The sequence below is a fragment of the Paraburkholderia sp. 31.1 genome, from assembly GCF_014397645.1.
Lineage (GTDB): Bacteria > Pseudomonadota > Gammaproteobacteria > Burkholderiales > Burkholderiaceae > Paraburkholderia > Paraburkholderia tuberum.
The window spans coordinates 55,687-112,244 of the sequence record NZ_VZQN01000016.1 but is presented as its reverse complement, the minus strand read 5'-3'; the positions used below and the strand labels follow the sequence as shown (position 1 = coordinate 112,244).

General features: G+C 62.9%; 53 protein-coding genes (2 of these 53 only partly in view). 22 read left to right on the top strand and 31 right to left on the bottom strand.

Features of this window, described 5'->3' with window-relative positions:
- The 3 genes in view from F6X37_RS14740 to F6X37_RS14730 are tightly spaced (at most 14 nt apart) and all read left to right on the top strand, a layout consistent with a single transcriptional unit that may run on beyond the window.
- Positions 1 to 250, top strand: the 3' portion of a protein-coding gene (locus F6X37_RS14740; protein ID WP_262419918.1) for a glycosyltransferase. 752 nt of this gene lie to the left of the window's left edge; 250 of the gene's 1,002 nt are visible here — the last part of the coding sequence; its start codon lies off the left edge, out of view; it ends in the stop codon at positions 248 to 250.
- Between the two features lie 14 nt (positions 251 to 264).
- Positions 265 to 855, top strand: coding sequence for a histidine phosphatase family protein (locus tag F6X37_RS14735; RefSeq protein ID WP_187611836.1), 591 nt, complete (start codon positions 265 to 267; stop codon positions 853 to 855).
- A complete protein-coding gene (locus F6X37_RS14730) occupies positions 852 to 1,757 on the top strand; it encodes a hypothetical protein (protein ID WP_187611835.1) in 906 nt (301 codons plus the stop codon). Before F6X37_RS14735 ends, F6X37_RS14730 begins: the two co-directional genes overlap by 4 nt.
- Positions 1,758 to 1,822: 65 nt before the next feature.
- Here the strand turns inward: F6X37_RS14730 and F6X37_RS14725 are convergent, their stop codons facing one another.
- Genes F6X37_RS14725 through F6X37_RS14710 form a run of 4 tightly spaced genes read right to left on the bottom strand, consistent with a single transcriptional unit; the run spans position 1,823 to position 9,342 of the window.
- Positions 1,823 to 2,941 carry a glycosyltransferase gene (locus F6X37_RS14725; RefSeq protein WP_187611834.1) on the bottom strand — a complete coding sequence of 373 codons (1,119 nt, stop codon included), beginning with the start codon at positions 2,939 to 2,941 and terminating at the stop codon, positions 1,823 to 1,825.
- The gene (locus tag F6X37_RS14720; protein WP_187611833.1) at positions 2,938 to 6,174 is read right to left on the bottom strand and encodes a glycosyltransferase family 4 protein; all 3,237 of its coding nucleotides are present in this window, start codon (positions 6,172 to 6,174) and stop codon (positions 2,938 to 2,940) included. Before F6X37_RS14720 ends, F6X37_RS14725 begins: the two co-directional genes overlap by 4 nt.
- The gene (locus F6X37_RS14715) at positions 6,167 to 8,374 is read right to left on the bottom strand and encodes a glycosyltransferase family 2 protein (RefSeq protein ID WP_187611832.1); all 2,208 of its coding nucleotides are present in this window, start codon (positions 8,372 to 8,374) and stop codon (positions 6,167 to 6,169) included. The genes F6X37_RS14720 and F6X37_RS14715 overlap by 8 nt, the downstream gene beginning before the upstream one ends.
- Positions 8,371 to 9,342, bottom strand: a complete 972-nt coding sequence (locus F6X37_RS14710) for a glycosyltransferase (protein WP_187611831.1) — start codon at positions 9,340 to 9,342, stop codon at positions 8,371 to 8,373. Before F6X37_RS14710 ends, F6X37_RS14715 begins: the two co-directional genes overlap by 4 nt.
- A 520-nt stretch (positions 9,343 to 9,862) precedes the next feature.
- Here F6X37_RS14710 and F6X37_RS14705 point away from each other — a divergent pair.
- From F6X37_RS14705 to F6X37_RS14660, 10 genes are all read left to right on the top strand, one after another.
- On the top strand, positions 9,863 to 10,822 hold the full coding sequence (locus F6X37_RS14705; RefSeq protein WP_090803328.1) for an NAD-dependent epimerase/dehydratase family protein: 960 nt from the start codon (positions 9,863 to 9,865) through the stop codon (positions 10,820 to 10,822).
- Between the two features lie 49 nt (positions 10,823 to 10,871).
- Positions 10,872 to 11,894, top strand: a complete 1,023-nt coding sequence (locus tag F6X37_RS14700) for an MraY family glycosyltransferase (protein ID WP_187611830.1) — start codon at positions 10,872 to 10,874, stop codon at positions 11,892 to 11,894.
- Between the two features lie 11 nt (positions 11,895 to 11,905).
- Positions 11,906 to 13,786 (top strand): polysaccharide biosynthesis protein, encoded by a 1,881-nt coding sequence (locus F6X37_RS14695; protein WP_184065191.1) that lies wholly within the window; start codon positions 11,906 to 11,908, stop codon positions 13,784 to 13,786.
- 465 nt (positions 13,787 to 14,251) lie between these two features.
- On the top strand, positions 14,252 to 14,770 hold the full coding sequence (locus tag F6X37_RS14690) for a DUF2778 domain-containing protein (protein WP_187611829.1): 519 nt from the start codon (positions 14,252 to 14,254) through the stop codon (positions 14,768 to 14,770).
- On the top strand, positions 14,751 to 15,008 hold the full coding sequence (locus F6X37_RS14685; RefSeq protein ID WP_187611828.1) for a hypothetical protein: 258 nt from the start codon (positions 14,751 to 14,753) through the stop codon (positions 15,006 to 15,008). The genes F6X37_RS14690 and F6X37_RS14685 overlap by 20 nt, the downstream gene beginning before the upstream one ends.
- Positions 15,009 to 15,216: 208 nt before the next feature.
- Positions 15,217 to 19,026, top strand: a complete 3,810-nt coding sequence (locus tag F6X37_RS14680) for an SIR2 family protein (protein WP_187611827.1) — start codon at positions 15,217 to 15,219, stop codon at positions 19,024 to 19,026.
- 458 nt (positions 19,027 to 19,484) lie between these two features.
- Complete coding sequence (locus tag F6X37_RS14675) at positions 19,485 to 20,012, top strand: DUF2778 domain-containing protein (RefSeq protein ID WP_187611826.1); 528 nt, start codon at positions 19,485 to 19,487, stop codon at positions 20,010 to 20,012.
- Between the two features lie 79 nt (positions 20,013 to 20,091).
- A complete protein-coding gene (locus tag F6X37_RS37615) occupies positions 20,092 to 20,241 on the top strand; it encodes a hypothetical protein (RefSeq protein ID WP_316251965.1) in 150 nt (49 codons plus the stop codon).
- 361 nt (positions 20,242 to 20,602) lie between these two features.
- The gene (locus F6X37_RS14665; RefSeq protein ID WP_187611824.1) at positions 20,603 to 21,121 is read left to right on the top strand and encodes a DUF2778 domain-containing protein; all 519 of its coding nucleotides are present in this window, start codon (positions 20,603 to 20,605) and stop codon (positions 21,119 to 21,121) included.
- Positions 21,102 to 21,359, top strand: coding sequence for a hypothetical protein (locus F6X37_RS14660; protein ID WP_184059739.1), 258 nt, complete (start codon positions 21,102 to 21,104; stop codon positions 21,357 to 21,359). The genes F6X37_RS14665 and F6X37_RS14660 overlap by 20 nt, the downstream gene beginning before the upstream one ends.
- Positions 21,360 to 21,487: 128 nt before the next feature.
- On the opposite strand, the gene F6X37_RS14655 is transcribed toward F6X37_RS14660, so the two are convergent.
- Entirely contained in the window at positions 21,488 to 22,588 is a 1,101-nt protein-coding gene (locus F6X37_RS14655; RefSeq protein ID WP_187611823.1) for an MraY family glycosyltransferase, read from the bottom strand.
- A gap of 248 nt (positions 22,589 to 22,836) precedes the next feature.
- On the opposite strand from F6X37_RS14655, the gene F6X37_RS14650 reads away from it, so the two are divergent.
- The gene (locus tag F6X37_RS14650) at positions 22,837 to 24,402 is read left to right on the top strand and encodes a methyl-accepting chemotaxis protein (RefSeq protein ID WP_187611822.1); all 1,566 of its coding nucleotides are present in this window, start codon (positions 22,837 to 22,839) and stop codon (positions 24,400 to 24,402) included.
- A gap of 191 nt (positions 24,403 to 24,593) precedes the next feature.
- A complete protein-coding gene (locus F6X37_RS14645) occupies positions 24,594 to 26,147 on the top strand; it encodes a hypothetical protein (RefSeq protein WP_187611821.1) in 1,554 nt (517 codons plus the stop codon).
- 107 nt (positions 26,148 to 26,254) lie between these two features.
- On the opposite strand, the gene galE is transcribed toward F6X37_RS14645, so the two are convergent.
- From galE to F6X37_RS14625, 4 genes are all read right to left on the bottom strand, one after another.
- On the bottom strand, positions 26,255 to 27,277 hold the full coding sequence (gene galE, locus F6X37_RS14640) for a UDP-glucose 4-epimerase GalE (protein ID WP_187611820.1): 1,023 nt from the start codon (positions 27,275 to 27,277) through the stop codon (positions 26,255 to 26,257).
- A 13-nt stretch (positions 27,278 to 27,290) separates the two neighbouring features.
- Positions 27,291 to 28,439, bottom strand: a complete 1,149-nt coding sequence (locus F6X37_RS14635) for a glycosyltransferase family 4 protein (RefSeq protein WP_184059731.1) — start codon at positions 28,437 to 28,439, stop codon at positions 27,291 to 27,293.
- 239 nt (positions 28,440 to 28,678) lie between these two features.
- Positions 28,679 to 29,509, bottom strand: a complete 831-nt coding sequence (locus tag F6X37_RS14630; RefSeq protein WP_187611819.1) for a glycosyltransferase — start codon at positions 29,507 to 29,509, stop codon at positions 28,679 to 28,681.
- A complete protein-coding gene (locus F6X37_RS14625; RefSeq protein ID WP_090803353.1) occupies positions 29,506 to 30,768 on the bottom strand; it encodes an oligosaccharide flippase family protein in 1,263 nt (420 codons plus the stop codon). Before F6X37_RS14625 ends, F6X37_RS14630 begins: the two co-directional genes overlap by 4 nt.
- Positions 30,769 to 31,110: 342 nt before the next feature.
- Between F6X37_RS14625 and F6X37_RS14620 the strand changes: the two genes are divergently transcribed.
- The 4 genes from F6X37_RS14620 to waaA all read left to right on the top strand — a co-directional run bounded on the left by F6X37_RS14620 (position 31,111) and on the right by waaA (position 36,049).
- Positions 31,111 to 32,505: a phosphomannomutase/phosphoglucomutase gene (locus F6X37_RS14620; protein WP_090803354.1), complete on the top strand. Its 1,395-nt coding sequence runs from the start codon at positions 31,111 to 31,113 to the stop codon at positions 32,503 to 32,505.
- Between the two features lie 175 nt (positions 32,506 to 32,680).
- Positions 32,681 to 33,682 (top strand): lipopolysaccharide heptosyltransferase I, encoded by a 1,002-nt coding sequence (waaC, locus tag F6X37_RS14615; RefSeq protein WP_187611818.1) that lies wholly within the window; start codon positions 32,681 to 32,683, stop codon positions 33,680 to 33,682.
- An 80-nt stretch (positions 33,683 to 33,762) separates the two neighbouring features.
- A complete protein-coding gene (locus F6X37_RS14610; protein WP_184020906.1) occupies positions 33,763 to 34,647 on the top strand; it encodes a Kdo hydroxylase family protein in 885 nt (294 codons plus the stop codon).
- Between the two features lie 88 nt (positions 34,648 to 34,735).
- Complete coding sequence (waaA, locus tag F6X37_RS14605; protein ID WP_187611817.1) at positions 34,736 to 36,049, top strand: lipid IV(A) 3-deoxy-D-manno-octulosonic acid transferase; 1,314 nt, start codon at positions 34,736 to 34,738, stop codon at positions 36,047 to 36,049.
- A gap of 132 nt (positions 36,050 to 36,181) precedes the next feature.
- Here the strand turns inward: waaA and F6X37_RS14600 are convergent, their stop codons facing one another.
- Positions 36,182 to 36,760 carry a hypothetical protein gene (locus tag F6X37_RS14600; protein WP_187611816.1) on the bottom strand — a complete coding sequence of 193 codons (579 nt, stop codon included), beginning with the start codon at positions 36,758 to 36,760 and terminating at the stop codon, positions 36,182 to 36,184.
- Positions 36,750 to 37,262 (bottom strand): hypothetical protein, encoded by a 513-nt coding sequence (locus tag F6X37_RS14595; protein ID WP_187611815.1) that lies wholly within the window; start codon positions 37,260 to 37,262, stop codon positions 36,750 to 36,752. Before F6X37_RS14595 ends, F6X37_RS14600 begins: the two co-directional genes overlap by 11 nt.
- 140 nt (positions 37,263 to 37,402) lie before the next feature.
- Here F6X37_RS14595 and F6X37_RS14590 point away from each other — a divergent pair, with 140 nt between their 5' ends.
- Entirely contained in the window at positions 37,403 to 37,813 is a 411-nt protein-coding gene (locus tag F6X37_RS14590; RefSeq protein ID WP_187611814.1) for a hypothetical protein, read from the top strand.
- Between the two features lie 195 nt (positions 37,814 to 38,008).
- Here F6X37_RS14590 and ureG read toward each other — a convergent pair whose 3' ends face one another.
- From ureG to F6X37_RS14555, 7 genes are all read right to left on the bottom strand, one after another.
- Complete coding sequence (gene ureG, locus F6X37_RS14585) at positions 38,009 to 38,671, bottom strand: urease accessory protein UreG (protein WP_187611813.1); 663 nt, start codon at positions 38,669 to 38,671, stop codon at positions 38,009 to 38,011.
- A gap of 20 nt (positions 38,672 to 38,691) precedes the next feature.
- Positions 38,692 to 39,372, bottom strand: coding sequence for an urease accessory protein UreF (locus tag F6X37_RS14580; protein WP_187611865.1), 681 nt, complete (start codon positions 39,370 to 39,372; stop codon positions 38,692 to 38,694).
- Positions 39,359 to 39,994 carry an urease accessory protein UreE gene (ureE, locus tag F6X37_RS14575; protein WP_187611812.1) on the bottom strand — a complete coding sequence of 212 codons (636 nt, stop codon included), beginning with the start codon at positions 39,992 to 39,994 and terminating at the stop codon, positions 39,359 to 39,361. Before ureE ends, F6X37_RS14580 begins: the two co-directional genes overlap by 14 nt.
- A gap of 2 nt (positions 39,995 to 39,996) precedes the next feature.
- Positions 39,997 to 41,703: an urease subunit alpha gene (gene ureC / locus F6X37_RS14570; protein ID WP_187611811.1), complete on the bottom strand. Its 1,707-nt coding sequence runs from the start codon at positions 41,701 to 41,703 to the stop codon at positions 39,997 to 39,999.
- A gap of 87 nt (positions 41,704 to 41,790) precedes the next feature.
- Positions 41,791 to 42,096 (bottom strand): urease subunit beta, encoded by a 306-nt coding sequence (locus F6X37_RS14565; protein WP_187611810.1) that lies wholly within the window; start codon positions 42,094 to 42,096, stop codon positions 41,791 to 41,793.
- A gap of 25 nt (positions 42,097 to 42,121) precedes the next feature.
- Complete coding sequence (ureA, locus tag F6X37_RS14560) at positions 42,122 to 42,424, bottom strand: urease subunit gamma (RefSeq protein WP_008923043.1); 303 nt, start codon at positions 42,422 to 42,424, stop codon at positions 42,122 to 42,124.
- Between the two features lie 161 nt (positions 42,425 to 42,585).
- Complete coding sequence (locus F6X37_RS14555) at positions 42,586 to 43,398, bottom strand: transporter substrate-binding domain-containing protein (RefSeq protein WP_090803364.1); 813 nt, start codon at positions 43,396 to 43,398, stop codon at positions 42,586 to 42,588.
- 11 nt (positions 43,399 to 43,409) lie between these two features.
- On the opposite strand from F6X37_RS14555, the gene F6X37_RS37945 reads away from it, so the two are divergent.
- A complete protein-coding gene (locus tag F6X37_RS37945) occupies positions 43,410 to 43,688 on the top strand; it encodes a DUF6420 family protein (protein WP_222944840.1) in 279 nt (92 codons plus the stop codon).
- Here F6X37_RS37945 and F6X37_RS14550 read toward each other — a convergent pair.
- From F6X37_RS14550 to F6X37_RS14485, 13 genes are all read right to left on the bottom strand, one after another.
- Positions 43,612 to 44,481 carry an urease accessory protein UreD gene (locus tag F6X37_RS14550; protein WP_187611809.1) on the bottom strand — a complete coding sequence of 290 codons (870 nt, stop codon included), beginning with the start codon at positions 44,479 to 44,481 and terminating at the stop codon, positions 43,612 to 43,614. The two genes, F6X37_RS37945 and F6X37_RS14550, sit on opposite strands and share 77 nt — an antisense overlap.
- Positions 44,482 to 44,552: 71 nt before the next feature.
- Positions 44,553 to 44,750 (bottom strand): hypothetical protein, encoded by a 198-nt coding sequence (locus F6X37_RS14545; protein ID WP_184059700.1) that lies wholly within the window; start codon positions 44,748 to 44,750, stop codon positions 44,553 to 44,555.
- A 58-nt stretch (positions 44,751 to 44,808) separates the two neighbouring features.
- A complete protein-coding gene (locus tag F6X37_RS14540; protein ID WP_260336301.1) occupies positions 44,809 to 45,168 on the bottom strand; it encodes a hypothetical protein in 360 nt (119 codons plus the stop codon).
- A gap of 76 nt (positions 45,169 to 45,244) precedes the next feature.
- The gene (urtE, locus tag F6X37_RS14535) at positions 45,245 to 45,937 is read right to left on the bottom strand and encodes an urea ABC transporter ATP-binding subunit UrtE (RefSeq protein ID WP_018419653.1); all 693 of its coding nucleotides are present in this window, start codon (positions 45,935 to 45,937) and stop codon (positions 45,245 to 45,247) included.
- Positions 45,938 to 45,987: 50 nt separating this feature from the next.
- Entirely contained in the window at positions 45,988 to 46,851 is an 864-nt protein-coding gene (gene urtD / locus F6X37_RS14530) for an urea ABC transporter ATP-binding protein UrtD (RefSeq protein WP_187611808.1), read from the bottom strand.
- Positions 46,851 to 48,056, bottom strand: a complete 1,206-nt coding sequence (gene urtC / locus F6X37_RS14525) for an urea ABC transporter permease subunit UrtC (protein WP_187611807.1) — start codon at positions 48,054 to 48,056, stop codon at positions 46,851 to 46,853. The genes urtD and urtC overlap by 1 nt, the downstream gene beginning before the upstream one ends.
- A 1-nt stretch (position 48,057) precedes the next feature.
- Positions 48,058 to 49,692 carry an urea ABC transporter permease subunit UrtB gene (urtB, locus tag F6X37_RS14520; protein WP_187611806.1) on the bottom strand — a complete coding sequence of 545 codons (1,635 nt, stop codon included), beginning with the start codon at positions 49,690 to 49,692 and terminating at the stop codon, positions 48,058 to 48,060.
- Between the two features lie 291 nt (positions 49,693 to 49,983).
- Positions 49,984 to 51,282 carry an urea ABC transporter substrate-binding protein gene (gene urtA, locus F6X37_RS14515; RefSeq protein WP_184020929.1) on the bottom strand — a complete coding sequence of 433 codons (1,299 nt, stop codon included), beginning with the start codon at positions 51,280 to 51,282 and terminating at the stop codon, positions 49,984 to 49,986.
- Between the two features lie 766 nt (positions 51,283 to 52,048).
- On the bottom strand, positions 52,049 to 52,486 hold the full coding sequence (locus F6X37_RS14505) for a hypothetical protein (protein ID WP_090803378.1): 438 nt from the start codon (positions 52,484 to 52,486) through the stop codon (positions 52,049 to 52,051).
- Positions 52,487 to 52,500: 14 nt separating this feature from the next.
- The gene (locus F6X37_RS14500) at positions 52,501 to 53,358 is read right to left on the bottom strand and encodes a hypothetical protein (protein WP_187611805.1); all 858 of its coding nucleotides are present in this window, start codon (positions 53,356 to 53,358) and stop codon (positions 52,501 to 52,503) included.
- Between the two features lie 282 nt (positions 53,359 to 53,640).
- A complete protein-coding gene (locus F6X37_RS14495) occupies positions 53,641 to 54,126 on the bottom strand; it encodes a hypothetical protein (RefSeq protein ID WP_187611804.1) in 486 nt (161 codons plus the stop codon).
- Positions 54,127 to 54,464: 338 nt separating this feature from the next.
- The gene (locus F6X37_RS14490; RefSeq protein ID WP_018419659.1) at positions 54,465 to 54,788 is read right to left on the bottom strand and encodes a rhodanese-like domain-containing protein; all 324 of its coding nucleotides are present in this window, start codon (positions 54,786 to 54,788) and stop codon (positions 54,465 to 54,467) included.
- An 89-nt stretch (positions 54,789 to 54,877) separates the two neighbouring features.
- Entirely contained in the window at positions 54,878 to 55,531 is a 654-nt protein-coding gene (locus F6X37_RS14485) for a protein-L-isoaspartate O-methyltransferase family protein (protein ID WP_090805605.1), read from the bottom strand.
- A 289-nt stretch (positions 55,532 to 55,820) separates the two neighbouring features.
- Here F6X37_RS14485 and F6X37_RS14480 point away from each other — a divergent pair, with 289 nt between their 5' ends.
- Positions 55,821 to 56,558: the 5' portion of a LacI family DNA-binding transcriptional regulator gene (locus F6X37_RS14480; protein ID WP_187611803.1), read on the top strand. The gene runs 351 nt beyond the window's last position; the window shows 738 of its 1,089 coding nt (coding positions 1-738); its start codon is at positions 55,821 to 55,823; its stop codon lies beyond the right edge, outside the window.

The following is a 56,558-nucleotide window of genomic DNA, read 5'->3' as shown; positions in this document are numbered from 1 at the left end:
CGGCAGCCTCGGCATCCCGAGCATCTATTCGGATTGCCCGACCTACCGCGAGAACGTCAAACATCGTGAGACGGGATACATTGCGTCGAACACGGCCGAGAGCTGGGCACGAGCGCTGGAGGACATGCTGGGCGACCCGCAGCTTCGCCAGTCGATCCGCCGCAATGCCTACGCCGACGTGTTCGACCGTTTCAGCGTGCGACGCATTTCGTCGATGTTCCTGAAGGCCTTGCCCGACCCCAAGCCTTAAAGCAGCTAACACCTATGGATCTTCTTCTGATTCGCCACGGCCAATCGCACGCCAACGTGGCTGGCCTGTTGAACTCGACCGAGCAGGACGAGTTGACCGAGCATGGCCTGCAGCAGGCCGCGAAGCTACGCACGCTGATGGAAAGTCACGGTTTCGCGCCCGACCGCGTTTTTTCGAGCCCGTGGCGGCGCGCGTTGCAGACCACTGAAGTGCTGTTCGAGGACAACGGCGACTGGACCGTCGACGCCCGTCTCGGCGAAACCAATGCGGGGCGGTTCGCGACCTGGAAGGCCGAAGATTTTCGTCTGGCGTTTCCCGACTGGGGCAAACATCTGTCGGACCGTTACGAGGGCGGCGAGTCGCATCTCGAACTGGCCGCGCGTTCGGTGAACTGGCTCGAGGAGGAGGTGCTGCGGCACGCTGAGCAGCCTGGCCTGATCGCCGCCGTGTGTCACGCGGGACCGATCTCGGTGATCTCGCAATACCTGCTGAACGTGCCGTTGTCCCGCTTTCCCAACGTGCTGGTGCCGAATGCATCGCTCACGCTGTTCCGGCGCAACGTGCATACCGGAAACTATTATCTGCAGATCGCAGGGCTGTCATGAGTGCATCGATCAAGATCTTCGAGCCGCTTTACGCGCCGGGACAGGTCCTGTCCGAACAGGCTTTTCATTCGCTCGAACTGCGCGATAACGCGCACGCCGCGTGGCGCGAGTTTTATATTCTCGTCGACATGTACCGCAAGGGTATGCATCGGCAGCAGCAGATCACCGGTCTTTTTTCGCCGAAGTTCGCGCTGAAGGCGCGCATGGACGGCAGCCGGTTTCTGGAGTTCGTGCAGGCCAATGCCGACGCCGACGTCTGGATGATCAATCCGTTTCCGCAACTCGCGTATTTCTCGTACACCGCGTGGATGCAGGGCGAGCATGCGCATCCGGGACTCGTCGAGCGCAGCCAGCAACTGCTCGACGCCTGCGGCATCGCGTGGAATCTGCGTGAGGCGCCCCGTCAGTCGCCGCACACGCTGTGCTATTGCAATTTCTGGGTCGGTTCGCAGTCGTTCTGGGAAAGCTACGTCGGCAAGGTGCTTGAGCCGATTGCCACGTTCCTCGAAACGCAGAGCGGCACCGAGGCCGCGCGCGGGGTGCTGGAGCCCACGATCCACTCGGACGACGCACCGTTCCTGCCATTCGTTGCCGAGCGTCTGTTCAGCACGTATCTGTCGCTGCATCCCGAACTGAAGGTGGCGGCCTATCCGATCGAAGGCGATCGGGTGCTGGACTATTGCGTCAGCGATTTCGAAAAAGATATCGTGCGCTACATGCAAAAACCGATCGACGCGGCGGATCGCGCGCCGGTCTTTCCACCCGAGCAGATTGCGTTGATGGACTTGCTGTGCACGCTATCGCAGAAGTACGTGCGCGCGCATTTCTCGTTCACGCCGCATCCGCATACGGGGCAACCGATCGACTTCGACAGGACCGGCAAGCCGCCAGCGAACGAATGAGGCGGCGCGATCGGGTTGGATCGCGCCGATGTGCGCCGGGATGCGTTGGCGAGTGGCGGCGCTGACTATCTATCTCTTTTCAGCGAAACGGCCGCCGTACCTGCGCGCGCATGCGTCGACGCGGCTGCCATGCCGACCCCGGCGCCGATGAAGATGTTGCGCCATACCTCGTCGCTGGCACGTTGCAGCACACCGTCGGCGTGTTTGACGAAGGCCGTGTCGATCGGACAGCGGCCGTGGGTCTGGCCGAGGCGCTGCGTGATCACGGGTATCCAGGCGGCGAGTTCGGCATGGGCGTCGAACACGCAGTCGGGCGGGCAAATCTCCTGAGCGGCCGTGCCGCCACGTACGAATACGGGCTTGCCGTAATGCATCGCTTCGAGCACCGGCACGCAGAAGCCTTCGTGGCGGCTCATCGCGAGCAACGCGTGGGTGGATTCGTAGCACTCGAACAGATCGGCGTCGTCGAGCATGCCCTTGAAGTCGACCTGCTCGAGCACGCCGAGACGCCGCGCGTGATTGATCAGAAATTTCAGGTAATCGTAGTTCGGCGTGCTGCCGACGATGCTCAGCGTCGCGCCGAAATCACGCTGCTTCAGCAGCGACAGAATCTCGATGCCGTCCTCGATGCGTTTATGCGGCACCACGCGGCCCACCATCAGCAGGTTCGGCTCAGGGCGCTTGCGGCCCTTGCGCGGTCCTTCGCGCCGGAACACGTACATGTCGGGAAAGATCGGCGGCACGACCTTGATGGCGTCCGCCGCGACGATGCCGGCGAGGCTCGCCGCCGTGCTGCGCGAATTCGCGACGACGGTGTCGAAGTGCGCGAGCAGCGGCAGTTGCGCGAGTGCTTTCTCGCACAACTGTGCGGTGCGCGGTTCGAGCGCGCGCAGCAACTGCGGGTCCGTCACGCCGTGGATGTAGCAGATCTTCCTGCAATCGAGCGCGAGTGTCCGCTCGAGGTACGGATCGTAGATCGAGTAACTCAGCAGAACCACATCGTCGCGAGTGACCTCTTCGAATAATGCGTCAAGCGGGCGCACTCCATTCGTTCCCTCCTCGAAACCGCTTGCATACAGCTCGGCCCTCATGCCGAGACGTTCAGCCATGCGTACGAAACCGATGCAGTGGTTACCCACCGCATCGCCCGAGAAAATGTCCGGAGCACATACCCGCAGCGTCATATCGTCTTCGCCTCCGCAATGTCGTTCAACCGTCGCGCATACGCGCGTGCGACTGCCTCAACTGAGTAGTCGCGCTCGATGCGCGCCTTCCCCGCCAGTGCGATGCGCTCACGCAGTGGCGCATCGTCGATCATGCGTTTGAGCTGTTCCGCCGCGATCGATACCTCCGCATCGCACCAGTACTGACCTTCGGCGAACAGGTAGTCGCCGGGGCGCAGCGGCACGAGTTCGCCATCCACGAGGAACGCGGTGTCGGGTTCGCAAAAGTCGACGTTGCCCGAGAAGTTCGTGACCACGACCGGCTGCCCCAACGCCATCGCCTCCGCGATCACGCGGCCGAAGCCTTCGCTACGGTGCAGCGAAATGTAGGCGTCGCAGCAGGCCATGAAGTCGGTCGAGTCCTGGCGGCTCAGGCGCTCGGACACGATGTGAATGCGGCTATCGCCCGCGACAAGGTCGAGCACGGCGCGCCACACCGGGTCGTCGTCGCGCACGTTCATCGCCTTGATGACGAGCCCGACGCCCGGCGAGCTCTCGCCGAACGCCTGCTTGAACGCCTGCACGCCGGCGAGCGGATTCTTGCGGCTCAGCCACGAGTTGCCGTCGAACATCAGGTAGAACAGGAACTCGTTGGCCGGCAGGCCAAAGCGCTCGCGCTTCGGCGCGAGCGGCGCGGGGACCTCGACCGCCATCGGCATCTGGTAGACCGGCGTGTTGCCGAGCCGGCTGTAGACGCTCTGCACGAAGCGGCTCTGCGCCCAGATTTCGTCGACCATCTGATGCACGTTGCCGAACGCGTTCGGCCAGTGGGGCAGTTCCCATGGCCATGCGCCGATCTTGTGCGTGGGCGCGTCGATCAGGCTGCGGCCGCCTTCCAGCGCGAGCCGCACCATTTCGGGCGCCGGCAGGCAGATCAGGCTGATGTTGTACTTGAGCTCGTCGCTGATCAGATGATCGACCGAGTGTTCGAGGCGCGCGGGTCCCGCCATCGGCGCATTGAGCAGCGTGACCGGCGTCGACGACAGTTGCAGTACGCGGGCGGCCATGCGCGCGTCTTCGCCGAGGCCCAGCACGCCTTGCGGGAAGCCGATGATGTTGACGCCGAAGTCGTAGCCGATGCCTTCGACGCGCGCGTGATAGCGCGCGGGCTCGTGCGCGTCGTCATCGGCTTCGTCGTCGGGGCTGTCGGTCCAGCGCACCTTCAGCGAGCCGACCAGCGGATATTCCGTCGACGCCCATTCGTTCCACCAGCGCACGAGCTGGTCGCGGCCATCCGCGGTGTTCAGGTCGTACACTTCGCGCAGATCCGGGCGGTCATTCGCGATCATCGTCAGGAAGCGCGGCAGCAAGGTGTCGTCCGCCGGCTGCTCGTCGTCGATTCTCGCGAGCTCTTCGGCCAGATGAGTCGGCGTCCACTTGATCGCGTAGTACTCGTCGTGCCCGTGCTTGTCCCACCAGGAGATGAAGCCGAGCCGTTCGCTGAAGCTGTTCAGGTTGAACGATGCCTGCAGGTCGGGCCGCTCGTTCCAGATCAGCAGCAGAAAGCGCGGCAGCAGCGGCAGCGCGCTTTGCTCGCCGGCTTGCGCGCCGAACAGGCTGTCGGGCAACGGCGGGATGGCCCAGTGAAGCGCCGGATACTGGTGCTGCCCGTGTTCGATCCACCACGACAGGCACTTCAGACGCCCGGTGAAGGTGTCGAGCGAGCAGAGCTCCTGCAGATCCTGGCGCTCGTCATGCAACAGCCGCAGGAAGCGCGGCACCGGCAGCCAGTCGGCGTGCGTGCCCCATTCGGGCTCGAACATCAATGCGGGTGTGGTGGGCGGCACCCATTCGCCCTCGCGTTCTTCGGCGAGATGCGTCGGCGACCATTCGATCGCGTAGTACTCGCTGTGCCCGTGCTTTTCCCACCACGAAATGAACGCGAGCCGCTCGCGGAAGCTGCTCAGGTTGAACGACGCCTGCAGGTCGGGCCGCTCGTTCCAGATCAGCGGCAGAAAGCGCGGCAGCAGCGGCAGCGCGCCTTGCTCGCCGGCTTCCATCCTGAACAGGGTGTCGGGCAACGGCGGGATGCCCCAGTGAATCGCCGGATACTGATGCTGCCCATGCTCGATCCACCACGACAGGCACTTCAGGCGCCCGGTGAAGCTGTCGAGCGAGCAGAGTTCCTGCAGGTCCCGGCGCTCACCGTGCAGCAGCCGCAGGAAGCGCGGCACCGGTAGCCAGTCGGCGTGCGAGCCAAATTCGGGCTCGAACATCACGGCGGAGGGCGTGGGCGGCACCCATTTGATCGCGTGGTACTGATGCTGGCCGTGTTCGATCCACCACGACAGACAGCTGAGCCGCCCGCGGAAGGACTGCAGCGTGAAGGTCGCCTGCAGGTCCGGCCGGTCCTTGTAGATCTCGCACAGGAAGCGCGGCACGTAAGGGCCACCGTCCGCGGGAGGCGCTTCGGGCTCGAGCATGAAGCCGCCGATCGGCGGCTGCGACCACTTGATGCGCGGATACTCGCGCTGGCCGTGGTCTTCCCACCAGCTGAGCGCGTTGAGCCGCGAGGTGAAGCTGTTCAGATTGAACGCGCTGCGCAGATCGGGCCGCTCGGTCGTGATCAGCGCGAGGAAGCGCGGAAACGGCATCGCGCTGGAGTCGGGCGCGTCGATCGGTTCCAGCAGCCCGGGCCACGCGATCGGCGGACGCCACGTCACGCGCGGGCAGGTGAGCTGACCGTACTGCTCCCACCAGTCGAGGCAGTTCAGATAGCCGGTCAGCGTGTTCAGGTTGAATGCCTGGGACAGATCGCCGCGATTGCGCACGACCGTCGTCATCAGCTTCGGCAATTGCAGGCCGGCTTCTTCGAGCACGGTGACGGGCTCGTGCAGCGTCTCGCTCAGATGCTTCGCATCGAGCACGCTCGGTTTGGTCGAGCCGAGCCAGTACGTGACGGCGTCCGGATGCCGCTCGATCAGCGTGTCGTTGTCGAGCTGACGCAAATATTCGAGGTCTTCCTGTCGCAGCACCCAGTTGAAGTCCGGATACGTTTCGCGCGCCGACATTTCCCACCAGAAATACAGCGTGACGCGGTCATCCAGCACTTTGGAATTGAAGCGCGCGAGATCGGCTCTGAACTTCATCAGAAAGTAGATCGCGCTCGGCAGGCAGAACAGTTCCCCCGGCGATGGATGGCGGTACTCCGCCAGCCATCCGGTCTTGTTTTTTTTGGGTCCCAGATTAATCAAGATTTGCAATCCTTGAAGGCCAAGCAAAGGAAAAATCGTCGGCAGTCAGTGTCAGATTGGGTGAATAGCAGGGATCGTTCATCAACAGATGCTCCCAGCGCTGTCTGACCAACTCAGATTCCTGGTTGAAGCGGCTGATTTTTTCCGGTGTGTCTTCGGCGCCGCGGGTTGCCGATTCGTGATGATAAAGCTCCGCGTAGGGCGTCCACACATTGCGGTAGCCCGCTTGCCGCACACGCAGGCAAAAATCGATGTCGTTGTAAGCGACGTGTAACTGTTCGTCGAGGCCGCCGACTTCCTTGTAGATCGACTGGCGAATCAGCAGGCACGCGGCGGTCACCGCGCACATCACGTTGCGCAGGCGTGCGCGCGCGAAGTAGCCGGGGTGCGAATTGGGGAAATGCTTGTGCGCATGGCTCGCGATACCGCCGACGCCGAGCACCACGCCGCCATGCTGGATCGTGTCGTCCGGATACAGCAGTTTTGCGCCGACCGCGCCGACATTCGCCTGCAGCGCGACCGACACCATTTCCTCGAGCCAGTCGGCGTTGATCACTTCGATGTCGTTGTTCATCAGACAGACGAAGTCCGCCGTGCTCGCGAGCGCGACGCGGTTGTTCAGCGCCGAGTAGTTGAACGGCGAATCGTCGCGCACGACCTTGATGCGCTCGTCCTCTTGCAGGCGCGCGAACAGGTCGTGCGTTTCCTGCTTGAGCGAGCCGTTGTCGATGATCGTGATGCGCAAGTTCGGGTAGCTCGATTTCTGCCGCACCGATTCCACGCATTGCTCGACGAGTCCGGCGGAATCGCGCGTCGGAATGATGATCTCCACCGACGGCAGCACCTCGGGCAAGTCGTACACGACCTTGTTGAAGGCGTCCGTGCCCGGCGCGTGCTCGGTGTGGGCGTTGATGCCGTTGCGCGCGAGGTGTTCGTCGAGCGCGCGCATCGCCGCGATATGCGCGTACGGCTTGGCTTCATGGCCGGCCGCCGTGCTCTCGGGGATCATGCGCCAGTGGTACAGCGCGCGCGGCACGTGATACACCGTGTGATGACCCGCGCGATCGATCACGCGCAGCGCGAGGTCGTAGTCCTGCGAGCCTTCGAAGCCGGTTCTGAAGCCGCCGACCTCCTTCATGACCGAAGTCTTGTAGACGCCGAAATGCGAGATCATGTTCTGGCTCAGGAACAGATCGTAGTTGAAGTCGCATTTGAAGTACGGGTCCGAGCGGACCCCGTCGATCGAGATCTTGTCTTCGTCGCTGTAGATCACCGTCGCGTCCGGATGCGCGTTGATCAGCTCGGCGACGCAGTAGAGCGCGAGCGGATGCAATTCGTCGTCGTGGTCGAGCAGGCCGACGAATTCGCCGACGGCAAGCTCGAGCGCCGTGTTGCTGGAGCTGCTGATGTGGCCGTTCGTCGTGCGGTACGCGACCTTGATGCGGGGATCTTTGGCGGCGTAGCTGTCGAGCACCTGCTTGACCTCGGGGTTCGTCGAGCAGTCGTCGGCGATGCAGAATTCCCAGTTTTCGTAGACCTGGTCGACGACCGAATCGATCGCCATGCGCAGCCACCTGGCCGGCGTGTTGTAGGTCGGCATCACGATGCTGATCAGCGGTTGCAGCGCCCACGCCTTCGAGCGCGCGCGCAGTTCCGGGTAATGCGACGCGGGCGGCTCGTGCCGCTCGATCCATTCCTGATACGTGTGACCCACGGTTGGCGCCGGCGCGGGCTGAGCGCCGCCGCCCCACGACGCCATCCGGCGCGCGCGTTCGAGCAGTTCCGTCGGGCAGTCGGCGTCGGCCACCAGTTCGACGTTGAAGCCGGTGATCGAAAACAGTCCCGCGCGCGCGATCGGATCGAGGCGCAACGGACCGACGAGCGGCGGAAACGCGACGACCTGATCCACCTTGCCGTCAGCGTCGACCACGAGGCCGATCGTCGCGTGCTCCGACATGCCCGCGCCCGCGTCGAAATAGATCATGCACGGCGAGGCCGGCATGTCTTCTTTCGCGAGCTCGAACGAAATACGCGCGGCGCGACCCGACAGCTCTTCCCATCCCGTCAGCTCGAACTGCGGATCGCCGTTCGTCGCGTTCCAGGCGAACCCGGAATTCGAGGACGCCTCGACGTTATTCAAGGGACGAAGTTCGAAGTTCTTCATGAGGTTCTTCACGAGGTTCGTCACGGGTTTTGTCATTTCGTCAGCAGGGAATCGTAGAGGTCTTTCAAGGGCGACAGGACGGCCTGCCAGGTCAGATCGCGCGTCGGAGCAGCGGCAGCGCCGCGCGGTTGCGCGAGCGCCGCGCGAATCGATCCGGTGATGCTGTCGACGTCGAACGGATCCAGGTAGGCAACGTGCTGCGCGAAATATTCCTGGGTAGAGCCAACTTTTGTCACCGCGATGCGGGCGCCGGCGGCATGCGCTTCGAGCGCGGCGAGCCCCGGCGTTTCGAGCGTGCTCGGCAGCACGAACGCTTCGCAGGCCGCGTAGGCGGAGCGCAGCAGCGGCGAATCGTGGGGCAGCGTGCCGGCGTAGACGACCTGCGCGCCACCCTCGTCGAAGCATGCCTTCGCATACTCGGGATCGCGCTGATGGCCGATCAGGACAAGCTTCAGGTCGGGGAACGACTTCATCGCCCGGATCAGCGCGAGCTGGTTCTTGCGCGGCTCGATGTTGCCGATGTCCAGGATGAAGCGGCCCTCGATGCCGGATTCACAGCGAAACGGCTCCGCCGCGACCGGCTCGTAAAAGCTCTGTTCGACGCCGTTCAACACGCTCGCGAACTTCTCGCGCGGCAGATCGAAGATGCGAGCGAGCGTGTCGCATTCGATCTCGGAGTTCGCGACCACGCGGTCCGCGAGAGAAAACTGATGATGGATTTCGCCGATCGGATAGAGATGCCTGGTTTCCTCCGTCACCCACAGACTCGACGACACGACGAGCGGCAAGCCGAGTTGCTTGACGAAGTTGCAGAAGTGCACCGAGCCACCGACGCACGAGAAGAAATGCACCACGTCGTGTTCTAGAAAACGCGGCTTCCACGGATCGAACAGCGTAACGTCGACGCCATGCGCGGGCAGATGCTTGTGATACGCAAGCAATTGGATTTCTCCGCCGCCGGGGGTATGGAAAGCCATCGGGTAGGTGGCGAACAGCACTTTCATAGGTGGGACTCTAGTCGCTCAAACAGTTCTTTTCTTCAGACCAGCACGTCGCGGCACGCCGCTGCGCGTAACGCGCGAACATGGCGGCGAGACCGGCAGGTTTCGGGGCATTCACGTGGATGCTCGCCGCGCGCTTGCGCGGCCTTCAGGCGCGGACTTGCCGGTGCGCGGGCCGGGGCCCGAGCGCACGGCCAGCGAGCAGGCCGGCGTGTGCTGTTGTCGAGCACGTCGGATCGATACCACGAATTCCACATGCGCGAATATGTTTGAGTTGTTACGAAGTGTACGAACGACGCGCCAGCAGGCGCAGGTCCGTTTTATTATCACGGCCCGAATACAATACGTTCCCAGCCAGACTTCCTGAGAAAGCACCGCCGATGCCAGATTGTAGCGTGTCTGATCCGCCTTTCCCGCCGTTTGCGGCCGCGTCGAGTCCTGACGGCGATCGTCTGTTTGCGCGGGTCGCGCGGCATGGCGTGGGCGTAATCGTGCGCCGCGAAGTGCATGACGGAGCATTGCGATGAGTCTGCAGATCCTCGTCACCGGCGCCAACGGTTTCGTCGGCCAGGCGGTGTCCCGCGCGTTGCTGCGGCGGGGCGATCGCGTGACCGGCGTGGTGCGCCGGCCGCAGACGGCCGCCGAGGGCGTGCGCGAATGGCTGCTCGATACCGAAGACTTTGCGGGCATCGACCAGCGCTGGCCGGTCGCGCTCACTTGCGATGCGGTGATCCATCTGGCGTCGCGCGTGCACGTGATGCGGGAGACCCTGACCGAGCCGCTCGCCGCCTATCGCGCGACCAATGTCGAGGGCAGCTTGCGCGTCGCGGCCGCGGCGCGGCGCGCGGGCGCGAGGCGCTTCGTGTTCGTCAGCAGCATCAAGGCGATGGGCGAGGCGAGCAGCGGCCGGCCGATCGCTGAAACGGATCAGCCCGCGCCGTCCGATGCGTATGGCATCTCGAAACTGGAAGCCGAGCGCGCGCTGTTCGACTACGGCCGCTCGACGGGTCTCGAAGTCGTCGTGGTGCGGCCGCCGCTGGTCTACGGGCCGCGCGTGCGCGCGAACTTCCTGCAGCTGATGAACGCGGTCGCGAGAGGCATTCCGTTGCCGCTCGGCGCGCTCAGCGCGCTGCGCAGCCTCGTGTTCGTCGATAACCTCGCGGACGCGCTCGTGCATTGCGCGACCGATCCGCGCGCGGCCGGCGAAACCTTCCATGTGACCGACGGCCGCGACCTCAGCGTGCCGGAACTCGCGCGTCTGCTGGCCACGCAGCTTCACGTGCCCGCGCGGCTCGTGCCGGTGCCGGCCAGCCTGCTGCGTCTCGCGGGTCGCCTGACCGGCCGCTCGGCGCAGATCGATCGATTGACCGGCGAGCTGCGCGTCGACAGTTCGCATATCCGCGAATGTCTGAACTGGTCTGCGCCGCATACGGTCGAGCATGGGCTGCTCGAAACCGCGGCGTGGTATCGCTCAACGCATTGACCACGGGTTGAACCCGCCTTGACTCCGACCTGACCCGCTAACGCTATCGATGCCGCTCGCTGCACACTCCGCCTCTTCCGTCGTCTCTCTACTGCCGTGGGGCGTCGCCGCGCTCGCCGCCTGCGCGGCGATCCTCTGGACGCTGCTGCGCACCGGCCTCGCGTGGCGGCTCGCCACCGACATCCCCAACGACCGCTCGCTGCACACGCGCCCGACGCCGCGCGTCGGCGGCTGGGGCATCGTGCCGGTCGCGGTGCTGCTGATCGCGCTGGCGGCGCCGTCGCTGTGGCTGCCCGCGCTTGCCGCGGCGCTGCTCGCGGCGCTATCGCAGCTCGACGATCGACGTGGCCTGCCCGCACGCGTGCGCTTCGGCGGTCATGCGGCGGCGGTGGCGGCACTGATCGCCGTCTATCCGGCCGACGTGCCGTGGTGGGCGCTCGCGTGCATGGCGGTTCTACTCGTGTGGCTCGTCAATCTCTACAACTTCATGGACGGCTCGGACGGCCTCGCGGGCGGCATGGCGCTGTTCGGCTTCGGCGGCTATGCGGTGGCCGCCTCGCTGTCGTCGCACGCGGACCCGGCGCTCGCGACGGCGAGCCTGATCGTCACAGGCGCGGCCGCGGGCTTTCTGCTGTTCAACTTTCACCCAGCGCGCATCTTTCTCGGTGACGCCGGCTCGATCCCGCTCGGCTTTCTGGCCGGCGCGCTTGGCTATTGGGGGTGGCGCGAGGGTGTATGGCCGGTGTGGTTTCCGGCGCTGTGCTTCGCGCCGTTCATCGGCGATGCGTCGGTCACGCTGCTCAAGCGCCTGCTGCGCGGTGAAAAATTTTGGCAGGCGCATCGTGAACACTACTATCAAAGACTGGTGCAGTCGGGTTTCGGGCACGCATCGACCGCGTGGATTTGGTATTTGTTCATGGCGGTGGGCATAATGCTTGCTATCTGGGCGCTACAATTCGCTCTTCTGTATCAATGGCTGGTTGTCGTCGCATGGGCTGCCGTGCTGGTCGTCGCGGGGCTGTGTATTGATCGCCGCTGGCGGCGCCATGTGTCCCGTTCCGGGCCAATCTGAGGTTCTGCGCAATGAAAAGCTTCAAAGCCAGATGGCTTTCGTTCAGTGCGTTTGCGTTCGACCTGTGCGCGGTGGCAATGGCCTGGCTGCTGGCCTATGTGATCCGGTTCAACGGACCGGTGCCCGCGCCGTTCTGGTCGAGCGGGCTGCATGCGCTCGTGTGGGTGCTGCTGATCTACGCGGTGATGTTTCGCGGCTACGGCCTCTATCGCGGCATGTGGGTGTTCGCGAGCCTGCCCGATCTCGTGCGGATCGCGAAAGCGATCGGCGTCGGCGCGCTGGTCGTCGTGATCGGCTCGGCGCTGTTGCAGCCGGCGCCGGTCGTGCCGCGCTCGGTGCTGATCGTGTCGCCGATGCTGCTGTTCCTGACGATGGGCGGCTCACGCGCGCTGTATCGCGCGGCCAAGGAGTTCTATCGCTACGGCGGACTGGTCGGCCAGGGCAAGCCGGTGCTCGTGCTCGGCGCGGGCAATGCCGGCGCGAACCTCGTGCGCGAGCTGAAGCGCTCGGGCCAATGGCGCCTCGTCGGTCTGCTCGACGACGATCCGATCAAGCAGGGCCGTGAAATCTACGGCTATCGCGTGGTTGGTGCGATCAGCGATCTGCAGAAAATCTGCACGGAGCTGAAGGTCGAGCATGTGATCATCGCGGTGCCGTCGGCGTCGGTGGAGGCGCATCGGCGCATCGCCACGCTGTGCGTGCGCGCCGGCGTACGCGCGATGACGCTGCCCGCGCTCACGCCGCTCACGCAAGGTCAGGCGTTCCTGGCGCGCGTGCGGCAGATCGATCTCGAAGACCTGCTCGGCCGTGACCCGGTGACGATCGACACCGAGCACGTCGCCGCGCTGCTGAAAAACCGCGTCGTGATGGTGACGGGCGCGGGCGGCTCGATCGGCTCGGAGCTATGCCGGCAGATCCTGCGCTTCGGTCCGGTGCAACTGGTCGCGTTCGACATCTCTGAGTTCTCGATCTATCGGCTGAACGAAGAGCTGCGCGACAAATATCCGGAAGTGTCGGTGGTGCCGATCGTCGGCGACGTGAAGGACTCGCTGCTGCTCGATCAGGTGATGGCGCGCTACTGTCCGCACATCGTGTTTCATGCGGCGGCCTACAAGCATGTGCCGTTGATGGAAGAGGTCAACACGTGGCAGGCGGTGCGCAACAACGTGCTTGGCACGTACCGCGTCGCGCGCGCGGCGATCCGCCACGACGTCGCGCATTTCGTGCTGATCTCGACCGACAAGGCGGTCAACCCGACCAACGTGATGGGCGCGAGCAAGCGGCTCGCGGAGATGGCGTGCTCGGCGCTGCAGCAGCAGGGCGCGCGGCGCACGCAGTTCGAGACGGTGCGCTTCGGCAACGTGCTCGGCAGCGCGGGCAGCGTGATTCCGAAATTCCAGGAGCAGATCGCGCGCGGCGGGCCGGTGACCGTCACGCATCCGGAAATCACGCGTTTCTTCATGACGATTCCGGAGGCGTCGCAACTCGTGTTGCAGGCGTCGAGCATGGGGCGCGGCGGCGAGATTTTCATTCTCGACATGGGCAAGCCGGTGCGAATCGCCGATCTCGCGCACGATCTGATCCGCCTGTACGGTTTCACCGAAGAGCAGATTCGCGTCGTGTTCACGGGTTTGCGTCCGGGCGAGAAGCTTTACGAGGAGCTGCTAGCGGACGACGAAACCACCACGCGCACGCCGCATCCGAAGCTGCGCATCGCACAGGCGCGCGAGGTGCCGGACAGCCTGATCGACAATCTGCTGCCGTGGCTGATGCAGCATCGCGTGCCGGCCGACGATGAAGTGCGGCGCGATCTGCGGCGCTGGGTGCCGGAGTATCTGCCGGCGACGGCGACGACACTGCGTAGTGTGGCGCCGGCGACGCGGGTGTCGTAGGCGTTCCGCCGCCGCGAGTCATCGGAGTAGTCGAAGCATTGAATCAGTACCCGCGAAGGCAGGTCAGTTGACCCGTTGAAGTTGGCCGCCGGATGTTTATCGATAAGAGCCCCTACAGACATGCTGGGGCTTTTTTTTGCCTATGAGAGCTGACGACCATCGCGCACGCCCCGGCTTTTCGGAGTCGTCTGAAGCCTGCGCCCGGCACATACACCTAGCATTGAACCGTCGCCGCCCGGTATGTCGTTCCCGCTGAGGTGGCGGCTCTGTTGGCTCTTTTTCTGTGATGCAAAGGTATTGCGCGCCCTTGAGGCGCGTTTTTTTGTCCAGGCGCAAGAGGCGGCAAATCCGGAATCGACCTGTAGCGCGCCAGCGGCCCGCGCGCTTACGGTCAAGGTTCACCAACGGGAGGAACCTGTGCAGGACGTAATGACCTACAGCCAGCGCAATCAGGAGGCGTAACACATGGCCTACACCGGCAAATTTCCCGTGAATAACGAGTCCCTATCACCGCTCACCATTTTTGGCATCGGCACGTTCAACGCGTATTCAGGCAACAATCAATACCGCAATCGGGGCGGCTGCACGATGGTGCCTAATGATGGGCCGCTCCCTGCCGGTAAATACTGGATCGTGGACCGCCCCACGGGCGGAATCCGTTCTCAGCTGTTTGCACGGGCAAACGATGAGTGGAATGCAGCAATGGGTCACCCATCGAATCACGGTGAATGGTTCGCGCTGTATCGTGATGATGGAACGATTAATGATCTGACGTGGATTAATGGCGTCAAACGCGGGCAGTTCCGTTTGCATCCGGCAGGCGGACGCGGGATTTCGCTTGGCTGCATCACGCTGCCGAGCCATAGCGATTTCATGAGAATCCGCAACGCGCTGCTGCACACCGTCAAAATTCCCGCGCGCAGTTCGGGCCTGCGCGCCTATGGAACAATTGAGGTCATCACTTATGGCAACACTTGCCCGTAGGGTGTTCAAGATTGCCCTGTTTATCGGCCTGTGCTATCTGTCCCTGCTCTATGTCCGTCCATACCATTACGAGTGGACAGAACGCGAGTCGCGCGCATGGTTTGCTGCTTCGCGCTGGCTTGGTGTCCGCGATCCCGAAGATTTGTATTTCGTGGTGTGGGTGACGATTGAACTGATCGCTGCGGCGATGGCGTATGTGGCGATCATGAAGCTATGGCGGTGGTATCGCACGAAGTAGACGAAAACCTCGGCGACGGGGCTTTTTTTGGTTCATCGAGGATTACCGGGGTAGTCTCTGTTCGGACTCGAAGCGGACACGTGTGGCACGAAATTGAATACCAATCAGCGGACGGTCAAATGCCGGTCAGCCAGAACTCGTGAGCGACGGATACCATCAAAGCACGTGCTCTCGTAGAATCTATGAACAACATTAATAAACTGAGCTCATGAGATTCGATCCCAATGGTCCCTCCTTACCGGATATCCTTCTAGAACGCTGTGATGCTGGTCGCGTCGTGTTTCTGTGTGGTGCCGGAGTTTCGTTGCGATCCGGAATGCCGACGTTTGTCGGCCTCACTCAGTACGTCATAGAATTCTTCGACCCGCCAGCCGACTCAGAGATCATGGCCGCGTTCCGACCATGGCTGGACGGTCAATCTGCGGCGAATGTCCCACTCGATCAAATCTTTAATCTGCTTCATCTTGAATACGGTAAGGATGAAGTTAACGCTCTAGTCACAGAGCGGTTGAGTGCTCCTCTAGAAAGCAAGGATCCTGGACGTGAGCACGGTCTGATTAAGCGCATTTCTTCGAGCCAGAGCGGCGTGCCGCAGATTGTCACGACGAACTTCGACCGATTGTTCGAGATAGGGCAAGAGGGAGAGCATCTGGTCCGGCATGTGCCGCCTGCTTTTCCCGACCTGAACTTCGGATCGAAGATAGAGGGGATCACCTATCTACATGGGCGACTGGTGGACACAGCCTCTGAAAGTCATCCCTACGTGCTGAGCAGCGCGGACTTCGGACGCGCATACCTATCTGAAGGATGGGCTACCGACTTTATCAGGCACCTCCTCGAACGATATACCGTCGTTTTAGTCGGCTATCAGGCGGAAGATCCTCCAGTCAAATATCTTCTTCAGGGTCTCAACCATGACGGCCAGTATGACCGGTCTAGACTCTTTGCCTTTGACCGTGGGCTTCCTGAAGAGATCGAAGCCAAGTGGCGTGATCGAGGTGTTACATCCATAGCCTATTCCGATCATCCGGACCTGTGGAAGAGCATGGAAGCGTGGGCTAACCGGGCCGACGATCCGCGTAGGTGGCGTGCATCCATAATCGCTAAAAGCCAGCAGGACCCGAAAAATCTGGCTTCTTATGAGCGCGGCCAAGTTGCTCATGTTCTTCGCACAGTACAGGGTGCAAGATCGTTCTCGGAGATCGATCCGGTACCGCACCCTGAATGGGTATGTGTGATGGATGCGAATGTCCGATCAGGCAAACGGAGCAGTGGCTACGACAGCGACGCGGAGACCTTCGACCCTGTGATCGCTTATGGGCTTGATGACGATCTGGAAGATATCCCTGAGGATGCTCGCAGACAGGACGTCAATAACGATAATCTTTTAGTCTGGCGCAGCGAAGACGACAATCCACATGAGTTTCATCGGTTGGGCGGGCGACAGGTCGAAGGTTTCGAGGCGACGCCCATAAGGCTTGGTCACCTCGTCGCTTGGGCGAGCAAGTCCGTCGACAGTCCTGTGCTGGCTTGGTGGGCCATTCGGCAGAACGGACTGCATCCGCGACTGCTGCAACAGTTCGAGTGGCAAGTGGAGCATTCGAAGGCTCTCAACGAGCGTGCTCGTCATATCTGGAACCTCATCCTCGAATACCATCGAGACCCTCGCAATCGTCAGTGGAACAATGAATGGTTCGACTTAAAGAAACGGATCGATGCGGAGGGGTGGACGGCCAGTGTCCTACGAGAATTTCGGAGAGTCGCGACACCGCGATTGGAGATCAAGCCACCGTTTGGCTTGGGTCAGTCCAGACCGCCCTGGGCGCCTTGGGGTGAAATTCATCTCGGCGACCTAGGTCAGTTCGAAGTCGTTTTACTTGAACGGCACAACGAGGATCTAGAGGTCCCAGACGATCTGTTGCCGCAGGTCTTTAGCATATTAGAAGAACAGCTAACCGTCGCCTCGGGGCTACTGAGGGATATCGAGACCGTTTGCTTCCAGACATCGACCTGCTATCCGGACCGTGAGGTCGATGGGAGAGAACACATCACGGAAGCCGCCGAGGTTGTGAGTTGGTTCATCCAACTGTTTGACCGAATGGCGGCCAGATGGCCAGTGCTGGCGAATGCACATGCAACGACCTGGCCTGCGACAGACCGCTTCTTCTTCCGAAAGCTCAAGCTGTACGCGTTCAGCAAAGCGGATGCCTTTGAGGCCGATCATGTTGCCGAAGAAGTCTTGTCCTTGGACCAAGAGACATTCTGGGACATCGATGTGGTTCGAGAGCTTCTTTTCCTACTGGTGGACCGATGGGGAAAATTTTCTCAGGAGAACCGGAACCAACTCATTGACCGCATCTTGACCGGCCCCGATCAGCTTCCCTATTGGTCTGACGAGGAGTTTCCAGGGCTACGGGATGAGTGCGCCGCCAGATACGCCCGGTATCTCGAACTACAGGGTTGTGAACTGACGGCTGATCGCAGTGAACAACTTGCCGAGATGATCAGAGGTATTCCTGGATGGACCGACGATTGGGCGACCTCGACTGTGATCGACAGGGGCTTTCACGTGGGCTCGGTCGGTACGGACGAAAAACCCGATGCAATCTTGAACCTTCCCGTGGGCGAGGTGGTATCCAAAGCAAAGGAAGACCTGAAGCGGGACTTCGGTAGCTTCACTGAGAAGCGCCCCTTTACTGGTTTGGTAAAAGCCAATCCGCGAAAAGCGTTGTCTGCGCTGACGATTGCAGGAAAGGCTGGCGACTACCCAGAGGTGTTCTGGTCGTCCATGATCAATGAATTTCCCGCAGGCATCACGCCCAGGCTGAGACGGGTATTCCTGAACCGGGTAGCGCGACTGCCACACTCGGTTATCGCCGAACTGCGCCATACCCTGGGCCGATGGCTCGAACAGAACCTGGTTGCGGTCCTTGAGTTTGACGATGTTCTCGGTTGGGCAGTCTACGATCACATCGTCGATGGCATCCTGAGCGGTGGAGCAGATGCAGCGAAGAGCGGTCTGGGCGAAGTCCGTCAAGGTGCAAAAGTCATTCAACAGTCCCGGCGCACATTCGGCCATGCGATCAACGGCCCTACCGGCATGTGTGCGAAGGCCCTTTTCCACGCAGTCCCTGGAGAGAAACAGGAAGCTTGTTCACTAATCCCAGATCACATCAAGTCTCGTGTCGAGCGCCTCTTTGCGGCATCAGGTGAGGGTTCAGATCATGCCGTGTCGATAGCAAGCGCAAAACTGAACTGGCTCATGTTCGTCGATCCCGCCTGGACTGAGGAACGTCTTATTCCAATGTTGGCGTTTGAACATCCAGCTTCGGAACCCGCATGGAACGGGTTTCTTCATAGCAGGCAAGTGCCTTCGCCGCCGTTGGCAGAGGTCATCAAACCGCTCCTGCTTAACCCCATTCCGTGGGGCGAAGGATTTTCTTGGAATCGCGACCTCTCGACGGTAGCCGCCCAATGGCTAGGCTTCATGCGAGTGTTTCACCCGAATGAGCCGAGCGGTCTTTCACGACGCGAAATGCGTTCGGCCTTTCGAGCGATGTCTGACGACACTCGAAACCGGTTCATATCCTGGTTGGGCCTGGTTGGACAAAAAAATGACAACGGCTGGGCCAAACACGTCATCCCTCTAATCAACGAGGACTGGCCGAGAGAGCGCCGATACAGGACCTCTGCATCGATGCGGGCATGGATCGGCCTGCTTGATGACACCGGCGATAGCTTCCCGGCCGTCTACGACGCGCTGAAAAAGTTCTTGGTGCCGGTGGAGACAAATGACCATCCGTTCTACCGGTTCACCCGAGAGATCAATGAGGAAAAGCCGATCACTGCTCTATTCCCTGAAGCGACGCTGGATTTGATGAACAGAACTACACCTCAGGTTCTCACCCGTCCGCCGTACGAGTTACCGAAGGTGCTAGCACTGATTGCGGAAACCGAACCTGATTTGACATCAGATCCACGCTATTTGCGCCTTATAGATCTTGTTGAGCGAAGCTAGATCTCGGTCTTTATGAAGGACAATTCAGTGAATCCCTCCGATTCTGCTAGACACTCAATTACCGCTATTGGGCGACTACGGCCTGTCCGCAATCGGTCTTCCCCGGAAATCCGCGAAGAACCTTTTTTTTGCCCAGGAGAGTTCACGACCATCGCGCACGCCTCGGCGTTTCGGAGTTGTCTGAAGCCTGCTCTCGGCACACACACCTAGCATTGAACCGTCTCCACCCGGTATGTCATTCCCGCTGAGGTGGCGGCTCTATTGGCTCTTTTTCTGTGATGCAAAGGTTGTGCGCGCCCTTGAGGCGCGTTTTTTTTGTCCAGGCGAAAGAGGCGGCAAATCCGGAATCGACCTGTAGCGCGCCAGCGGCCCGCGCGGTTACGGTCAAGGTTCACCAACGGGAGGAGCCTATGCAGGACGTAATGACCTACAGCCAGCGCAATCAGGAGGCGTGAAACATGGCTTACTTCGGCAAATTTCTCGTGAACAACGCGCCGCTGTCACCGCTCACCATTAATGGCATCGGCACGTTCGACGCCTATTCCGGCAACGGCCAATACCGCAATCGGGGCGGCTGCACAATGGTTCCCAATAACGGGCCGATCCCCGCTGGCAAGTACTGGATCGTCCCGCGCCCTACTGGCGGCGTGCGCTCTGCGGTAGAAACGTGGTTAAAAGATGAGTTCAATTACTACTCGTCGCACCCGACCGATCACAGTGAATGGTTTGCACTGTATCGTGATGATGGGCTAATCGACGATTACACATGGATCAACGGCGTGCGGCGTGGAAACTTCAGGTTGCATCCGGCAGGTGGTCGGGGTGTTTCGCTTGGCTGCATTACCCTGCCGAGCCGTACGGATTTCCTGAGAATCCGCAACTCACTCCCGCACACCATGACGATCCCTGCCGGCAATTCGGGGCTTCGCGCCTACGGAACAATTGAGGTCATCACATATGGCAACACCTGTCCGAAGGGTGCTTAAAGTCCTGCTGTTTATAGGTCTGTACCTTCTGTCATTCCGATTTGTCCGACCGTACGACGATGGGTGGACCGAGTCCGAGATGCGTGCATGGATACACGCTTCGGAGGTGCTAGGTATCGGCGATCCCGAAAACCTGTATATCGGCCTGTGGATGACTATCGAACTGATCGCGGCGGCGCTGGCGTATGTGGCGATCATGAAGCTATGGCGGTGGTATCGCACGAAGTAGACGAAAGCCCTGGGGAGGGGGCTTTTCTATTTTTGCTCAGGAGAGTTGACGACCATCGCGCACGCCCCGGCTTTTCGGAGTTGTCTGAAGCCTGCGCCCGGCACATACACCTAGCATTGAATCGTCGCAACCCGGTATCGCTTTCTCGCTGAGGTGGCGGTTCGGTTAGCTCTTCTATCTGTGATGCAAATTTTTGCGCGCCCTTGTGGCGCGCTTTTTTTGCCCAGGCGAAGGAGGCGGCAAATCGGGAATCGACCTGTAGCGCGCCAGGGGCACGCGCGCTTACGGTCAAGGTTCCCGACGGGAGGAACCTGTGCAGGACGCAATGACCTACAGCCAGCGTAATCAGGAGGTGTGACATATGGCCTACACCGGCAAATTCCTCGTGAATAACGAGCCACTATCACCGCTCACCATTTCTGGCATCGGCACCTTTGACGCTTATTCTGGCGACCGGCAATACCGCAATCGGGGCGGCTGCACGGCTGTGCCTAACAAGGGGCCGATTCCCGCCGGCAAATACTGGATCGTCGACCGTCCGACTGGTGGCATCCGTTCACAGGCTTACGCATTGGGAAAAGACGCGTTGAATGCCGTTTTCGGCCATCCGTCGAATCACGGTGACTGGTTCGCCCTGTATCGGGATGATGGACTAGTCGATGATTTCACTTGGGTCAATGGTGTCAAGCGTGGGCAGTTCCGGTTGCATCCAGCAGGCGGGCACGGCGCATCACTTGGTTGCATTACCTTGCCGAGCCATAGCGATTTCATGAGAATCCGCAATGCGCTGCTGCGCACCATGACGATCCCTGCCGGCATTTCGGGGCTTCGGGCCTACGGAACAATTGAGGTCATCACATATGGCAACACTTGCCCGTAGACTGTTCAAGGTCACGTTGTTTCTGGCGCTGTTTGTTCTCTCTGTTCTTTATGTCCGGCCGTATCCGTACGAGTGGACAGAAAGCGAGTCGAATGCATATTGGGCGGCTTCCGATTGGCTCGGTGTGCGTGATCCTGATGACCTGTATTACATGGTGTGGGTGACTATCGAACTGATCGTGGCGGCGCTGGCGTATGTGGCGATCCTGAAGCTATGGCGGTGGTATCGCACGGGATAAACAAAAGCCCCGGCGACGGGGCTTTTGTTTATCCCGTGCATTGATGAATTTGGAGGAATCTCGTGAAGAGAGGATTTATTGCTACATTTCGAGCCGAGTGAGCCGATTTCAGCCTTTGTCGTTTCTGCTCACCGCTTCCCCTTCCGCACCACCATCCACCGCGGCGACTTGAACCGCACGATGCTCACATAAAGCCACACATAAGTCGCCCCGAACACCACAACGAAGCAAAACAGATGCAGCGTGTGCCGCCAGAACAGCGTCGCCGGCACGACCGCGATCAGGCACAGCAGCCACAGATACGGCGACGTCAGCGAGTTGCGGCGCGTCAGCTCGCGCGCGGTGCGCGCGCCGACCGCCCAGCGCATCAGCCGCTTGTAGACCAGCATATGCAGATGCACGCCATCCGGAATGCCCGGCGACATGCCGCGAATGAACTTCTTGCGGTAGATCGAGAAGCAGGTCTCGAAGATCGGGTACATGAAGAGCAGCATTGGATACCACGCGGATACGTCGCGATTGCGCATCACGAGCAGGATCGACAGCTCGGCGAGCATGAAGCCGATGAAGTAAGCACCGCCGTCGCCGAGAAAAATCAGCCCGGCCGGGAAGTTCCAGATGAAGAAGCCGAGCACCGCGCCCATCATCATGAACGACGCGGACAGCACGACCGGGTCGTGCACCTGGAACGCCACATACGCGAGCGACGCGAACATCATGAACGCGACCATCGACGCGAGGCCGTTGAAGCCGTCGATGATATTGATCGCGTTGGCGAGCGCCGCGACCGCGAGCACCGTGACCACGAACGAGATCGCCGCATATGACAGCAGAAAGTCGAGCGGTGGCACGCTGATGCGCGTGACCGCGATGTCGAGAAAGAACCAGGCGAGCGCGGCGGCCGCCATCGTGCAGATCAGGCGTGCGAGCGGCGACACGCGCTTGGTCAGATCCTCGACGAGCCCCGAGCCGAACGCCGGCATGCCGCACGCGATCAACCCGAGAATGCTGCCCGATACGGCCGGATACGCGCGATGCAATTGCACCGCGGAGACGATCAGCCCGACCAGAATCCCAGTCCCGCCGATGCGCGGCACCGGCCGCACGTGGAATTTCTGGACGCCGGCCAGATCGGTGTCGGTCGAGAACTTTTCATGCAGATGCGCATAGCGCACGATCAACAGCGTGATCAGCAGAGAGACGAGAAAGCCGAGCGCAAAACTAAGCATGAAAGTGGGCCTGAGCGAAGACGCGGAATTATACAAACGAAACGTGCGGCGGCCGGCGCGCGGCACGGGCGCGAAGCTTTCATCCAGGCCGGCAAAAAATCCCAGATAGCGAGACCGAAGCGGCCCGCACAGGCCCGTGAGCGCTCGCTCCTCATGGATTCCCCCTATGCGGCGCGCGCGCGCCGCAACCGTAAACCTGGATGCGACGAAGTGTAAGTCGCGCGCAACAAAGGCGTTCCGGAGACCCAATGCTTAATAACATCACAATTCGTGGCGGACTGACGCTCGTGATCAGCGTATTCGTCGCCTTCCTTCTGACGGTGATCGCTGTCGGCTACGGCGCGCTGAAGCTCGCCAACGACAGCCTCGACGACACGCAGCGCAGTGCGGTCGCGCTGTCGCATCTGAAGGCGAGTTCCGAGAAGCTTCTGCAGGTGCAGCTCGCATTGGGCACCTATCAGACGTTGTTCAGCGTCGGCAAGCAGACCGACGATCTGCTGCCGGCCGCGCACAAGGTGCTGCTCGAATCGAACAACGACTTCCGCAACTACATGGCCGGCCCGTTCGCGAGCGACGCAGAGCGCAAGCTCGCGCAGAGCGTCGGCGACGCGCGCGCGGCGCTCGTCGACAAGGCGATCGAACCGGAATTCAAGGCATTGATCGACTTCGACTTCAACACCTTCCGCAACATCCAGGGCGACACGGCGAACAGCCTGTACGCGTCCTACTCGAAAGCGATCGACGCGCTCGAACAAGCGCAGATGGACAATCAGCATCAGCAGGCCGCGACCGGCGCGCGACGCTTCCAGCTCGCGACAGTGCTGTTCGGCGCGATCGCGGTGATCGCGCTCGTGATCGCGGTGGGCGCTCGGGTCGCGTTGTCGTCGGCGCTGATCAAGCCGGTCAACGCGACGGTCAAGCACTTCGAGCGCATCGCGGCCGGCGACCTGAGCGTCGCGATCAAGGTGAAATCGCGCAACGAGATGGGCCAGCTGCTCGGCGCGCTGACGAGGATGCGCGACGGCCTCGTCGAAACGGTCGGCAAGGTGCGCGGCAGCACGAGCGCGATCACGCAGGGCGCGAACGAAATCGCGTCGGGCAATGCCGATCTGTCGGCGCGCACCGAGCAGCAGGCGGCCGCGCTGCAGCAGACCGCGGCGAGCATGGAGCAGCTGTCGGCGACCGTGAAACAGAACGCCGACAACGCCAGGCAGGCGAACCGCCTCGCGCACGGCGCGCTCGATACGGTCACGCGCGGCGGCAAGGTGGTGTCGCGCGTGACCGAGACGATGGACGGCATCAGCGAGTCGTCGCGCAAGGTCACGGAGATCATCGGCATGATCGAGGGGATTGCGTTTCAGACCAATATTCTCGCGTTGAACGCGGCCGTCGAAGCGGCGCGCGCGGGCGAGCAGGGACGCGGCTTCGCGGTGGTCGCCTCGGAAGTGCGCAGCCTCGCGCAGCGCTCGGGCGCGGCGGCCAAGGAGATCAAGGAGCTGATCGGCGAGTCGGCGGCGAAGGTCGAGGAGGGTGCGTCGCTGGTGTCGGATGCGCAGAAGACGATTCAGGAAGCGCTGAAGGCCGTCGAGCGCGTGACCGGCGTGATGAGCGAGATCGAGGCGTCGGCGCTCGAACAGAGCGACGGCATCGAGCAGGTCAACAAGGCGGTGTCGCAGATCGACGAGGTCACGCAGCACAACGCGGCGCTCGTCGAGCAGGCGGCGGCTGCGGCGAAGTCGCTGGAAGAGCAGGCCATCGTTCTGAAGGAGGCCATTGCCGTGTTTCGGCTTGAGGAGTCGGGCGCGGCGGCTTAGAGTCCAGCCCGGAGAAACGTCTGGCTGTCGATGACATAGCGCGCCGACAGCTACCTTAGAATCCTGTTTTCCATCTCGACCTCCGCTGGTGCTGCCGGTTTCTTCCACGTTCTTCATCAACGGGAAGTGGTTGATCGGGGAACCGCACCCGATCATGGCCAAGCGTTGGATAACTCGAAAACAGGTGTTCGATGCTCAAAGGGTTGGCAGCATTTCTTCTTTCGGTGCTCTGTGTCGGGCTGTTCATTATCGTGTTCGGTCAGACCTTTCCGTCCGCGCAACTGCACGAGGTCGGAGACTTTGCGGCGAACTCGTTGCTGATCGCCGACGCGAAGCATCTGAAGCTGCTCGTCGGACATTACTCGCGCGTCGGGTTCAATCATCCCGGTCCTGCGTTTCTTTACGCGCTTGCCGCGGGCGAGATCGTATTTTTCGACCTGACGCACTCGGTCGCGTCGCCGTTTTCCGGTCAGATCCATGCGGTTGCGCTGCTTTCCGGTTTCTGGATCGCGGCAATCGGGACGCTTTTGATCAGGATGCAGCCGGCGACGAGGGGAGCCACTGCGGCAGCCGTCCTCACCACGGCCTTATTCGTCGGTGTCACCGCTTACATCAATTACCAGGCCTTTGCCGGTCCCTGGTTCCCACATCTCTATTACTTTGCTTTTGCGGCGTTCACGGTGTCCGTCGGCGCATTGATCATGGGACGCGCAGACGGGCTTCTGTTGCTTGCCGTGAGCCTTGGATTTCTTCTGAACGGTCATGCTTCTTTTCTTGGTATGACGGGCATCATGCTGGCGTGCGCTCTGATAGCCAATACCTGGATTTCGTTCAGATCGGGTTCCAATGGGACCCGGGTGTTGAGCCGGCATTACCTCGCGAGCAATATTCGAACGATCGCTGTTGCGTTGGCGATCGTAGTGATTTTCCTGATTCCTCTCGCGATCCAGACGATCCTTCATTTTCCCGGGCCGCTCGCTGAATATGCCGCTTTTGGCCGTGCCCACCAAGCCAATCGTTTAGTGGACGCCGCGCGCTTTGCCGGTCTCTTCTGGAGTAACGGACTGTTCGGTATTCTGCTGGGCGCGGCGGCTTGTGCTGTTCTCGTGACGAACGATCCGGCGCGCGACAATGAAAGCCGCGTCGCACCTGAGCGGGCATTGTCGTTGGCGCTGGCCAGCGCGACAGCCGCCTTTGTCTTTTATGCCGTTTTCGGAGTCGACGATCTTTCACTGACCTATGTCGGGATCTTCTACTACGTCGTTCCTGCTCTGGCGCTCACGTTGCTGGCGAAGCGTTTCCTCGACAATGTGACGGTTGCGACCGCGCCCATTGCCGTGATCGTTTGTGTGGCCGTGGCGGCTTTCACTGCGATCCGGATTCATCAGCCGCCTGAAAACGTTTCCCAGTACAACGATCCTCGAATTCCCGCTGCTTACGCAGCTATCCGCACTCTCGAAGCGGGGGGCGGCGTGGCTGTTCTCGACCTCGATGGATCCGCGGAATGGGAACGGCTGTGGCCTATTCTGGTGGGCATCGAAGCGTATGGCAAACGCCAGGGCAGCGTACCGTTTTGCATCGCGCAAAACTGGCAGCTCGTGTTCACTCGGTCGGCGCGCTGCACGGCCGACGAAATGCGACGCCCCAACAGGCGTTTTCTGGTGTCGGCGGTGCCGAAGGAAGGCTTGACCGGCGCGGTGAACGTTTCCGGCCTGTATTTTTATCCGCGCGAATCCGCGGAGTAAGAAAGAGCGCACGCGCTGGTGGCGCGTGCGCGAAGGGCGGTGACGCGGGCCGGGCGCCCGCCCGACTCATCGATCGGGCCGGCGCGACGGCGCTCGCGTCACGTACGTCAGGCAAACCCCTGCGGATTCGTCGACTGCCAGCGCCAGTGGTCCGCGCACATGCGCTCGATGCCGAACTGCGCGCGCCAGCCGATGATTTTCTCGGCCGCGCTCGGGTCCGCGAAACACTGCGCGACGTCGCCCGGGCGGCGCGCGACGATCTCGTACGGCACCGGCCGCCCCGACGCCTTCTCGAACGAGCGCACCACGTCGAGCACGCTATAGCCCTGGCCCGTGCCGAGATTGACGACGAAGCTCGCATCGCGCTCGACGAGCGCATCGAGCGCGGCGAGATGCCCGCGCGCGAGATCGACCACGTGGATGTAGTCGCGCACGCCGGTGCCGTCGGGCGTCTCGTAGTCGCCGCCGAACACGCGCAGGCGGTCGAGCTTGCCGACCGCGACCTGTGCGACGTACGGCATCAGGTTGTTCGGAATGCCGGCCGGATCTTCGCCGATCAGGCCACTTTCATGCGCGCCGACCGGATTGAAGTAGCGCAGCGTCGCGATGCGCCACGATGGGTCCGACACTTCGAGATCGCGCAGGATCTGCTCGGCGATCAGCTTCGATTGACCATACGGATTGGTCGCCGACAGCGGGAACGATTCGTCGATAGGCGAGCTCTTCGGCACGCCGTACACCGTTGCCGACGAACTGAACACGAACTGCTTGACGTTGCGATCGCGCATCACGCCGAGTAGCGTCAGCAGGCTGCCGACGTTGTTCGCGTAGTACTCGATCGGCTTCGCGACCGACTCGCCGACCGCTTTCAGCGCCGCGAAATGGATCGCGCCGGTGATCGGATGCGCATCGAAAATCCGCTGCAGCGCGGCTGCGTCGCGCGCGTCGTCGTCGTAGAAGCTCACCGCACGGCCGGTGATTTTCTCGACGCGCCGCACCGCTTCGCGCTTGCTGTTCACGAGGTTGTCGATCACCGCGACGTCGTAGCCGCCGTTCAGCAGTTCGACGCAGGTGTGCGAGCCGATGAAACCCGCGCCGCCCGTTACCAGAATCGTGCCCTTCATGGTCATGCTGTTGCTCCCATTAAAGTAAAACACCCGTGATTTTTTGCACCAGGTCTTTATAGGTTTCGACGACCATGCGTTCGTCGAATTCGGTCGCGACTTTCTGCCGGCCGCGTTCCGCCATCGCGCGCCGCTCCGCGCCGCTCATGTCGAGCATGCGTGCGAGACTCGCGGCAAGGCTCTGCGCATTGCGCGCTTCGCACAACAAGCCGTTGACGCCGTCGGCCACCACCTCGCGGCAGCCGGGCACGTCGGTCGCGACGATCGGCCGGCCCATCGCCGACGCTTCCATCAGCGTGCGCGGCACGCCTTCGCGATACGACGGCAGCACCACGCAATCGGCATCGGCGATGAACGGCCGCACGTCGTGCGCCTCGCCCAGATATTCGATCACGCCTTCCTGTTCCCACGCGGCGACTTCGTCGCGCGTGATCGCGCTCGGATTGTCGACGCCGACCGGCCCGAGCAGCTGAAAGCGCGCGTGGCGGTAGCGCGCGCGCAATTGCCGCGCGGCCTCGACGTATTCGCCGACGCCTTTGTCCCACAGCAACCGCCCGATCAGCACGAAGCGAAACTCCGCGCGCTCGCGCAGCGGCGTGAACGCGAACTGCTCGAGATCGACGCCCTCGCCGTGCAACAGCCGCGCGCGCTCCGGATGCACGAGCAGCTTGCCGTCGATGAACGCGGCCTGATCGTCGCGATTCAGGAACCACACTTCACGCGGAAAGCGGAACGCGAAACGATACAGCCTTTTGGCGATCTGCGCGGCGCGGCTGTGCTGGATGAACACGTAGCCGAGCCCGGTGGTGACCGCCACCGACTGCACGCCAGCCAGCTTCGCCGCGATCGAGCCGTAGATGTTCGGCTTGATCGTGTAGTGAAACACGACATGCGGACGGATGGTCCTGTACTGCCGATACAGCGCGACGAGCGTGCGCAGATCTTCGCCCGGACTCGTGCCTTTCGACGCCATCGGCAGCTCGATGCAACGGCAGCCCATCGCGGCGAGCAACTCGAACGTGCGGTCGCGCGGCGCGAGCACCGTCACGTCGACGCCGCGCCCGATCAGCGTGCGGATCAGCCCTTGCCGATAGGTATAGATTGCCCAGGCCGTGTTGCAAACGAGTGTAATGCGTAGCGCGGGCGTCGACTTGAAAGAGGGCTTCATGCGAAGAAATGCCGGGCGTTGAATGAAGTGTGGACCATTGATACGAAGACAGCGCCCTACGATGCGGCGCGAACCTCAGCGAATGAAGCGACAACGACAACGACAGCGGCAACGACAACGACAACGACAACGACAACGACAACGACAACGACAACGACAACGACAACGACAACGACAACGACAACGAGAACGAGAACGAGAACGAGAACGAGAACGACAGCGCTCACACGCGGCGCGACTCAACGGTTCGCGCGCGGCGTGAGCAGCACGCGCTTGACCCGCTGCAACGTGCGATAAGGCAGCATCAGATGCAACAGATTCTTCACGAGGCCCAACCAGTCGTACGGATTGGCCACGTTGAAGTAGCGCAACTGCAAACGCAGCGTCGAACCGATCTGCCGGCGCCGTTTCGTCGCGCTGATGCCGCCTTCGTTCAGCTCATAGAAAAGGCCGAGTTCCGGCAGATTCGCGCAGTCATAGCGTTCCATCAGACGTACGAACAGATCGAGGTCCTCCGCCGAACGATACGCGGCGCGGTAGTTGCCGACTGTGCGGACGGCATCGATACGCAGCATCATCGACGGATGCGCGAGGCACGAGCGGAAAAAGCGCTGGCGCCGGATCACGTTCGGCTCGGCCGGCGGCGTCAGCATGAAAAGCGGCTCGCCCGCGCGCGTGACGACCTGGGTCCACATGCCGAGGCCTGCCACGTTCGGATGCGCTTGCATGAACGCGCGCTGCTTCGCGAGCCGCTGTGGCACCGCGCGATCGCCCGCGTCGATGCGCGCCGCATAGCGAAAGCCGCGCTGCGCGAGCGCGTCGACGCCGGTTTGCAGCGCACGCTCGATACCGCCGTTCTGCGCCATGCGCAGCACTTCGATCTTCAGGTTCGGCAGCGTGGGCGCGACGATCGGCGGCGTGCTGCCGTCATCGACGATCAGTACGTGCACCAGCGCACTTTCTTCGAACGACGCGAGCGTAGAATCGACGTCCGCCTGGCCGTTATAGGCGGGTATCAGCACCGCGACGTCGTCGAGCGTGGTTTGCGCGGTGGCGGATGAATTCGTCATGGGCGCAATTTGAAACGGATGTAATAAAGATTGACCGAGGCGGCCGCCAGATAGCCGGCCGCGAGGCCGACGAGCGCGCCATACGCGCCGAGCCGCGGGATCGCCAGCAGATTGACCGCGAACGCGACGGCGAGCGCGAGCAGCCACTTGGCGAGCAACACGAACTTGGCCTGATATTTGAGCACGACCAGATTGCCGATCGCCTCGACGCCGGCGGGCACCGACAGCCACACGGCCCAGCGGAAGATTTCGATCGCGCCTTCGAAGTCCGGCCCGAACACACGGCGGATGATGAAGCCCGCGAGCAGATCGAGCACGAACGCGCCGCACACCATCAGCACGGCGGTCAGCGCGGTGAGCCGCCACATGTTGCGGCGCAGTTGCGCGATGCCTTGCACGCGGTAGACGAATGCGGGCGCAATGGTTTGCGCGAGCATCAGCGCGAGCGTGATCCAGTTTTCATTCAACTGCTGGGCGGCCGAGTAGCGACCGAGGTCGGCGAACGAAATCGCGCGCTCGAGCATCAGCCGGTCCAGTTTCAGAAATAGATACATACAGATGAGCCCGAGCCAGAACACGGTGCCCGCGCTCGCGAAGTGCCTGAAGAGCGAACGTTCGACATGCCAGCCCAGCTTGCCGCCATGCCGGCGCATGAAGTAGAGCAACAGCACCGCGCCGATCGCCGCCGATTCGAGCGCCCACAGCCAGCCGAAACGCGCGGGCGCGGCCGTCGCGCGCACCAGCAGATAGACGAGAGCCGCCTTGATCACCGCGGTGCTCATGCTGGTCAGCAATTGCGGCTTGCTGTAGGTCATGCTTTGCAGCCACGCGTTGATCACGCCGACGAACGGCTCGCGAAACAGCATCGTCACCGCGAGGCCGGCGAGCATCGCACCGACGAGCGGTTCGAAGAAGTGCAGCGCAATGCCGAGCCACGTAAGCAGCAGCGCAACGGCCGAGACGGAGATGCGCAACGCGAACGCGCTGCCGAGGACGGTACCGAGTTGTCCGGGCGGCCGGTTGACGATGGTCGGTACGAGGATTTCCGCGCCGCAGACCCAGGTGATCGGCGACAGCACCAGCAGCAGCGTATTCGCGTACTGCCATTTGCCGAACGTTTCGGGCCCGAAGTAACGCGCGAGCATGCCGCTGATCACGATTGCGACGCCGATCTGCGTGAGCCGCTCGAGACCCAGCCAGACGATGTTCGTAAACGCTCGGGTGACGTCGGGATTGGCGAAGCGCTTGACCGTCAGCATCCGTTGGCCGCTCGCCGCTGCGCGTCGGTCAAGCCGCCTTGCACGGCCATGCATGCGGCGCTATGCGCATTCGCCCGCCCGGCCGGCAGCCACGGCAACTTTACAAATGGAGGGCGTCTAAGCATTAGAATGGCGGTATTCAGGCTGGTTAGAAAAACGCAATTATAAGTTGGAACCGGACCGCTTCCGGCAAGGGCGCATCGAGGCGCGGTAACAGGTTTTTTGACGTGAGTATTACCGTGGTTTTTAACGCGAATTTTTACCGCGTTTTTTACCGGCGATTGTTACCGGTCGAGGTCGGTGCGCAGGTCAAAATTTTCCATTGCACGCAAGTGAGCCAACATGATCTCCAAATCCATTTTCAAGGCGTATGACATTCGTGGCGTCATTGGCAAGACGCTCGACGCCGACGCCGCGCGTTCCATCGGTCGCGCATTCGGCAGCGAAGTGCGCGCGCAGGGCGGCGACGCGGTCGTGGTCGCGCGCGACGGACGCCTGTCGGGCCCCGAGCTGATCGGGGCGCTGTCCGACGGCCTGCGTGCGGCCGGCGTCGATGTCGTGAACGTGGGCATGGTGCCCACACCGGTCGGCTACTTCGCGGCGAGCGTACCGTTGAAGCTGGCGGGCGGCGAGCGTCGCGTCGACTCGTGCATCGTCGTGACGGGTAGCCATAATCCGCCGGACTACAACGGCTTCAAGATGGTGCTGCGCGGCGCGGCCATTTACGGCGAGCAGATTCTCGCGCTGCATCAGCGCATCGTCGACGAGAACTTCGCCGACGGCAGCGGCAGCTACGCCGAGTACGACATCGCCGACGCGTATCTCGAGCGCATCGCGAGCGACGTGAAGCTTGCGCGTCCGATCAAGATCGTCGTCGATACCGGCAACGGCGTGGCCGGCGAGCTCGCGCCGAAGCTGTTCAGGAAGCTCGGTTGCGAACTCGTCGAACTGTTCACCGAAGTCGACGGCAACTTCCCGAATCACCACCCGGACCCGGCGCACCCGGAGAACCTCGAAGACGTGATTCGCGCGCTGAAGGAAACGGATGCGGAAATCGGCTTCGCGTTCGACGGCGACGGCGACCGCCTCGGCGTCGTCACCAAAGACGGCCAGATCATCTACCCGGACCGTCAGCTGATGCTGTTCGCCGAAGAAGTGCTGTCGCGCAACAAGGGCGCGCAGATCATTTACGACGTGAAGTGCACGCGCAATCTCGCGAAGTGGGTCAAGGACAAGGGCGGCGAGCCGCTGATGTGGAAGACCGGCCACTCGCTCGTGAAGGCGAAGCTGCGCGAAACCGGCGCGCCGCTGGCTGGCGAAATGAGCGGCCACGTGTTCTTCAAGGACCGCTGGTATGGTTTCGACGACGGCCTGTACACGGGAGCGCGTCTGCTCGAGATCCTCACGCGTGTCGCCGACCCGAGCAAGCTGCTGAACTCGCTGCCGAACTCGCACTCCACACCCGAGCTGCAGCTAAAACTCGAGGAAGGCGAGAACTTCGAGCTGATCGCGCGTATGCAGCAGAACGCGAAGTTCACCGGCGCGGACAACGTCGTGAAGATCGACGGTCTGCGCGTCGAGTATCCGGACGGCTTCGGCCTTGCGCGTTCGTCGAACACGACGCCGGTCGTGGTGATGCGTTTCGAGGCCGACAACGACGCGGCGCTCAAACGCATCCAGGACGACTTCCGCCGCGTGATTCTCGCGGAGAAGGCCGATGCGAAACTGCCGTTCTGACGGCTGATGCGGCGCTGCGCTTCGAAGTTCGTCAAGACGGCTCGAAGCGTTGCCCCTACCGAACGCGGCGCGGGTTGCCTTACCGCGCCGCGTTTTTCATGTCTTTCATGGACGGCGCGCTAGAATTGCGGTCCTTTCAACGCATCTTCGAGCCGGATAGCCGGTTTTCCCACTCTTGAGCGCGCAAAAGATACTGATCGTGAGGGTGTCGTCGCTGGGCGACGTCGTTCACAACATGCCCGTGATCGCCGACATCCGGCGCCGCCATCCCGACGCGCAGATCGACTGGCTCGTCGAGGAAAGCTTCGTCGGGCTCGTGGAACTCGTGAGCGGCGTGCGGCGCGCGATTCCGGTGTCGCTGCGGCGCTGGCGCAAGCGCATCCTGTCCGTCGACAACTGGCGCGAGATCGGCGCGTTTCGCCGCGCGCTCGCCGCCGAGCACTACGATCTGGTGATCGACTGCCAGGGCCTCATCAAGACCGCGTGGCTCGCGAACATGGCGCGCGGACCGCTCGTCGGCCTCGGCAACCGTACCGAAGGCGCCGGCTACGAATGGCCGGTGCGCTTTTTCTACGGGCGGCGCGTGCCGATCGCGCCACGCACGCACGTGGTCGAACGCACGCGTCAACTGGTGGCCGCGGCGCTGAACGATCCGCCGCCGCAACCCACCGACGACATCGACTTCGGTCTCGACACGGGCCGTGCCGCGCTCGCGCTGTCGCAGGCGAATCTGAATCTGCCGGTGCCGTACGTGGTGTTCGTGCACGCGACTTCGCGCGCCGACAAGCAGTGGCCCGATGCCGCGTGGATCGAACTCGGGCAGGCGCTGGTGCGGCGCGGCGCGTCGATCGTGCTGCCGTGGGGCAGCGACGCCGAGCGCGCGACCAGCGAGCGGCTCGCGAAGGAGTTCGGCGCGGCCGCGATCGTGCCGCCGAAGCTGTCGCTGGCGGCGGTGGTGGGGCTGATCGATGGCGCGGCCGCGACGGTCGGGGTTGACACAGGTCTGGTCCATATCGCGGCGGCGCTGAAGCGGCCCACGGTCGAGTTGTACAATTTCTCGACCGCGTGGCGCACCGGCGGCTACTGGTCGCCGAACGTCGTCAATCTCGGCGCGGCGGGGCAGCCGCCTACGCTGCAGCAGGTGAAGTCGGTGCTTGCCGGCTTCGGGCTGTTGTGACCCGGGCCGGCCGGCATCAGCACCTGCTGCATCCTGTCGGTGCGCTTCGCCTTGCGCACCCTCCGTTCCAAAGGGCGACCATGAACGAAACCCAGATCATCGAAGTAGCGAACGCCGACTGGCACGGCTGCAACCTGTCCGTGCCTCGAGAGACGCTGCTCGCCGGCGTCGAGCGCGGCAAGGTGCTGTACTTCCCGAACCTGCGCTTCGCGATCGACGGTGGCGAGCAGGCGCTGCTCGACCCGGCGCTCGCCGATCCGAACCGCAAGAACATCAGCCTCGAACCGAACGGCGGCGCGCTGCATGGCGTGGCCGGCGATGCGGTCACGCAATCGGCGGTGCGCGCGTTGATCGCGCGTTATCAGGCGAATGCGCGCACGCTCGTCGACGGGCTCTTTCCCGAGTACAGCGGCAAGCTGCGGGTCGCGCCGACGAGCCTGCGGCTGCATCAGGTCGAGACTCGCGAAACCTCGTGGCGCAAGGACGATAGCCGTCTGCACGTCGACGCGTTTCCGTCGCGGCCGAACTACGGCGAGCGCATCCTGCGCGTGTTCACCAACGTCAATCCCCATGGCGTGCCGCGCGTATGGCGCGTCGGCGAGCCGTTCGAGGACATGGCGCAGCGCTTCCTGCCGCGTATCAAGCCGCAGATGCCCGGCTCCGCGTGGCTGCTGAACCTGCTGCACGTGACCAAATCGCTGCGCAGCGAATACGATCATCTGATGCTCAGTCTGCACGACGGCATGAAGGCCGACCTCGACTATCAGAAGACGAGCCCGCAACAGACCATGCCGTTTCCACCGGGCAGCGTGTGGGTGTGCTTCTCCGACCAGACCTCGCATGCGGTGATGTCCGGCCAGTTCATGCTGGAGCAGACTTTCTTCCTGCCAGTGAAGGCGATGGCGCAGCCGGAATGCGCGCCGCTCGGCATTCTCGAGCGCCTGAAGGGCAGGGCGCTGGTTTGAGCGCGGCGGTCGATTCGAGGGCCCGGCAGATGCCGGCCCGCATCGCGCGCGTGAGCGCGCTGCGCTTTCCGAATCACGCGGGGCGCCGATGCTAAGGGCGATCTATCGCGCGCTCTGGTGGCTCATCGCGCCGCTTGCGGTGCTGCGTCTGTTGATCCGTTCGCGTAAGGAGCGCGGTTATCGCGAGCATATCGGCGAGCGCTTCGGTTATTCGCGCGGGCGCTTGTTGGAGGACAGCGCGCCGTTGATCTGGGTGCATGCGGTGTCGGTCGGCGAGACGCGCGCCGCGCAGCCGCTGATCGATGCGCTGATGAAGGCGCGCCCCGACGCGCGCATTCTGCTTACGCACATGACGCCGAGCGGCCGCGCGACCGGCATCGAGATTTTCGGCGACCGCGTGTTGCGCAGTTATCTACCGTACGACATGCCGCATGCGGTACGGCGCTTCTTGCGCGGGTGGCGGCCGTCGCTCGGTCTCGTGATGGAAACCGAGGTGTGGCCGACCCTGATCGACGAGTGCCGTCGCGCCGACGTGCCGCTCGTGCTGACCAACGCGCGGATGTCGGCACGTTCGTTCAAGCGCGCGGCGAAATTCGGCGGTGCGACGAAGGACGTGTTCGGCGGCTTCGCGCGCGTGCTCGCGCAGAGTCCGTCCGATGCCGAGCGGTTGACCTCGCTCGGCGCGCGCAATGTCGCGGTGCTCGGCAATCTGAAGTTCGACATGAGCACGCCGCCCGAACTCGCGGCCCGCGGCCACGCGTGGCGCGCGGCGATCGGCACGCGGCCCGTGTGGGTCGCGGCGAGCACGCGCGAGGGCGAAGAAGCGCTCGTGCTCGAGGCGTTCGCGGCGCTCGGCATCGACGATGCGCTGCTGATTCTGGTGCCGCGTCATCCGCAGCGCTTCAATGAAATCGCGGCGCTCGTCGAGAAAGCGGGGTTGCGGCTCGAACGGCGATCGAGTTGGGCGCCCGATGCGAAGGTCGCGTCGGCGGCGCGCACCGCTGACGATGGCGTGGCGCCGCTGCCTCGCGACGTGAACGTGCTGCTCGGCGATTCGATGGGCGAGTTGGGCGCTTACTACGCGGCGTCGGATCTTGCGTTTATCGGCGGCAGTCTGTTGCCGCTTGGCGGACAGAACCTGATCGAAGCGTGCGCGGTCGGCGTGCCGGTGCTGATCGGGCCGCACGTTTTCAACTTCACGCAAGCCACCGCCGATGCGGTCGCGGCCGGCGCCGCCGTGCAGGTGCAGGACCCGGCCGATCTGGCGCGCGCGCTGCGCGAGCTGTTCGGCGACAAGTCGCGGCGGCTCGCGATGGGCGGTGCGGCTGCCGCGTTTGCGGCGAGGCATCGCGGGGCGACGGCGAGGACGGTGGATGTGTTGGCGGCGTTGTTGCCGGAGTAGTCCCGGAACGCCGGTGACGACCGCGCCGAGCGAATTATTCAAGCCGCAAGCGCCACGCACTTTGTGGCTAACGCTTGCTTATGTGATATGAACCGTCCGAGTGTTATTGCTGCTTCGCGACAGACTCGTCGCTTATTGGGCTTGTGTCGGCGCTACGGCGTCGACCGCTTCCTCTTCCTGCGGAGGTGTGTGGGTCTGCCGGATTTGCTCAATCATCTTGGTTAAGACATCAAAAGCCGTTTCCGGCGTGGCTTGCGTCGGGGTTGGTTTGCCTGGGTTTTGATGTGCAATCGAATCGCGATATTGCTTGATTTGCTTGACCTGCCCGATGAGATCGGGGTCAACTTCGCCTTTGAAAAGATTGAGAATCTCACCAAGCTTCCAGTATTCGACTTCATTCTCGAACTTTTCAGCCAGCTTGTCGGAATACTGCTGCGGATATCCGGCGGCCAGCAGCCGATTGGCCGTTTGCAGATGCTCGATGACGAACCGCTCAAATGTGGCGAATAGCGCCAAAATGGCAAGGTCAGCCGCTTGCCTGGCTGCGTCTTGAAGGGCGGTATTTGCTTCCTCCGGAGTTGCCCCAATGAACTGTGTGCGTCGGATGAGTTCTTCGTGCTGGATTTGAATCGTGCGCGTGGCGACTTTGAAGCAATCGTTCGCCACAGCAAATGCCTTATAGACTGGATCCAGAGGATTATTAAAATTCATAGTCGGAAACATCCGTGAGCAGGTCAAGAAAGAGACTCTCTTCAACGCGCTTTGCTCGACGTACTCTGGCCTCGATCCAGTACCAGCCATCTCTGTCGACTCCAGAAAGCATGGGTGCCGACGACGAGGTTGTGTTTTTTCCACCAACGGTAGTCTGCATCGAAAACGTCGGACCTTTTCCAACGTAGAAAAGGAACGCATGTCTCGTCACACGGCCGATTAGATCCACTCTCCCGTGCGCGCCGATGATTTTCGATCCGACAGGCTGGATCTTGGCCACTGACACTCCGTCCTTTGATATGTGAAGGCTCGGGGCATCATATTGGGCCATCATCTCTTCACTGAGTGTTGTGACGTCGCGTTCCACGGTTAGACCATGGTCTCTGCACCAGGCACTCACTTCCCCCAGGAAGGTTCTGACGCGCTGCACATATTCGGCGGAAGAAGAGCCTGCATCTTCGGTTTTTGGTTCAGCCATTGTCTGTCCTTGTATCGTCAGCATGCGCGCACTGCGGCACGCCAACGTCTGCCAGCACAGTCCACATATTTGCGCGTATCAGTGAGATATGAGCAAATGTTCTCGCGCTCACATCTGAAGCCTCAGCGTACCACTGAATCCGTCGCAAAATTTTCAAAGCTAGCATGTCGCTGGTTGGACCAATCGCTTTTTCACCTCTGGCAATGACACTTTTCTCCCAACTGGGTTTTCGGTGGGATCGCGCCGCGATTCCACTAGACGTTCCCGTCCATCCGGTCAAACGTGTATGTTCCCGTTTTCACCGAATGCTGCCGGAGTTCGTGTGGGACGCAGGCGTACTCGAAGGGAATCCGTCGACGTTCGTCGAGGTGAAGACATTGCTCGACGGCATCACCGCCGGTGGTCGGAAGATATCCGATCATGAGCAGATTTTGAATCTCGCGAACGCTTCAAAGCGTCTGCTGGCGCTGTTGCGGAATGATCGATTCACGCTCGCCAAGCTTACGTTCGGCGATTTGCAGAGCCACGTGGCAGCGCGTAACGAAGCGCTCGAGTGGGGGCGTTTTCCGAGGTGAAGGTGAACAAACGCGCTATACGCCCGACGTCGCGCTGGGTGAGGCGGGGCGGTATACGCCTGTGCCTACCGTGCCGGGTGCTCCAGAGCTCAACTGGGTTTTCGGCGCAGGGACCCGCGCGCTCAGCGAAGAAGTTTCCAATCCATTCGAACGCGGCTGCGCGAATGCCATCCTGGCGAGTGAAGCGTCACTTGCTTACACCTTCAACAACCCCTTCTTTTCAATAAACTTCACCACATCATCAAGACCCTCGAGCGCCTTCAGATTACACATCACAAACGGTCGCTCGCCGCGCATCTTCTTCGCGTCCGATGCCATCACGTCGAGGTTCGCGCCCACCAGCGGCGCGAGATCGGTCTTATTGATCACGAGCAGATCCGACTTCGTGATCCCAGGTCCGCCCTTGCGCGGAATCTTCTCGCCGCCCGCGACGTCGATCACGTAGATCGTCAGGTCCGACAGCTCCGGGCTGAAGGTCGCCGCGAGGTTGTCGCCGCCCGATTCGATGAACACGATGTCCGCATCCGGAAAACGCGTGAGCATGCGGTCGACCGCTTCGAGGTTGATCGATGCGTCCTCGCGGATCGCGGTGTGCGGGCAGCCGCCCGTCTCGACGCCCATGATGCGCTCGGCCGGCAGCGCGCCCGCGACGGTCAGCAGACGCTGATCCTCTTTCGTATAGATGTCGTTCGTGATCGCGACGAGGTCGTACTGGCCGCGCATCGCCTTGCACAGCATTTCGAGCAGCGTGGTCTTGCCCGAGCCAACCGGGCCGCCGACGCCCACGCGCAGCGGCGGCAGCTTCTTCGTGCGGATCTGGCTCGCGGTATGGGAAGCGGAATGATGAGATGCGTTCATGATGGATCGTGGGAATCGTGCTACGAGCGGAAGAGCCGCGAATACTGCGACTCGTGGCGCGCCGACAGAATGCCGAGCTGCGGCGCGAACGTGTTGAGGTCGTCACGCGAGGTCGCGAGCGCGCGCGCGACGGCCGCCTCGATCGGCTCACGCAGCGCGACGATGATGCGTTGCCCCGCGAGTTGGCCGAGCGGCACCGCCTTCAACGCGGCGGCGGTCTGGTTCTCGACCCAGCTGAACGCATAGGCGGCGAGCGCGGCATCGACCGGAGCATTGTGCGCGTGAGCGGCGAATGCGAACGCGCTCGGCTGCGCGAGTGGCGTGAGCGACGCGAGCGTTTCGCGCCTCGCCACGTCGCCCCATTCGAGCGACACACACAGCTGTCGCAGCGACCAGCCCATCTGCTCCGTTTCGCGGCGCAGTTCGGCGGACTCGCGACTCGCGAGGAATTCGGCGTTGGCGTCGGCGAGTTCCACGGCGTCGTGCGTGCGCCAGCGTTCGATCTGCTGCGCGAGGAACGGCAACTCGCCGCGCGCGAGCACGTCGGTCAGGCCGCGTTCAATCCACGTGCGCGCGGAGTCGGCATCGGTGATGAGCTGCGCTTCAATCGCCGCTTCGAGACCCTGCGAATAGCTGAACGCGCCAATCGGCAGTGCTGGCGACGCGAGATGCAGCAGCGCGGTGAATTCAGCGATGTGCATGACGATGCGGGTGGTGTCCATGTCCGCACGATTCGTCGTGCACGTGGTCATGGTCGTGATCGTGCGAGTGCGAAGAGCCCTCATGGGCATGAGCATGCTCATGCCCATGATGCTCACCAAACACCTGCTGCGCGATCGCATAGTCCTCGGCGAACGTCTCGTCGTGCCCATGCTTATGTCCACCGCCATACGCCCCGGCTTCAGGCTGAAACGGCAGCGACACCTGCTCGACCGTCGCGCCGATGCGCTTGAGCATGTCGGCGAGCACCGGATCGTATTCGAGCTTCAGATAATCGGCGCCCACTTCGACCGGCGTATGACGATTGCCGAGGTGATAGGCGGCGCGCGTCAACGTCAACGCGTCCGATGCGCGTACGACAAGCACGGCTTCATCAGCCGCAACGACACGCACGAGCCCGCCATCATCGGCGACGAGCACGTCGCCATCGCGCAGCACGGTGCCGCGCGGCAACAGCAATGCGACTTCCTCGCCGTCATCGAGCGTCGCGGCGAGACGGCTCTTGCGACGTTGATCGAACGCGAGCGTCAAGGTCGGCGCACGCTTGACGAGTACCGGCGCGATCTTCAGATGCGGCGCGAGAAGTTTGTTCAGTGTACGCATGATCAGAACAGGAAATAGCGTTGCGCCATCGGCAGCACGGTGGCCGGATCGCAGGTCAGCAACTGGCCGTCGGCGATCACCTGATAGGTTTCCGGATCGACGCTGATGTTCGGGCGCCACGCGTTGTGAATCATGTCGGCCTTCGTCACGTTGCGGCAGTTTTTCACCGCGACGATGCGCTTGTGCAAACCATAGCGTTCGGCCACATTCGCATCGGCGGCGAGTTGCGACACGAAGGTCAGCGACGTGCGGCCCAGCGCTCCCCCGCGCGTCGCGAACATCTCGCGATAGTGCACGGGCTGCGGCGTCGGAATCGATGCATTCGGATCGCCCATCTGCGCCATCGCGATCATGCCGCCCTTCAGGATCAGCGACGGCTTGATGCCAAAGAACGCCGGCTCCCAGAACACGAGGTCGGCCCACTTGCCCGGTTCGATCGAACCGACTTCATGCGCGATGCCGTGCGTAATCGCCGGATTGATCGTGTACTTCGCGACATAGCGTTTCGCGCGGAAATTGTCGTGGCGCGCGTTGTCCTCGGGCAGCGCGCCGCGTTGCACCTTCATCTTGTGCGCGGTCTGCCAGGTGCGGATGATCACTTCGCCGACGCGGCCCATCGCCTGCGAGTCCGAAGAAAGCATCGACAGCGCGCCGAGATCGTGCAGGATGTCCTCGGCGGCGATCGTCTCGCGGCGAATCCGCGATTCGGCGAACGCGATGTCTTCGGCAATCGACGGATCGAGGTGATGGCACACCATCAGCATGTCGAGATGCTCGTCGAGCGTGTTGACCGTGTAGGGCCGCGTCGGGTTCGTCGACGACGGCAGCACATTCGCTTCGCCGCACACCTTGATGATGTCCGGGGCGTGGCCGCCGCCCGCGCCTTCGGTGTGATACGTGTGGATCGTGCGGCCCTTGAACGCGGCGACGGTCGCTTCGACGAAGCCCGCTTCGTTTAGCGTATCCGTGTGGATCGCGACCTGCGTGTCGGTATCGTCGGCGACGCCAAGGCAGTTGTCGATCGCCGCGGGTGTCGTGCCCCAGTCTTCGTGCAGCTTCAAACCGATCGCGCCCGCGGCGATCTGTTCGGTCAGCGGGGCCGGCTGGCTCACGTTGCCCTTGCCGAGAAAGCCGAGGTTCATCGGATAGCCGTCGGCCGCTTGCAGCATGCGTTCGAGATGCCATGGCCCCGGTGTGCAGGTGGTCGCATTCGTGCCGGTCGCGGGGCCGGTGCCGCCGCCGAGCATCGTCGTCACGCCGCTCGCGAGCGCTTCCTCGATCTGCTGCGGGCTGATGAAGTGGATGTGCGTATCGATGCCGCCCGCGGTCACGATCAGCCCTTCGCCCGCGATCACTTCGGTGGCCGCGCCAATCGCGATCGTCACATTCGGCTGGATGTCGGGATTGCCGGCCTTGCCGATCGCCGCGATGCGGCCGTCCTTGATGCCGATGTCGGCCTTCACGACGCCCCAGTGATCGAGGATCACCGCGTTCGTCACGACGGTATCGACGACCTCGGCATGCACGCGCTGCGACTGGCCCATGCCGTCGCGAATCACCTTGCCGCCGCCGAACTTGACCTCTTCGCCGTAGGTCGTGAAGTCGCGCTCGATCTCGATCAGCAGTTCGGTGTCGGCGAGGCGCACGCGGTCGCCGGTGGTGGGGCCGAACATCTCCGCGTATGCGCGGCGGCCAATGCGTAGTGTCATGGTGTGGGTCCGGAATGAGCTACAAGCGAGCGACAGGCAAGGCAAGGCGGAGCAGGGCGGTCGAAACGCCAGGGCGCGGGCAGCGCATCACAGCTTGCCCATCACCCTGCCGTTGAAGCCGTAGACAATGCGCTCGCCGGCCAGCGCGACGAGTTCGACCGTGCGCTCCTGACCGGGCTCGAAGCGCACCGCGGTGCCCGCCGCGATGTTCAGGCGAAAGCCGCGCGCCGCTTCGCGATCGAACGACAGCGCGTCGTTCACCTCGTAGAAATGATAATGCGAGCCGATCTGCACGGGACGGTCGCCGGTATTCGACACGACCACCGTGACCGTCGCGCGGCCCGCGTTCAGTTCGTGCTCGCCGTCGTCGACGAGGAGTTCGCCGGGAATCATGGGGCCTGCCTTGACGAAGAGGAGTTCAGGGAATCGGGTGATGGACGGTGACGAGCTTGGTGCCGTCGGGAAACGTCGCTTCGACCTGGATGTCGGGGATCATCTCGGGCACGCCCTCCATCACGTCGGCGCGCGTGAGCAGCGTGGTGCCGTAGTGCATCACCTCGGCGACGCTCTTGCCGTCGCGCGCGGCTTCCATCAGCGCGGCGGTGATGAAGGCGACCGCCTCCGGATAGTTCAGCTTGAGGCCGCGCGCGCGGCGCCGTTCGGCGAGCAGCGCGGCGGTGAAGATCAGCAGCTTGTCCTTCTCGCGAGGTGTCAGCTTCATCGGGTGTGGGTCTCGGCGTTTGGTGTGTCGTGGCGGCGTCGTGGTCGCGTCGCGGTGACGGGGGCCTTGCGTCGCGCGATCACCCGGTCACGGTATCAAGTCCGGCTAACGGCGCGCTTACAACTACGTTTGCGACCGCGCGTGCCACCGCGTTTGCAGAATTACAGGTCGGCGGGCAGCGGTGCGCCGAACCACTTCTTCGACATCGCACCGAGCGTGCCGTCGTGTTTGGCCTGGGCGATCGCGGCATCGACCTTCTGTTGCAGGCGCGGCTCGTTCTTGTTCATGCCGACGAAGCACGGCGAGTTCTTGATCACGAACTTCGGCTCCGGACGGCGCGGCGGATTCTTCGCCAGGATCGCGGCCGCGACGATGTTGCCGGCCGCGATCAGCTGCACCTGGCCGGACAGGAACGCGGCGATCGTCGCGTTGTTGTCCTCGAAGCGCTTGATCGTCGCGTTCGGCGCCATCTGCGTGAGACCGATTTCCTCGAGCGCGCCGCGCGTCGCGCCGACGGTCTTGCCGGTGAGATCGGCGGGACCGCTCACCTTGATGTCGGCGGGACCGAACACACCCTGGTAGTACGGCGCGTACGCGCTCGAAAAGTCGATCACCTTCTCGCGCTCGGGCGTTTTGCCGAGCGACGAGATCACGAGGTCGACCTTGCCCGTTTGCAGATACGGAATGCGGTTCGCGCTGTTGACCGGCACGAGTTCGAGCTTCACGTTCATCGCTTTGGCGAGCAGCGCGGCCGTGTCGATGTCATAGCCCTGCGGCTTCATGTCGGGGCCGACCGAGCCGAACGGCGGATAGTCCTCGGGCACGGCGACCTTCAGCACGCCGGCCTTGGCGATGTTGTCGAGCGTGTCGGCGTGCGCGGGGCCCGCATGAAACGCGAGATCGGCGACGATGGGCAGGGCGAGCAATGCGGCTAGCAAGGCGCGGCGCGCGGAGCGGGAGAGAGTGCGGGTCATGGGCGTGAGCAGTGGTGGTGTCGTGGGTGTCGGGTCGTCGCTGGCTTCATCGTGGCCGGCCGCGAAGTGGCGAGTGCACGCAAGCTGTGTGCCATCCCTATGCGGCGTGGCGTGGCGGCGTGCTACGCCAGTTCGCGCACAGGGTTGGGGCGTGCGCGTGCGCCGCCTTGGTGCGCAAGAGCGTGATGAAGACGAAAGCGGGAAGCCGCGCTGTCAGGTCGACCAGATCCGCAACGGCACCGCCGCGACACCATGCACGACCGGCCGCAATTGCAGCCAACAGCGCGTGAGCGCGTGCTGCAGCGTTTCCATCGAGCGCGACACCGCGCGCACGAGCAGCACGCCGTTCGTCACGCACGAGGCGGCTGCTCGCAACGTGTCGTCGAACGGCAGTTGCGCGCTCAGCGATTCGGCGAGCGCGTCGTCGCAAGCGGCGCCTACGGCCCACAGCGTGCCGTAGGCCGGAAAGCCGGCGAGCCCCTGCGGCGCGTCGCGCAGCGGATCGTCGGCGGTGAGGCTCGCGCGTTCGAACCACAGCAGCTCGCCATTCGCGCCGACGATGCGCGACACCGCGCGCAAGCTCCCCGCCGACCAGCGTTCGCCGGCAGCCTGGCGTCCGAGCTGGGTCGCGTCCCAGCCGATTGCGCTCGCGCCGTCGGCGAGCGTCAGCGAAAAATCGAGGTGCGCGTTCGCGTGATCGAACACGATGTTGTTCTGCGGCAGCCAGTCGAGCTTCGCGTGCTCACCGACACGCAGCGCGATGCGCTGCCGCGCCGCGCGGCCGTTCGACTTGTACCACTTGGTTGCGCCCAGCGTCGTCAGCACCGCATGCGTTTGCGCGGCGAGCGTGATGTCGATGTCGAGCTGATCGCCACCCGCGACGCCGCCGGGCGGATGCACGATCACCGCGTGACAGATCGCCGGGCCTTCCGGATAGAGCGGCCGTTGCACGCGCAGCGGTCCGTCGTGCAGCCGGTGCGCGAGCGTCGTGCGAGCGTCGCCGCCGACGAAGCCGAGTTCGAGTCGCGCGCGCCACGGCGTGTGCGCGGCGGCGAGCGTGGCGTGGTTTTCGTGAAGCGACATGCGGATGGATGGGGGAATCGGCGTGCGACGAGGATAGCACGCGTGTCGAAGCGCGAAAGCCGCGGCAGCGGCTACGACGCGGTACTCTCGGGCGAGGCTTCGGTCACCGACAGCACCTTGATGCCCTCCCACTGCGGATGCAACAGTCGCAGCAACGCAAGGATCGCGCGGGGGGTGTTTTCCTGGACGGTCAACGAGTCGCTGCCTGTCTGGATTGCTTTCTTGCCATGTTGGCAATACTGATATTCGACGTGAACCGTCACGGACATGCTTTTCTCCCTCTATATCGATTTTGTGTCGCCGACCCAGGCCGTATCGCGGCGGCGTCTAGCGTACGAGTGTCGGCTCGGCGTGATCGTCCACGCCCCGTTCCGCGCGATTGATGAATCCGCAGTCGAGCAATAGCTGACAGAAAGCTTCCGGCGAACACGACGGCCCGGTCGTCCCGGCCATTCTCGCGAGAACGTCGGGGAACGACGCGAGCACGTGCCAGCTGTCGTAATACGCGTGCAGCTGCGGCGCGAGTTCGTTGCCGAGCTTCTCCCAGCGCACCGACAGCATGCCGACCGTACCGCCGCTGTCCACTTCGAATAGACCGAAAGTGACCGCCGACACGACGTTCATCACCCTGCAATAGGAGGCTGGGTTTCTGTAAAACTCGCGTCTGACCTGCTTGTTGTCGTCCATGATGTCCACCTTCGTCGAACCGTTGCGGCGTTGCCTAGCCTGTGTAACGGTTGCGCGGCGGATAACTTGAGCTCGCTTACACGGCAATCAATCCCCTTACCCCATCCGCATCCATGTTCGCCCCCTCGCCGCCCGCGACGATTTCGCCGCGACTCATCACCCAGTAACGATCGGCGATTGCTTTGGCGAAGTCGTAGTACTGCTCGACCAGCAGCACCGTCATGCCCATGTCCTCGACGAGCTGCCGCAGCGTGCGGCCGATGTCCTGAATGATCGACGGCTGGATGCCCTCGGTCGGCTCATCGAGGATCAGCAGTTGCGGCTCGCTCATCAGCGCGCGGCCGATCGCGAGCTGTTGCTGCTGACCGCCGGAGAGATCGCCGCCGCGCCGGTTGCGCATGTCCTTCAGTACCGGGAAAAGCTCGTAGATGCGCTCGGGGATTTTCTTCGGCGCCTTTCTGCTCGCGGCGCCCACCAGCAGATTTTCCTCGACGGTGAGGCGCGGAAAGATATCGCGGCCCTGCGGCACGTAGGCGAGCCCCTGAGCAACGCGGGCATGGGTCGGCAGTTTCATCAACTGTTCGCCGCGCCATGCGATCGCGCCGCTTTTCGCGGGCACGACGCCCATCAGGCAGCGCAGCAGCGTGGTCTTGCCGACGCCGTTGCGCCCGAGCAGCACCGTCAGCTTGCCGTCGGGCACCGTGAGCTTCACGTCGCGCAGAATATGGCTGCCGCCGTAGTATTGGTTCAGTCGGTCTACTTCGAGCATTGTTCAGTCGTCCTGTCGGGTTGACGATGCGGTGCCGCTTCCAGCAGCAATCAGCGGCCTAGATAAGACTCGATCACCGTCTCGTCGCGCTTGACTTCGTCGAGCGTGCCGTGCGCGAGCACGCGGCCTTCGGCCATCACCGTCACCTTGCCTGTGTCGCCCGCGAGCGCCGCAACGAACTCCATGTCGTGCTCGACGACCATCATCGAGCAGGTGCCACGCAGGTGGTTGAGCAATTCGGCGAGTTGCATGGTTTCGTCATCGGTCATGCCGGCCGCGGGTTCGTCGAGCAGCAGCAGCGCCGGTTGCTGCATCAGCAGCATGCCGATTTCGAGGCGCTGCTTCTGGCCGTGCGATAGCTCGCCGGCGAGCCTTCGTGCTTCGCTTTCCAGCCCGATCAGCGCGAGCGTTTCCTCGATGCGGGCCTGCGCGTCGCCATCGAGCCGCGCGCGCAGCGACGCCCACCAGCCCTTGTCGGTCTTCATCGCGAGTTCGAGGTTTTCCCACACCGGATGCTGCTCGAACACGGTCGGCTTCTGGAACTTGCGGCCGATGCCGGCGCGCGCGATCGCCGGTTCGTTCATGCGCGTGAGATCGATCGACTGGCCGAGAAACACCTTGCCGTGATCGGGCGCGGTCTTGCCCGTGATCACGTCCATCATCGTCGTCTTGCCCGCGCCGTTCGGGCCGATGATGCAGCGCAGTTCGCCCGCGTCGATCGCGAGCGACAGCGCGTTCAGCGCGCGAAAGCCGTCGAAGCTGACCGTCACGTCTTCGAGGTAGAGGATCGTGCCGTGCGATACGTCGATCTCGCCGGGCACGACCGCGTGTCCCATGCTCGCGACGCCGCTCAGCGAGCGTTCCGGTGGTGCTTCGGGTAAATCCAGATCGGGAACCATCGGGTTTTCGTTCATCAGCGGTTCCTTTTACGCGTCAGCAGATCGGCGAGCCCCATGATGCCGTTCGGCAGCAGCAGTGGCACCAGCACGAAGATCAGGCCGAGAAAGAACAGCCAGTATTCGGGGAAGTTCGCCGTGAAGAAACTCTTCGCACCGTTCACGGCGAACGCGCCGATGATGGGGCCGATCAGCGTGCCGCGTCCGCCGACCGCCACCCAGATCGCCATTTCGATCGAGTTGCCCGGCGACATCTCGCCCGGATTGATGATGCCGACCTGCGGCACGTACAACGCGCCCGCGATGCCGCACAGCACCGCCGACACGGTCCACACGAACAGCTTGTACGCGAGCGGGCTGTAGCCGAGGAACATCAGCCGCGTTTCGCCGTCGCGCACCGCGCTCACCACGCGGCCGAGCTTCGACGTGACGATCGCGCGCGCGCCGATGAACGCGGCGATCAGCACCGCGAACGTAATGAGCAGCAAGGCGGCGCGCGTGCCCTGATGCGTGATCGGAAAACCGCCGATGCGCTTGAAGTCGGTAAAGCCGTTATTGCCGCCGAAGCCCGTCTCGTTGCGAAAGAACAGCAGCATCGCGGCGAAGGTCATGGCCTGCGTGATGATCGACAGATAGACACCCTTCACGCGCGAGCGGAACGTGAAGAAGCCGAACACCCACGCGAGCACGGCGGGTACCAGCACGACGAGCAAGAGCGCGTAGCCGAGATGTTGCGTGCCCTGCCAGTACCACGGCAACTGGTGCCAGTCGAGAAACACCATGAAGTCGGGCAGATCGCTGCCGTACTTGCCGTCGTGGCCGATCGCGCGCATCAGGTACATGCCGATCGCGTAGCCGCCGAGCGCGAAGAACAAAGCGTGACCCAAACTCAGGATGCCGCAGTAGCCCCACACCAGATCGAGTGCGAGCGCGGCGATCGCATAGCACATGAACTTGCCGGTCAGCGTCATCGCATACGCGGACAGATGCAAGGCGCTCGTCTCCGGAATCACCAGCGCGGCGAACGGCACGCCGAGGCCGAACACGATCGTCAGCGCGATCAGCGCGAGCCACGCGCGACGCGACAACAGCGCGGGCCGCGGTGGCAGGCCGAGCGCGAAGCCGGTGTTGGACTCGCGCGCGCCGCCAGCGCCAGCGCCAGCGGCACCGGCGCGCGACGACGAAGCGGAAGCGGGGTCTGCCGATGAAGTAGCCGATGTCATCTCATGCCTCCGCGCTACGGCCCTTCAAGGCGAACATGCCCTGCGGACGCTTCTGGATGAACAGCACGATCAGCACGAGCACCGCGATCTTCGCGAGCACCGCGCCCCAGAACGGTTCGATCGCCTTGCTGACGAGTCCCAGCCCGAAGCCGCCGAGCACGGTGCCCGCGAGCTGGCCGACGCCGCCGAGCACGACCGCCATGAACGAATCGATGATGTAGCTCTGGCCGAGGTCCGGCCCGACATTGCCGATCTGCGACAGCGCGCAGCCGCCGAGCCCCGCGATGCCCGCGCCGAACGCGAACGCATACGAATCGACGCGCGCGGTCTTCACGCCGACGCACGCGGCCATGCGACGGTTCTGCGTGACCGCGCGCACGAACAGACCCAGCCGCGTGCGCGTGAGCACGGCCCACGCGATCGCGACGACGATCAGCGAGAACGCGAGAATCGCGAGCCGGTTGTACGGCAGGATCAGATTCGGCAGCACGGTGACGCCGCCGCTCATCCACGACGGATTGACGACCTGGACGTTCTGCGCGCCGAACAGCATGCGGGTGGCCTGAATCAGGATCAGGCTCACGCCGAAGGTGGTCAGCAGCGTTTCGAGCGGGCGGCCGTACAGGTGCTTCAGCACGAGCCGTTCGAGCACGATGCCGACCAGCGCCGCCGCGACGAACGCGGCCGGTATCGCGAGTAGTGGATACCAGTCGAACGCGTTAGGCGCGAAACGCTGAACGAGGTTCTGCACGACGTAGGTCGCGTACGCGCCGATCATCAGGAATTCGCCGTGCGCCATGTTGATCACGCCGATCAGGCCATATGTGATGGCGAGGCCGAGCGCGGCGAGCAGCAGCACGCTGCCGAGCGACAGCCCCGCGAACAGCGTGCCCGCGATCTGGCTGCGGCGCTGGATCGCATCGAGCTCATCGATGCCGCTTTGCGCTGCCGCGCGCACGCGTTCGTCGGCTTCGGCAAACGTGCCGTCGGCTTTCTTCGCGACCAACGGGCGCAGCAGTTCGTTCATGTCGAGGTCGTGGCGCGCGGCGACCAGTTGCACCGCATCGAGGCGCTTGGCCGGATCCGGGTCGTGCAATGCGCTCATCGCCCACAGCGTGTCGAGACGTTTCTTCAGAGCGGGATCGGTTTCTTTTGCGCGCGCCGCGTCGACGAGTGGCTTGATCGACGGATCGGGGTTTTGCAGCAGCGCATCGACGGCGGCTGCGCGTGTCGCCTGGTCGGGCGAGGCGAGTTGCAGACCCGACAGCGCGCCCGCCACTTTCGAGCGCAGCAGGTTATTCAGCGTGACCGGTTGCGCGTCGCTCGCGGCGACGGGCTGGCCGGTGACGGCATCGCGGGTGGCGTCGCCGTCCTGCAGCAGTACCGCGCCTGCGTCGGTGGCGAGCGCGTTGTCGTCGGCGAGCGCCTTGAGCACCGCGAGCGACGCGGCATCGTGCGTCGAGATCAGCTTGTCGATCGCGGCGGACTTCGCCTCGAAGTCGTCGCCCGCGAGCGGCGCGACGTCGGCCTGGGTCAGCGCGAATGCGGCGCCCGGCGCGGCGGCGAGAAGGACCGCGAGCGGCACCAGGAGCGTCGCGCCGCGTCGTCGTACGGAAGTCGGAAATGAAAACGCCATGATGGCCTTTTGCACTGGGTTGAATCGATGAGCCGCTCGAGCGCGCGAGGGCGTCGCGTCAGACGTCGCCGCCGCTTCAGCGGGACGTTGCCGCGCATTGGCGTGCGCGGTCACGCCGCGCGACGCAGCGAACGCGCGGCGGCGGCGCGAAGCGCAGGGCGTCCGGGTCACGCGCGAGCCGCGCGCGCGTCGGCACGCAGGTCGCGCGTCGCGACCGGAGCGGCGATACCCGCGCGGTGACCCGCGCGCCACACCGCCGCCGCGAGCCGCAACGAGGCTCAAGCCGACACGTCATGCGACGCGCGAGCGCCGCAGGAACGCCGGAATCGAGCTGACCACATCCGGCTTGCCAGCATTGCCGGCGATGAACGGGCTCCACGGTTGCGCGCGAATCGGTCCCTTGGTGTGCCACACGACGTTGAACTGACCATCCGCGCGTACCTCGCCGATCATCACCGGCTTGTGCAGATGGTGGTTGCCGTCCATCTCGAGCGTGAAGCCCGAGGGTGCGGCGAACGTCTGGCCGACCATCGCGACGCGCACCTTGTCGACCTCGGTGCTCTTTGCTTTCTCGACCGCCTGCTTCCACATATGCATGCCGACGAAGGTCGCTTCCATCGGATCGTTGGTCACGCGCTTCGTGCCGCCCGGCAGGTTGTTGTCCTTGACCCACGTGGCCCATTGCTTCTTGAACTTCTCGTTGGTCGGGTTGCGCAACGACATGAAGTAGTTCCAGGCCGCGAGATTGCCGACGAGTGGCTTGGTATCGATGCCGCGCAGCTCCTCTTCGCCGACCGAGAACGCGACGACCGGCACATCCGATGCCTTCAGCCCCTGGTTGCCGAGCTCCTTGTAGAACGGCACGTTCGAATCGCCGTTCACGGTCGAAATCACCGCGGTCTTGCCGCCTTGCGAAAAGGTCTTGATGTTCGCGACGATGGTCTGATAGTCGCTGTGACCGAACGGTGTATAGACCTCCTGAATGTCGGCTTCCTGCACGCCCTTCGATTTGAGGAACGCGCGCAGGATCTTGTTGGTCGTGCGCGGATACACATAGTCGGTGCCGAGCAGGAAGAAGCGCTTCGCGCCGCCGCCTTCGGCGCTCATCAGGTATTCGGTCGCGGGAATCGCCTGCTGGTTCGGCGCGGCGCCCGTATAGAACACGTTGCGCGACATTTCCTCGCCTTCGTACTGCACCGGATAGAACAGCAGGCCGTTCAGCTCCTCGAACACCGGCAGCACCGACTTGCGCGACACCGAGGTCCAGCAGCCGAACACCACCGCGCACTTGTCCTGCGTCAGAAGCTGGCGCGCCTTCTCGGCGAACAGCGGCCAGTTCGACGCCGGGTCGACGACCACCGGCTGGATCTGACGGCCCATCACACCGCCGTTCTTGTTGATGTCGGCGATCGTCATCAACGCGGTGTCTTTCAGCGACGTTTCGGAGATTGCCATCGTGCCGGACAGCGAATGCAGGATGCCCACCTTGATCGGGCCGCTATCGGACTGCGCGTGCGCGAACGGCACACGGCCCGCGAGCGCGAGCGCGCCGGACATGGAGCCGAACTTCAACAGACTGCGACGTTTCATGTGCTTTCCCCTTGTCATTGATGGTCACTGTTTATGAGCGTCGATTTCAGCCAGCCTGGCTGAGGTCGCACGACTAGCCACTTGTCTTCTGCAAGGCACATGCCATGTGACACATTCGGTGCGATGCGCGTGCGATGCCCGTTGCGGCGCGGCTATCGGCGCGAGGGCGGCGCGTCGAGCCATCGATGCCGCGGCGCGAAACTGGTGCAGTCGCGCGCGCCGCGCCTCGTTCGGGTGCGTGTCGCGCCGCGACGAAGCGCACTTTGCCGCCAGCGAAGCGCCGCTGGCGCGCGCTGGGCATCGGCGGTGCATGGGCGGTGCATGGGCGGGATCGGGGCGCCGCGTCTTTGTGCATGTCGTGCGCTCTGGCTACATCGGACGACCAGTGATGCGGAACAAGGAGGCCCGACATGAGCGAACGGGCGCAGGCCAGGGAAATGGACAATGCTTCTTCGCGGGGCATACCACGCCGAGCAATGAGATTCCGCAAATGCGGCTCCAGCAAATCGCTTTGCACGGTCGATTCGCTGCTTAGCTCCCAGAGACCTGTTTTCCCCATAGCCTTACTGGACTTTCCGGAACGGAGAGTAAATGACTTTCCTTTGACGATGGTTGTGTCGGGGGATATCTGAAAGTACTCGGTCCAGAATTCCGGTGATACGGCATCTCCGGTTATCAGGAAAGATGCTTATGCTCCGGCGTCCGCGCTCGCGTCTGATGCTGAAGTTTGGCTGTGGTGCATAGGCGGTTAATACTTGTACGCTGACTAATCGTGTTGCCGTAGCCAAACCGACTCGCACAGAACGGCTACTTCAGCTCCGCATGAGGGATCAAGTGCGAATAGAGTCGCCTTTCCTGTCAGTATGTCCTGAGTGATGTTTTCTGCCTGCTCCTGAGATACAAGCGCGGGTTTGGAGTCGGTCCAACTACGGATCCATCCGATAATTGTCCTCACATCGCTGACAGAAAATGAATGCTTCGGCGACAGCAATACGCGCGAGACAACATTTTGCTCTGCGAAGTCCAGCATCCGTAGTGAAATCACCTGCTTGAAAAGCAGAACCTCCATTTCACCATTGACACGCTTAAATCCAAGCTCCAACTCGCTCTCATCGCGACGGTGCTCAATCCGAAAGAGCTCCGCGTCGTGGAAGCTGGGGAGATTCTGGAGATCCCGCACGTTTGCGTAATTTGACTTTTCCATTTCATCTCCGTCGATTAGGGGAGCAACGAAAACGGTAGGCCGGGGCCGCGCCTGAGTTTCCCGCTAAGCGGATCGATTGCCCAGTTGTGGGCATGAGGTACGCCCTGACCGTGATCGTGATCAAAGTCGAAGTCAACGACACGTTTGCCGTCGTCTCCAAACATGCGCATTTGCCCGCTACCAGGGTTGGTATACCACGTACCGGGTTCGCCTTCATTGGGTGTTTTGGCGATATCAAAGGAGTCGCCGTTGACAGCATCAGGTGTGTACTCGAAGGGCTGCGCGTCATCAAGCAGCGTTGAGGCCTCGCCCTTGCCTGCGAGCGCATCGACCACGGCGAGCGCCGCGTCGAGCAGGCCGTCGTCGCCGCTGCCTCCAGGCATGGCCGCGGGTGCGGCGAACTTCCGGGCTTGCCGGGCGCCTCGGTCGTACCGGCCGCACAGCATCGGTTCGCCGTTCGGGAGATCGACTGCCCTCGCCGCGAGACTCCTCAACGGCGTGTGGTGGGGTGGCGGAAACAGGTCAGCACGACGACCTTTAACGGCAAGTAGGGAGCCCCGCCGCACTTCAGCGAAAAGCGCACTGATGACCCACCATCCATCGCTGTCGGGTTCATGGTCTCGCAAAGCTTGAAACGCCAGGGAGAGACGCCACCCGATGCTTTTGATCAGCTCCCGGTCCCGTTCCCACTCCCGATGGTTCAGTTCAGCAATGCCCAGAAATTCTCGGGTATCTGCTTTGGCCCTCTCGAGGTCGGCGGCCTTCCTCAGGCACGCCTTGTAATGCCACTCGTCACAGATTACATAACAAGCACCCAAGGGCCTCTGACAGCGCAGCTCCACGGAGTGCATCTCAAACACGGACAAGGACATAGGTATTGTCGACGATCTATATGAAGTCGCTGCCCGGATCGACAGCGATCAGATAATTACCGTGCGACAGGTTGTCCGTACATGGGCGATGGCCCAAAATTTTGGCTGCTTTCGATGAAACAGAAAAAAAGCGCCCGCGGGGACGTGGCGGTTCAGTTGCGCAATTCAGATGTGCCGATGCACGAATGATGCTTTCGGTTGTCGGTTCGACGGCACATTCGACGGATACGAACCATGAAAACGGCCGACCGTTCGCGCGATACCACAGCCGATCCAGGTAGCTCAGTCGAACGCCTCTGGAGCGACTGTCCCGCCTTCAATCACCAAATGTTTCGCATCGCGTTTCGACTCGAAGAACCGCCAGTTCTCGTGATCCGATTTTATGTCCGGCGCGACGATCAAACGGAACGCTTGCGACAAAGACACGACCAGGCCGCAGTCCGAGTTGGCCGATATGCTCTCGACGATGATGAGTCCATTCCGCGCTAACAATTGCCGCATACGCAGTGCAAACGCGTTAGCCTCCTCGTCGGGACCCCTGAGTGACTCTTCAGTTGCTATGATTTTGCCAGCCTCACTCAGCGTCCAGGCGCACTGGATATGAAGAGCCCATGCGCTGACCTGCCTGGTTACACCATAAAAGTTTTTCGCTTCGTGCTTCGGACCAAAACCCAAGGTAAGCATATCCGCTGCACGACTGACGCCGCTCCATTCCAAGCCTTGAAGTACCGACAAGCGGCGCTCAATTTCTCGTTGATCGTTAGTCATTCCATCGCGTCGCCGATCGGCATATCAGGCTGATAGTCGAACGGCTGCGCACCCAGTGGTCTCTGGAAGAACAGCTCCACAGCGTGCATTTCAAATACGGACAAGGACATAGGTGTATCGGCGCTTATCTGAAGTCTTTGCCCGGGTCGACAGAGATCAGATATTTGCCGCACGACACGTTTCCGTACATGGGCGACGGCCCAAAATATCGGCTGCTTTTGCCAACCCCGATTTTGCGGGGTTTTCGCCAGCATTCCGGCTGAATCGGCAGCCGAAACGACAAGCGGCGCAAGGACTGCTAGTCCTTGCGCCGCTTTTAATACGCTGTTGAGCTCGACTCAGTAAGTCGGAACCGACGGATCGACCTGACGCGACCACGCGTCGATCCCGCCTTGCAGATTGAACACGTTGGTGTGTCCGCGCGATTCGAGGAACATCGCGACCTGCGCGCTGCGCGCACCGTGATGGCAGATGCAGACGATCTGTGCGTCGTCATCGAGTTCTTCGCTGCGCGCGGGAATCTCGCGCATCGGAATCGACACGATGCCGGCGATCGACGCCGTTTGCAGTTCCCACGGCTCGCGTACGTCGAGCAGCACGGGTGCGGGGCGCGAGGTATCGGCGAGCCATTCGGCGAGTGCGGGAGCGGTCAGGTTTTGCATCAGCGAGACATCCAGTTCGTGGGACGGCGGCTTACTCGCCGCCCGTCCAGATCAATAATACAGCGCGAAGCGCAGCGAAAAAGAGCCGCTTAGAACCTGAACCGCGCCGGCTGCACCGCGTTGGCGAGCGGCTCGACATAGGTTTCGAACACGTCGGAGATGCGGTATTGCTTCTCGTCGATGCGCGTGATGATTTGCGCCTTCATCACCGGCGCGCTGCCGACGAACGCCGCGAGACGGCCGCCGACCTTCAGCTGTTCGAGGATTTCCTGCGGCAGCACCGGCAGACCGCCCGACACGCAGATCACGTCGTACGGTGCCGCGCCGGTCCAGCCGCGCGCGGCGTCGCCGGTCGCGACTTCGACGTTCAGCACGCCGTTGGCGATCAGGTTGCTCTTCGCGAACTCGGCCAGTTCCGGTTCGATGTCGACGCTCAACACGTGTTGCGCGCGATGCGCGAGCAGCGCCGCCATGTAACCCGAGCCCGCGCCGATTTCCAGCACGCTTTCGTGCTTCTTCACCGCGAGTTCCTGCAGCACGCGCGCCTCGACGCGCGGCGCCAGCATGTGCTGGCCGGCCGGCAGCGGCACTTCGAAGTCGGCAAAAGCCAGGTCGCGGTAAGCGGCGGGGACGAAATTCTCACGTTTGACGATCGACAGCAGATTCAGCACGTCCTGGTCGAGCACTTCCCAGGGGCGGATCTGCTGTTCGATCATGTTGAAACGCGCTTGCTCGATGTTCATGGTGGATTCGGCGGTTTTGGTTTGGCGAGCGGGCGGCGGCTGCCGCAGACTTTTGTCCTGACCCGGCCCCGGCGGATTGCCGGCGGCCGCGGCTTCGGAGCAAGGCATTCGCATCGCAAGCCGCGTCAGGGGAACGGCGGGATTGTATCAAATGGCGGACTCGCGCCGGCCGCTCGCGGGCAAGCGCCAGGCCGGGCGGCCCCCGTGTTAATCCCTAGCGATCCGTCCTTGCGATCCGCATCGCCATCGCCACAAAATGTAATCGATTACATTTTTGCTGCGAGGTCGTGTGTCCCGAACGCCGTCCCGATCGTCGCCGGCCGTGGTGTCCGGCGCGAGCAGTCAACCGCAACCTCAGCCGCAGAGGCGCTCGCCGCGCGCGGCCGACGGGCCGTCGATCGCCGGCGTGGCCGAGCAGGCGGGCGTATCGGTCGCAACGGTGTCGCGCGTGCTGAACGGCCACGAGAACGTGCGGCCCGCTACCCGCGACAGGGTGCTCGCCGCGATCGACGCGAGCGGCTACCGCGTCAACGAACTTGCGCGCAATCTGCGCACCGCCGAAAGCCGCCTGCTGCTGACGATGGTGCCGGACTTCGGCAATCCGTTTTACGCGGAGATCGTGCGCGGTATCGACAGCGTCGCGCGTCGGCACGGCTATTTCATGCTGCTATGCGACACCGGCGCGGACCCGGGGCGTGAGCGCAGCTACTTCGACATGCTGCGGCGGCGCCGCGCGGACGGCGCGATCTGCCTCGATCCGGCGACGATCCAGCAGGCGCTCGGCGAAGCGTCGCAGGCGCTGCCGTGGGTCGCGTGCTGCGAGTTCGATCCGCAGATGGGCGTGCCCTACGTCGGCATCGACAACTACCGCGCGGCCGGCGACGCGGTGCGCCACCTGCTCACGCGCGGCCACCGGCGCATCGGCTTGATCAATTCCGACGTCAACTATCTGTATGCGCGCCAGCGTCAGCAGGGCTACCTCGACGCATTGAGCGACGCGGGTATCGCGCCCGACCCGCGCTGGCGC

Bases quoted from the DNA above. Each gene is read 5' to 3' on its own strand.
- urtA (WP_184020929.1), bottom strand. From the start codon at position 51,282: ATGAAACGTCGCAGTCTGTTGAAGTTCGGCTCCATGTCCGGCGCGCTC.
- galE (WP_187611820.1), bottom strand. From the start codon at position 27,277: ATGACCATGAAGGGCACGATTCTGGTAACGGGCGGCGCGGGTTTCATC.
- F6X37_RS14695 (WP_184065191.1), top strand. From the start codon at position 11,906: ATGAAAAGCTTCAAAGCCAGATGGCTTTCGTTCAGTGCGTTTGCGTTC.
- F6X37_RS14595 (WP_187611815.1), bottom strand. From the start codon at position 37,262: ATGCTGACGATACAAGGACAGACAATGGCTGAACCAAAAACCGAAGAT.
- F6X37_RS14580 (WP_187611865.1), bottom strand. From the start codon at position 39,372: ATGCACATCGCTGAATTCACCGCGCTGCTGCATCTCGCGTCGCCAGCA.
- F6X37_RS14685 (WP_187611828.1), top strand. From the start codon at position 14,751: ATGGCAACACTTGCCCGTAGGGTGTTCAAGATTGCCCTGTTTATCGGC.
- F6X37_RS14495 (WP_187611804.1), bottom strand. From the start codon at position 54,126: ATGACTAACGATCAACGAGAAATTGAGCGCCGCTTGTCGGTACTTCAA.
- F6X37_RS14555 (WP_090803364.1), bottom strand. From the start codon at position 43,398: ATGACCCGCACTCTCTCCCGCTCCGCGCGCCGCGCCTTGCTAGCCGCA.
- F6X37_RS14620 (WP_090803354.1), top strand. From the start codon at position 31,111: ATGATCTCCAAATCCATTTTCAAGGCGTATGACATTCGTGGCGTCATT.
- F6X37_RS14505 (WP_090803378.1), bottom strand. From the start codon at position 52,486: ATGGAAAAGTCAAATTACGCAAACGTGCGGGATCTCCAGAATCTCCCC.
- ureG (WP_187611813.1), bottom strand. From the start codon at position 38,671: ATGAACGCATCTCATCATTCCGCTTCCCATACCGCGAGCCAGATCCGC.
- F6X37_RS37615 (WP_316251965.1), top strand. From the start codon at position 20,092: ATGCGTGCATGGATACACGCTTCGGAGGTGCTAGGTATCGGCGATCCC.
- F6X37_RS14590 (WP_187611814.1), top strand. From the start codon at position 37,403: ATGTCGCTGGTTGGACCAATCGCTTTTTCACCTCTGGCAATGACACTT.
- urtE (WP_018419653.1), bottom strand. From the start codon at position 45,937: ATGCTCGAAGTAGACCGACTGAACCAATACTACGGCGGCAGCCATATT.
- F6X37_RS14690 (WP_187611829.1), top strand. From the start codon at position 14,252: ATGGCCTACACCGGCAAATTTCCCGTGAATAACGAGTCCCTATCACCG.
- urtB (WP_187611806.1), bottom strand. From the start codon at position 49,692: ATGGCGTTTTCATTTCCGACTTCCGTACGACGACGCGGCGCGACGCTC.
- F6X37_RS14630 (WP_187611819.1), bottom strand. From the start codon at position 29,509: ATGACGAATTCATCCGCCACCGCGCAAACCACGCTCGACGACGTCGCG.
- F6X37_RS14665 (WP_187611824.1), top strand. From the start codon at position 20,603: ATGGCCTACACCGGCAAATTCCTCGTGAATAACGAGCCACTATCACCG.
- ureC (WP_187611811.1), bottom strand. From the start codon at position 41,703: ATGACACTACGCATTGGCCGCCGCGCATACGCGGAGATGTTCGGCCCC.
- F6X37_RS14675 (WP_187611826.1), top strand. From the start codon at position 19,485: ATGGCTTACTTCGGCAAATTTCTCGTGAACAACGCGCCGCTGTCACCG.
- F6X37_RS14540 (WP_260336301.1), bottom strand. From the start codon at position 45,168: ATGGACGACAACAAGCAGGTCAGACGCGAGTTTTACAGAAACCCAGCC.
- F6X37_RS14680 (WP_187611827.1), top strand. From the start codon at position 15,217: ATGAGATTCGATCCCAATGGTCCCTCCTTACCGGATATCCTTCTAGAA.
- F6X37_RS14725 (WP_187611834.1), bottom strand. From the start codon at position 2,941: ATGACGCTGCGGGTATGTGCTCCGGACATTTTCTCGGGCGATGCGGTG.
- F6X37_RS14655 (WP_187611823.1), bottom strand. From the start codon at position 22,588: ATGCTTAGTTTTGCGCTCGGCTTTCTCGTCTCTCTGCTGATCACGCTG.
- F6X37_RS14500 (WP_187611805.1), bottom strand. From the start codon at position 53,358: ATGTCCTTGTCCGTGTTTGAGATGCACTCCGTGGAGCTGCGCTGTCAG.
- F6X37_RS14730 (WP_187611835.1), top strand. From the start codon at position 852: ATGAGTGCATCGATCAAGATCTTCGAGCCGCTTTACGCGCCGGGACAG.
- F6X37_RS14485 (WP_090805605.1), bottom strand. From the start codon at position 55,531: ATGAACATCGAGCAAGCGCGTTTCAACATGATCGAACAGCAGATCCGC.
- F6X37_RS14600 (WP_187611816.1), bottom strand. From the start codon at position 36,760: ATGAATTTTAATAATCCTCTGGATCCAGTCTATAAGGCATTTGCTGTG.
- F6X37_RS14705 (WP_090803328.1), top strand. From the start codon at position 9,863: ATGAGTCTGCAGATCCTCGTCACCGGCGCCAACGGTTTCGTCGGCCAG.
- F6X37_RS14625 (WP_090803353.1), bottom strand. From the start codon at position 30,768: ATGCTGACGGTCAAGCGCTTCGCCAATCCCGACGTCACCCGAGCGTTT.
- F6X37_RS14700 (WP_187611830.1), top strand. From the start codon at position 10,872: ATGCCGCTCGCTGCACACTCCGCCTCTTCCGTCGTCTCTCTACTGCCG.
- F6X37_RS14635 (WP_184059731.1), bottom strand. From the start codon at position 28,439: ATGAAGCCCTCTTTCAAGTCGACGCCCGCGCTACGCATTACACTCGTT.
- F6X37_RS14565 (WP_187611810.1), bottom strand. From the start codon at position 42,096: ATGATTCCCGGCGAACTCCTCGTCGACGACGGCGAGCACGAACTGAAC.
- F6X37_RS14650 (WP_187611822.1), top strand. From the start codon at position 22,837: ATGCTTAATAACATCACAATTCGTGGCGGACTGACGCTCGTGATCAGC.
- urtC (WP_187611807.1), bottom strand. From the start codon at position 48,056: ATGACATCGGCTACTTCATCGGCAGACCCCGCTTCCGCTTCGTCGTCG.
- F6X37_RS14715 (WP_187611832.1), bottom strand. From the start codon at position 8,374: ATGACAAAACCCGTGACGAACCTCGTGAAGAACCTCATGAAGAACTTC.
- F6X37_RS14545 (WP_184059700.1), bottom strand. From the start codon at position 44,750: ATGTCCGTGACGGTTCACGTCGAATATCAGTATTGCCAACATGGCAAG.
- ureE (WP_187611812.1), bottom strand. From the start codon at position 39,994: ATGCGTACACTGAACAAACTTCTCGCGCCGCATCTGAAGATCGCGCCG.
- F6X37_RS14490 (WP_018419659.1), bottom strand. From the start codon at position 54,788: ATGCAAAACCTGACCGCTCCCGCACTCGCCGAATGGCTCGCCGATACC.
- F6X37_RS14735 (WP_187611836.1), top strand. From the start codon at position 265: ATGGATCTTCTTCTGATTCGCCACGGCCAATCGCACGCCAACGTGGCT.
- ureA (WP_008923043.1), bottom strand. From the start codon at position 42,424: ATGAAGCTGACACCTCGCGAGAAGGACAAGCTGCTGATCTTCACCGCC.
- F6X37_RS14645 (WP_187611821.1), top strand. From the start codon at position 24,594: ATGCTCAAAGGGTTGGCAGCATTTCTTCTTTCGGTGCTCTGTGTCGGG.
- F6X37_RS14710 (WP_187611831.1), bottom strand. From the start codon at position 9,342: ATGAAAGTGCTGTTCGCCACCTACCCGATGGCTTTCCATACCCCCGGC.
- F6X37_RS14550 (WP_187611809.1), bottom strand. From the start codon at position 44,481: ATGTCGCTTCACGAAAACCACGCCACGCTCGCCGCCGCGCACACGCCG.
- F6X37_RS14610 (WP_184020906.1), top strand. From the start codon at position 33,763: ATGAACGAAACCCAGATCATCGAAGTAGCGAACGCCGACTGGCACGGC.
- urtD (WP_187611808.1), bottom strand. From the start codon at position 46,851: ATGAACGAAAACCCGATGGTTCCCGATCTGGATTTACCCGAAGCACCA.
- F6X37_RS14660 (WP_184059739.1), top strand. From the start codon at position 21,102: ATGGCAACACTTGCCCGTAGACTGTTCAAGGTCACGTTGTTTCTGGCG.
- waaA (WP_187611817.1), top strand. From the start codon at position 34,736: ATGCTAAGGGCGATCTATCGCGCGCTCTGGTGGCTCATCGCGCCGCTT.